This is a genomic window from Vibrio sp. 10N.247.311.14, assembly GCF_041467715.1.
GTDB classification, from domain to species: domain Bacteria; phylum Pseudomonadota; class Gammaproteobacteria; order Enterobacterales; family Vibrionaceae; genus Vibrio; species Vibrio crassostreae_C.
The window spans coordinates 1-57,671 of the sequence record NZ_JBFSVE010000025.1; the positions used below are offsets into that span (position 1 = coordinate 1).

Annotated in this window: 51 protein-coding genes and 1 pseudogene; 28 read left to right on the forward strand and 24 right to left on the reverse strand. The window is 45.0% G+C overall.

The window, feature by feature from the left end:
• The 3 genes and pseudogenes from AB6F11_RS11040 to AB6F11_RS11050 all read right to left on the reverse strand — a co-directional run.
• Nucleotides 1-73 (reverse strand): annotated as a pseudogene (locus tag AB6F11_RS11040) (helix-turn-helix domain-containing protein); the annotation flags it as partial.
• A gap of 137 nt (nucleotides 74-210) precedes the next feature.
• Nucleotides 211-2,820, reverse strand: a complete 2,610-nt coding sequence (locus AB6F11_RS11045; RefSeq protein ID WP_102393929.1) for a hybrid sensor histidine kinase/response regulator — start codon at nucleotides 2,818-2,820, stop codon at nucleotides 211-213.
• Nucleotides 2,813-4,042 (reverse strand): acyl-homoserine-lactone synthase, encoded by a 1,230-nt coding sequence (locus AB6F11_RS11050; RefSeq protein WP_102393928.1) that lies wholly within the window; start codon nucleotides 4,040-4,042, stop codon nucleotides 2,813-2,815. The genes AB6F11_RS11045 and AB6F11_RS11050 overlap by 8 nt, the downstream gene beginning before the upstream one ends.
• 667 nt (nucleotides 4,043-4,709) lie before the next feature.
• Between AB6F11_RS11050 and AB6F11_RS11055 the strand changes: the two genes are divergently transcribed.
• Nucleotides 4,710-5,102: a cystatin domain-containing protein gene (locus AB6F11_RS11055; protein WP_048614685.1), complete on the forward strand. Its 393-nt coding sequence runs from the start codon at nucleotides 4,710-4,712 to the stop codon at nucleotides 5,100-5,102.
• 104 nt (nucleotides 5,103-5,206) lie between these two features.
• Here the strand turns inward: AB6F11_RS11055 and AB6F11_RS11060 are convergent, their stop codons facing one another.
• On the reverse strand, nucleotides 5,207-5,785 hold the full coding sequence (locus AB6F11_RS11060; protein ID WP_017059982.1) for a hypothetical protein: 579 nt from the start codon (nucleotides 5,783-5,785) through the stop codon (nucleotides 5,207-5,209).
• 196 nt (nucleotides 5,786-5,981) lie between these two features.
• A complete protein-coding gene (locus tag AB6F11_RS11065; protein WP_104216204.1) occupies nucleotides 5,982-7,580 on the reverse strand; it encodes an isocitrate lyase in 1,599 nt (532 codons plus the stop codon).
• A gap of 141 nt (nucleotides 7,581-7,721) precedes the next feature.
• Here AB6F11_RS11065 and AB6F11_RS11070 point away from each other — a divergent pair, with 141 nt between their 5' ends.
• Together AB6F11_RS11070 and AB6F11_RS11075 are read left to right on the forward strand one after the other, a co-directional pair.
• The gene (locus AB6F11_RS11070; protein WP_012600244.1) at nucleotides 7,722-8,675 is read left to right on the forward strand and encodes a LysR family transcriptional regulator; all 954 of its coding nucleotides are present in this window, start codon (nucleotides 7,722-7,724) and stop codon (nucleotides 8,673-8,675) included.
• Nucleotides 8,676-8,849: 174 nt separating this feature from the next.
• Nucleotides 8,850-11,033, forward strand: a complete 2,184-nt coding sequence (locus tag AB6F11_RS11075; protein WP_104216203.1) for a malate synthase G — start codon at nucleotides 8,850-8,852, stop codon at nucleotides 11,031-11,033.
• A 210-nt stretch (nucleotides 11,034-11,243) separates the two neighbouring features.
• Here AB6F11_RS11075 and AB6F11_RS11080 read toward each other — a convergent pair whose 3' ends face one another.
• Together AB6F11_RS11080 and AB6F11_RS11085 are read right to left on the reverse strand one after the other, a co-directional pair.
• Complete coding sequence (locus AB6F11_RS11080) at nucleotides 11,244-12,671, reverse strand: NAD-dependent succinate-semialdehyde dehydrogenase (RefSeq protein WP_104216202.1); 1,428 nt, start codon at nucleotides 12,669-12,671, stop codon at nucleotides 11,244-11,246.
• A gap of 93 nt (nucleotides 12,672-12,764) precedes the next feature.
• On the reverse strand, nucleotides 12,765-13,553 hold the full coding sequence (locus AB6F11_RS11085; RefSeq protein WP_017064281.1) for an IclR family transcriptional regulator: 789 nt from the start codon (nucleotides 13,551-13,553) through the stop codon (nucleotides 12,765-12,767).
• Between the two features lie 154 nt (nucleotides 13,554-13,707).
• Here AB6F11_RS11085 and pta point away from each other — a divergent pair, with 154 nt between their 5' ends.
• Nucleotides 13,708-14,781 carry a phosphate acetyltransferase gene (gene pta, locus AB6F11_RS11090; RefSeq protein ID WP_104216201.1) on the forward strand — a complete coding sequence of 358 codons (1,074 nt, stop codon included), beginning with the start codon at nucleotides 13,708-13,710 and terminating at the stop codon, nucleotides 14,779-14,781.
• Between the two features lie 71 nt (nucleotides 14,782-14,852).
• Nucleotides 14,853-15,620 (forward strand): sulfite exporter TauE/SafE family protein, encoded by a 768-nt coding sequence (locus AB6F11_RS11095; protein WP_104216200.1) that lies wholly within the window; start codon nucleotides 14,853-14,855, stop codon nucleotides 15,618-15,620.
• Nucleotides 15,621-15,671: 51 nt separating this feature from the next.
• Here the strand turns inward: AB6F11_RS11095 and AB6F11_RS11100 are convergent, their stop codons facing one another.
• Both AB6F11_RS11100 and AB6F11_RS11105 read right to left on the reverse strand, forming a co-directional pair.
• Nucleotides 15,672-17,393, reverse strand: coding sequence for a cobaltochelatase CobT-related protein (locus tag AB6F11_RS11100; RefSeq protein ID WP_104216199.1), 1,722 nt, complete (start codon nucleotides 17,391-17,393; stop codon nucleotides 15,672-15,674).
• A gap of 3 nt (nucleotides 17,394-17,396) precedes the next feature.
• Entirely contained in the window at nucleotides 17,397-18,377 is a 981-nt protein-coding gene (locus AB6F11_RS11105) for an AAA family ATPase (RefSeq protein WP_102393923.1), read from the reverse strand.
• Between the two features lie 263 nt (nucleotides 18,378-18,640).
• On the opposite strand from AB6F11_RS11105, the gene xsc reads away from it, so the two are divergent.
• From xsc to AB6F11_RS11155, 10 genes are all read left to right on the forward strand, one after another.
• Nucleotides 18,641-20,452, forward strand: a complete 1,812-nt coding sequence (gene xsc / locus AB6F11_RS11110) for a sulfoacetaldehyde acetyltransferase (RefSeq protein WP_004731917.1) — start codon at nucleotides 18,641-18,643, stop codon at nucleotides 20,450-20,452.
• 429 nt (nucleotides 20,453-20,881) lie between these two features.
• A complete protein-coding gene (locus AB6F11_RS11115; protein ID WP_104216198.1) occupies nucleotides 20,882-21,697 on the forward strand; it encodes an FRG domain-containing protein in 816 nt (271 codons plus the stop codon).
• 264 nt (nucleotides 21,698-21,961) lie between these two features.
• Nucleotides 21,962-22,399, forward strand: coding sequence for a nuclear transport factor 2 family protein (locus tag AB6F11_RS11120; protein ID WP_102393921.1), 438 nt, complete (start codon nucleotides 21,962-21,964; stop codon nucleotides 22,397-22,399).
• Nucleotides 22,400-22,447: 48 nt separating this feature from the next.
• Nucleotides 22,448-23,908 (forward strand): FAD-binding oxidoreductase, encoded by a 1,461-nt coding sequence (locus AB6F11_RS11125; RefSeq protein ID WP_104216197.1) that lies wholly within the window; start codon nucleotides 22,448-22,450, stop codon nucleotides 23,906-23,908.
• A 117-nt stretch (nucleotides 23,909-24,025) separates the two neighbouring features.
• The gene (locus AB6F11_RS11130) at nucleotides 24,026-25,027 is read left to right on the forward strand and encodes a TRAP transporter substrate-binding protein (protein WP_048609745.1); all 1,002 of its coding nucleotides are present in this window, start codon (nucleotides 24,026-24,028) and stop codon (nucleotides 25,025-25,027) included.
• A 163-nt stretch (nucleotides 25,028-25,190) separates the two neighbouring features.
• Nucleotides 25,191-25,733 (forward strand): TRAP transporter small permease, encoded by a 543-nt coding sequence (locus tag AB6F11_RS11135; RefSeq protein ID WP_017097758.1) that lies wholly within the window; start codon nucleotides 25,191-25,193, stop codon nucleotides 25,731-25,733.
• Between the two features lie 37 nt (nucleotides 25,734-25,770).
• On the forward strand, nucleotides 25,771-27,111 hold the full coding sequence (locus AB6F11_RS11140; protein WP_102398399.1) for a TRAP transporter large permease: 1,341 nt from the start codon (nucleotides 25,771-25,773) through the stop codon (nucleotides 27,109-27,111).
• A gap of 11 nt (nucleotides 27,112-27,122) precedes the next feature.
• A complete protein-coding gene (locus AB6F11_RS11145) occupies nucleotides 27,123-28,043 on the forward strand; it encodes a cache domain-containing protein (RefSeq protein ID WP_102398398.1) in 921 nt (306 codons plus the stop codon).
• Nucleotides 28,044-28,279: 236 nt separating this feature from the next.
• Entirely contained in the window at nucleotides 28,280-28,852 is a 573-nt protein-coding gene (locus AB6F11_RS11150; RefSeq protein ID WP_017064292.1) for a malate synthase, read from the forward strand.
• 485 nt (nucleotides 28,853-29,337) lie between these two features.
• Nucleotides 29,338-30,945 carry a BCCT family transporter gene (locus AB6F11_RS11155; protein ID WP_102398397.1) on the forward strand — a complete coding sequence of 536 codons (1,608 nt, stop codon included), beginning with the start codon at nucleotides 29,338-29,340 and terminating at the stop codon, nucleotides 30,943-30,945.
• A gap of 208 nt (nucleotides 30,946-31,153) precedes the next feature.
• Here the strand turns inward: AB6F11_RS11155 and AB6F11_RS11160 are convergent, their stop codons facing one another.
• Nucleotides 31,154-32,080 carry a M14 family metallocarboxypeptidase gene (locus tag AB6F11_RS11160; RefSeq protein ID WP_104216196.1) on the reverse strand — a complete coding sequence of 309 codons (927 nt, stop codon included), beginning with the start codon at nucleotides 32,078-32,080 and terminating at the stop codon, nucleotides 31,154-31,156.
• Nucleotides 32,081-32,254: 174 nt separating this feature from the next.
• Here AB6F11_RS11160 and AB6F11_RS11165 point away from each other — a divergent pair, with 174 nt between their 5' ends.
• Nucleotides 32,255-33,160 (forward strand): DUF808 domain-containing protein, encoded by a 906-nt coding sequence (locus AB6F11_RS11165; RefSeq protein ID WP_102398396.1) that lies wholly within the window; start codon nucleotides 32,255-32,257, stop codon nucleotides 33,158-33,160.
• Nucleotides 33,161-33,312: 152 nt separating this feature from the next.
• Here AB6F11_RS11165 and pyrC read toward each other — a convergent pair whose 3' ends face one another.
• Together pyrC and AB6F11_RS11175 are read right to left on the reverse strand one after the other, a co-directional pair.
• Nucleotides 33,313-34,341, reverse strand: coding sequence for a dihydroorotase (gene pyrC, locus AB6F11_RS11170; RefSeq protein ID WP_050632884.1), 1,029 nt, complete (start codon nucleotides 34,339-34,341; stop codon nucleotides 33,313-33,315).
• A gap of 192 nt (nucleotides 34,342-34,533) precedes the next feature.
• Complete coding sequence (locus tag AB6F11_RS11175; RefSeq protein ID WP_004731890.1) at nucleotides 34,534-34,692, reverse strand: YqaE/Pmp3 family membrane protein; 159 nt, start codon at nucleotides 34,690-34,692, stop codon at nucleotides 34,534-34,536.
• Between the two features lie 217 nt (nucleotides 34,693-34,909).
• On the opposite strand from AB6F11_RS11175, the gene AB6F11_RS11180 reads away from it, so the two are divergent.
• Entirely contained in the window at nucleotides 34,910-36,781 is a 1,872-nt protein-coding gene (locus tag AB6F11_RS11180) for a hybrid-cluster NAD(P)-dependent oxidoreductase (protein ID WP_102321329.1), read from the forward strand.
• Between the two features lie 106 nt (nucleotides 36,782-36,887).
• Here the strand turns inward: AB6F11_RS11180 and nadE are convergent, their stop codons facing one another.
• Nucleotides 36,888-37,718, reverse strand: coding sequence for an ammonia-dependent NAD(+) synthetase (nadE, locus tag AB6F11_RS11185; RefSeq protein WP_102393916.1), 831 nt, complete (start codon nucleotides 37,716-37,718; stop codon nucleotides 36,888-36,890).
• A 109-nt stretch (nucleotides 37,719-37,827) separates the two neighbouring features.
• Here nadE and AB6F11_RS11190 point away from each other — a divergent pair, with 109 nt between their 5' ends.
• Together AB6F11_RS11190 and AB6F11_RS11195 are read left to right on the forward strand one after the other, a co-directional pair.
• The gene (locus AB6F11_RS11190) at nucleotides 37,828-38,349 is read left to right on the forward strand and encodes a nicotinate-nicotinamide nucleotide adenylyltransferase (RefSeq protein WP_017067428.1); all 522 of its coding nucleotides are present in this window, start codon (nucleotides 37,828-37,830) and stop codon (nucleotides 38,347-38,349) included.
• A 27-nt stretch (nucleotides 38,350-38,376) separates the two neighbouring features.
• Nucleotides 38,377-38,862: a hypothetical protein gene (locus tag AB6F11_RS11195; protein WP_048609737.1), complete on the forward strand. Its 486-nt coding sequence runs from the start codon at nucleotides 38,377-38,379 to the stop codon at nucleotides 38,860-38,862.
• A 133-nt stretch (nucleotides 38,863-38,995) separates the two neighbouring features.
• Here the strand turns inward: AB6F11_RS11195 and AB6F11_RS11200 are convergent, their stop codons facing one another.
• The gene (locus AB6F11_RS11200) at nucleotides 38,996-39,622 is read right to left on the reverse strand and encodes an AraC family transcriptional regulator (protein WP_102321332.1); all 627 of its coding nucleotides are present in this window, start codon (nucleotides 39,620-39,622) and stop codon (nucleotides 38,996-38,998) included.
• Between the two features lie 175 nt (nucleotides 39,623-39,797).
• Here AB6F11_RS11200 and AB6F11_RS11205 point away from each other — a divergent pair, with 175 nt between their 5' ends.
• Complete coding sequence (locus tag AB6F11_RS11205) at nucleotides 39,798-40,904, forward strand: 1-acyl-sn-glycerol-3-phosphate acyltransferase (protein ID WP_017067956.1); 1,107 nt, start codon at nucleotides 39,798-39,800, stop codon at nucleotides 40,902-40,904.
• Between the two features lie 165 nt (nucleotides 40,905-41,069).
• Here AB6F11_RS11205 and AB6F11_RS11210 read toward each other — a convergent pair whose 3' ends face one another.
• Nucleotides 41,070-41,669 carry a hypothetical protein gene (locus tag AB6F11_RS11210; RefSeq protein ID WP_017062763.1) on the reverse strand — a complete coding sequence of 200 codons (600 nt, stop codon included), beginning with the start codon at nucleotides 41,667-41,669 and terminating at the stop codon, nucleotides 41,070-41,072.
• A 103-nt stretch (nucleotides 41,670-41,772) separates the two neighbouring features.
• Here AB6F11_RS11210 and AB6F11_RS11215 point away from each other — a divergent pair, with 103 nt between their 5' ends.
• Nucleotides 41,773-42,069 (forward strand): YnjH family protein, encoded by a 297-nt coding sequence (locus AB6F11_RS11215; protein WP_017067955.1) that lies wholly within the window; start codon nucleotides 41,773-41,775, stop codon nucleotides 42,067-42,069.
• Nucleotides 42,070-42,105: 36 nt separating this feature from the next.
• Here AB6F11_RS11215 and AB6F11_RS11220 read toward each other — a convergent pair whose 3' ends face one another.
• Complete coding sequence (locus AB6F11_RS11220; RefSeq protein ID WP_017062761.1) at nucleotides 42,106-42,405, reverse strand: YfcZ/YiiS family protein; 300 nt, start codon at nucleotides 42,403-42,405, stop codon at nucleotides 42,106-42,108.
• A gap of 530 nt (nucleotides 42,406-42,935) precedes the next feature.
• Here AB6F11_RS11220 and AB6F11_RS11225 point away from each other — a divergent pair.
• Nucleotides 42,936-43,397, forward strand: coding sequence for a TetR/AcrR family transcriptional regulator (locus tag AB6F11_RS11225; RefSeq protein WP_004731875.1), 462 nt, complete (start codon nucleotides 42,936-42,938; stop codon nucleotides 43,395-43,397).
• Nucleotides 43,398-43,697: 300 nt separating this feature from the next.
• Here AB6F11_RS11225 and AB6F11_RS11230 read toward each other — a convergent pair whose 3' ends face one another.
• From AB6F11_RS11230 to AB6F11_RS11255, 6 genes are all read right to left on the reverse strand, one after another.
• Nucleotides 43,698-44,480: a heme ABC transporter ATP-binding protein gene (locus AB6F11_RS11230; RefSeq protein WP_104216195.1), complete on the reverse strand. Its 783-nt coding sequence runs from the start codon at nucleotides 44,478-44,480 to the stop codon at nucleotides 43,698-43,700.
• Complete coding sequence (locus AB6F11_RS11235) at nucleotides 44,480-45,517, reverse strand: iron ABC transporter permease (protein WP_102393914.1); 1,038 nt, start codon at nucleotides 45,515-45,517, stop codon at nucleotides 44,480-44,482. The genes AB6F11_RS11230 and AB6F11_RS11235 overlap by 1 nt, the downstream gene beginning before the upstream one ends.
• Nucleotides 45,518-45,620: 103 nt before the next feature.
• Nucleotides 45,621-46,508: a hemin ABC transporter substrate-binding protein gene (locus AB6F11_RS11240; RefSeq protein WP_017062757.1), complete on the reverse strand. Its 888-nt coding sequence runs from the start codon at nucleotides 46,506-46,508 to the stop codon at nucleotides 45,621-45,623.
• Between the two features lie 148 nt (nucleotides 46,509-46,656).
• Nucleotides 46,657-47,070, reverse strand: coding sequence for a biopolymer transporter ExbD (locus AB6F11_RS11245; protein ID WP_017062756.1), 414 nt, complete (start codon nucleotides 47,068-47,070; stop codon nucleotides 46,657-46,659).
• Nucleotides 47,067-47,768: a MotA/TolQ/ExbB proton channel family protein gene (locus AB6F11_RS11250; RefSeq protein WP_065583702.1), complete on the reverse strand. Its 702-nt coding sequence runs from the start codon at nucleotides 47,766-47,768 to the stop codon at nucleotides 47,067-47,069. The genes AB6F11_RS11245 and AB6F11_RS11250 overlap by 4 nt, the downstream gene beginning before the upstream one ends.
• Nucleotides 47,769-47,770: 2 nt before the next feature.
• Nucleotides 47,771-48,562 carry an energy transducer TonB gene (locus AB6F11_RS11255; RefSeq protein ID WP_017062754.1) on the reverse strand — a complete coding sequence of 264 codons (792 nt, stop codon included), beginning with the start codon at nucleotides 48,560-48,562 and terminating at the stop codon, nucleotides 47,771-47,773.
• A gap of 161 nt (nucleotides 48,563-48,723) precedes the next feature.
• Here AB6F11_RS11255 and hutW point away from each other — a divergent pair, with 161 nt between their 5' ends.
• The 4 genes from hutW (at nucleotide 48,724) to AB6F11_RS11275 (ending at nucleotide 52,063) form a co-directional block, all read left to right on the forward strand.
• Complete coding sequence (gene hutW, locus AB6F11_RS11260; RefSeq protein WP_102393913.1) at nucleotides 48,724-50,133, forward strand: heme anaerobic degradation radical SAM methyltransferase ChuW/HutW; 1,410 nt, start codon at nucleotides 48,724-48,726, stop codon at nucleotides 50,131-50,133.
• A 48-nt stretch (nucleotides 50,134-50,181) separates the two neighbouring features.
• Nucleotides 50,182-50,703, forward strand: coding sequence for a heme utilization cystosolic carrier protein HutX (gene hutX / locus AB6F11_RS11265; RefSeq protein WP_102393912.1), 522 nt, complete (start codon nucleotides 50,182-50,184; stop codon nucleotides 50,701-50,703).
• A gap of 155 nt (nucleotides 50,704-50,858) precedes the next feature.
• The gene (gene hutZ / locus AB6F11_RS11270; RefSeq protein WP_004731858.1) at nucleotides 50,859-51,389 is read left to right on the forward strand and encodes a heme utilization protein HutZ; all 531 of its coding nucleotides are present in this window, start codon (nucleotides 50,859-50,861) and stop codon (nucleotides 51,387-51,389) included.
• Nucleotides 51,390-51,502: 113 nt separating this feature from the next.
• Nucleotides 51,503-52,063, forward strand: a complete 561-nt coding sequence (locus AB6F11_RS11275) for an ATP:cob(I)alamin adenosyltransferase (protein WP_017062752.1) — start codon at nucleotides 51,503-51,505, stop codon at nucleotides 52,061-52,063.
• A 94-nt stretch (nucleotides 52,064-52,157) separates the two neighbouring features.
• Here AB6F11_RS11275 and AB6F11_RS11280 read toward each other — a convergent pair whose 3' ends face one another.
• Complete coding sequence (locus tag AB6F11_RS11280) at nucleotides 52,158-53,072, reverse strand: chemotaxis protein (protein ID WP_017062751.1); 915 nt, start codon at nucleotides 53,070-53,072, stop codon at nucleotides 52,158-52,160.
• 281 nt (nucleotides 53,073-53,353) lie between these two features.
• On the opposite strand from AB6F11_RS11280, the gene ppiC reads away from it, so the two are divergent.
• Nucleotides 53,354-53,635 carry a peptidylprolyl isomerase PpiC gene (ppiC, locus tag AB6F11_RS11285; protein WP_258185064.1) on the forward strand — a complete coding sequence of 94 codons (282 nt, stop codon included), beginning with the start codon at nucleotides 53,354-53,356 and terminating at the stop codon, nucleotides 53,633-53,635.
• 283 nt (nucleotides 53,636-53,918) lie between these two features.
• A complete protein-coding gene (locus AB6F11_RS11290) occupies nucleotides 53,919-55,325 on the forward strand; it encodes an alpha-amylase family glycosyl hydrolase (RefSeq protein WP_017062749.1) in 1,407 nt (468 codons plus the stop codon).
• Nucleotides 55,326-55,453: 128 nt separating this feature from the next.
• On the opposite strand, the gene AB6F11_RS11295 is transcribed toward AB6F11_RS11290, so the two are convergent.
• Nucleotides 55,454-57,325, reverse strand: a complete 1,872-nt coding sequence (locus AB6F11_RS11295; RefSeq protein WP_017062748.1) for a methyl-accepting chemotaxis protein — start codon at nucleotides 57,323-57,325, stop codon at nucleotides 55,454-55,456.
• Nucleotides 57,326-57,671 lie beyond the last annotated feature (346 nt).

The window sequence follows — 57,671 nt, forward strand, 5'->3', positions numbered from 1 at the left end:
AATAGAGAGATGACGTGCCATCTAAGTATTGCTTAGCAATGATACATTTTAGCTCACGGCTATATTTGGACATAAAAAGACCCCCAATAATTGGTGTCCAACTATTGGGGGTCAGTTCATGTTCGGCTGGCTTTTTGATAAATAATTAAAACAAAGTGATGAGACAAACAGTAATCAACTGGCTAAATTGCGATTCGTGTTTTCCTGCGTCTACTCTTCATCTTCGGTTTCTTTGGAAGCATTCGACGCCCAGCTTTTTTCAAGCCAGCTATCGAGCACGTGTTGCAGTGCATTCAAAGAGGTTGGTTTCTCTAGGCGACCATCCATCAACTTGCTGATCATATCTAACTCGTGCTGTCCTGATTCGCCAGACAAAGCAATGATTGGCGTTTGAGGTGAGCGTGCCTTGATGATTTGGCTTGCGTCAAAACCATTCATTATCGGCATTTGTACGTCCATTAAGATCAAATCGACCTTGTGTGTTTTGAACTGCTCGACGGCATTCTCACCGTTTTTGGCTTGCAAGCTATTGACACCGAGTCGACTCAGGTACATCTGAACAAGCGTGCGTTGTACTTCTTTATCATCGACGATAAGCACGGTTGGAGCCAAATGGTTCTTTGGGGTTAGCGCACTTGTTGGTTCTGAACTTTGCGTTTCTGCTTGGTTATCTGGCTTAGCTTCAGCGTTGGTTTTGTTTTCAGTTGAAGTTTGATTGTGCTTCCAATCATTGAAGTAAGGCGTACGAAGTGCGTCTGCTTTGGGGGCATTGGGTACCACCGGGAAGTACAGGTGGAACTCAGTAAACTCCCCAAGTTTAGAGTGGCACTCAACTCGGCCGCCAAATGAACGCATTACACGTTGGCAATAGCCAAGCCCTAGGCCGCTACCACCGCTTTTTTGGTAAGAGAAGAAGTCATCAAAGATCTTATGCGTAATGGCTTCGTCAATGCCTGGGCCGGTATCTCGGAATATCAGAACGTTCTCGTAAGGTCCTGTGTTGGTGCTGATCTCAATTTGGCTTTCTGGATAAGAATCAAAGTAATAGATTGCATTGCGTATCAGGTTGAAAATGACGAAGTTGAATAAGGTTTCATTGAGTTTTGCTACAAAATCAGCGTGTTGTGGTAAACGAATGCGTTCAATGATCTTTTCATTCTCAAAACCATAGTGGCTTACGGCTTGATCCACGGCTTTGTGGATAGAGGTCATGGTCACAGGTCCGTGTTCAGGCGTACTGTCACTGACTTCGCGCAGGATGATATCAATCAGTTGTCGCCCGCGTTGAATCGCCGCTTGGCCATTCTCAATATCCTTTAGGATTTGTTTCGCTGGGGCTTGGTTATCAATGTGCTGTTTTAACACCTCAAAATGCAGCTGCACTTGAGCCAGCGGGTTACGCATTTCGTGTGCGATAGAATTAGCTAGAGCGCGACTTTGGCGAATGCGTCTATCGGCTTCAATGGTGCTTTGTACACGAGTTAACAAGGTTTGCAGGGCAGAGATCTCTTCGTTAGAGAACATCTTATCGTTGCTCTTGTGTGACGAGACCAATAAGTGTGTGACCGATTTCCCCTGACCAAATAAAGGCATCACCAAAGCGGTGTCGTTTGAACTCATCTTGTCATACAGGGCTTTAATCGATCGCTTGGCTGGCGCGGTGTAATCAAGCTCCTGAGACAGCTCATCAAACACTAAAACGGACTTGTTGGTAGACAGGTAATCTTCGTAGAAGGTTTCGTTGTAGTTGCTGTTCACCAGACGCAGTTTGTCTTCTGGGATCTGCAGTAGGCTACCTAGTCGACGCATGGCATCATCAATCGACAGCTTAAAATCGTCTTCTAGTGAGAGGATCTGCTGTACTGGCGTTTTCTTGTTTCCGTAGACAAAGAAGGAGGCGTAGTGGCTTACGCGTTTGTAGAGAACATGCCAAGTGATGCCGATAATCGCACAGATTGGGATAGCAACAAGCCATTGACTGTCGTCTGTCAGCGGGATAAATATCGCGCCAAAAGGGATCACCAAAATAGCACAAACCAACATCGCATTTAGGCTCATGTACGCCAGGTATTTCACGCTGTAGAAGCGCGAGGTCAGCAGGGCATAGCCAACGAACAACATTTCACTTATCGACAAAGCTGGTGGCAGCCAAGTGAGCGAGAAATCACGTAAGAAGTAGGTCATGCCTAGGTGGATTGTCGCAGTCGACAGCATGAAGACTAAAATGCCGGCGATCATGTAGTTGGTTTTGGCTAAGGTCAGCTTGCTGCTGTTGGCGCGCATGGCCACAAGGTTGAGTAGTGTCAGCACTACAAAGCTTATCATTCCAATGAAGAAGTACGGCGTATGCGGGCCAAACTCAATCACGAACTGGCTTGGGCCAGCAATGGTGACGTGTTCAACGGTTAACCCCGGACTTAAATTGATAAAGAAGGAGTAGACGGTTAAGGTAACGAAAATGGCTTGTTGCCACACATGAACCTTACCATTACGTTGTTCGGCGGCGAGCTTACACGAGAAGTAATAGGCAAAGGCAAACGCAAAGAAAGAGGCGAGGTTGGCAAACTTTGCGGCGAACACAGCGGCCGAGGCCCCAAGTTCGGGTAATAAGTCGGTATGGAAATAAGCGTTACTACTGATCCACGCAACAATGCAGATCGAGTACGCGATGTAAGGGGCATGGTGTGTCCCCGCGATCACTTCGTTCTTCTGTTTCAGGCGATAGCAGTAATAGAACAACCACATGACAACCACTGCTACGGTTGCAAGCAGGGTGATTGCTTTTGCATAGATGATCGCCTCAAGGCCGAAATCAAACATGTTCATCCTTTTTTACCGAGCTAGTTTTTCCTGCCGAGCATGGATTTTCTAATGACTTTCTACTCTCTCGCACTGCGCGTTTGTAGCTCCGAAAATCGACATTATTGAACGCTTTTACCATCATCTCGAAATTCCAGAACCCACGATAAATTGTTGTGCCATCATCATTTAATTCGCAATACCCAGCATGGAAGTACGCATTGGAATCAATGGTTTGATAAAACTGAAGCATGAAAGGTTGCTCGATAATAGTGAAGCCAATCTTATAGCCTATTTGGTGTAACACACTCATCAGCTCTTTTTGAGCAAGGTAGAGGAAATAGAGCTTTTGTTGGGTATTGCCACTGACTGTCAGACGCAACACTTCACATAGGGCATTTTGATCGGACAATTGTAACTGGAATTGTTGGTCAAATTCTGGGAGAGAGTAACATTTTGACAGTGTAGGCGGTGTGAAAAGTTGTAACCTTGCGAGTTCATCGTAGCCGTAATTGGGTAAACAGTATTGCCATTGCTCATTGCTGAATGGCGGTGCGTAACTTAGCCAAGTGTCATTCTTAGACCAGTCTTGAATCAGCGTAGAGGAAACCAGTGTCGGAAAGCCTTCATCGACTGGATGTTTGAGCAGAATAAAATGCTTACCTGCCTGAGAAAGGTGTAATAAAGGCAGCATCTCAAACCATTTCTCACCCTTGATGAACACCTCAAGATTGCTTAAAGCAATGGCATCGCTGATTGGCATTCCTTGTGGGTGACTCGGTGTTTGTACCAAAAGTGGCTCATGTTCTATCTGTTCGATGATCGCACCGTAATAAGCACTGTCGTTGATAGGGAGGTCGACATGAGAAATGGAGCTTGGATTTAATGGAGATTTTGCTTTGATCGCAGCAATTTCACACTCACACCAGAAATCTAGCCAATGCATATAGCACTGCCCTACGGCCTGCTCTAGAAGAGAAATCTCTGCAGATAGTGTATTTGGATAGCGCAGAATCAGATCGCGGTAGTCCATCACCTCAAACAATACAGAGTAGCTTTTGTTTTGATGCTCTGGGAAAAGCAATTCTAACTGGCTTCTACGATATTCAGTCACGTTTTGAAAAAGCTCAGTGCGCTGTTGTGGCTGATAAGTGCTGATGACGAGCTCTATCAGCGCTCGCTGTTTTATTTCGATAGACAGACTGCTAGCCAACAGTGAGCCTAAAGACGACGTTAATTTCATGTTTAACCTAGCCTAGGTTTATATAATTATTTTTATTTGATCTGCACTATCTATAGGACACTGATTTTAGGTATGTGTTTGAAGTTACGTTACTTTGAGAGAGCCAATCGTAACTTTACTTGTGTCTATGGTGTGAGAAGTAAGTTGCATAATCGGGCGAGATTTTACTACTTGCACTCACCCTTAACAATAAAGATTTGCCATATTTGAATAAATTCACAGGTGAATAAAATACATTATTATCAACAACTTGTAGGGTTGGATCACAGTTTTAAAATCAGACATGATTAAGCCGAGCATAAACTTTTGGATTTATAAAATAATTTCAAATATCTATTTTTTGAACCAATATCATAATCCACATCAAGATGAGCTCATCTTATCAATCGTGGCAGGAATGTTTTTGGTGTTAAATATGTAATTAACTGATTGATTGTATCTTTCTTATATTCGCTTATTCCTTCGCTACCCATTTTAATGATTTAAATATCAGGTGGATAAACGCAGGGCTCCAGTGCTCGGTTTGTTTTCCTGACAATCTCCTGTGTTTATAGACCAGTTACACCATAATCTCTGATGAAGTGATGACATTCGAGGTTTAAGCTTGCCTGCATATGAAACATTATTGCGAGTAATCCCTCGTAAATGATTGAGGTAGAGAGAATTTATGAAGAAAGTACGATTAACATCATTACTTGGAATAGCAACCTTGTTTAGTGTTGTGGCGTTAGCTGGGTGTAGTCAGAAATCAGAGGTACCAACTCAACCACAAGAGAATGCGAACCCTATCTGCAGCACTAAAAACCTGACGGGTGGTTGGTCGCAAAGTGAGATCACACCGGAAGCTAAGCAAGCTTTAAATGCAGTTCTTGGCCAAATGAACACTTCAGCTGAGCTCAAACAGATCCTTAGTGTTCGAACTCAGGTTGTCGCGGGTTTGAATTACGCTATTGAGTTTGAAATGGATAATGGTGAAGTGTGGAACACCATCGTTTACCGTTCTCTACAAGGTGACATCGAAATGACGCAACCTGCACAGAAAGGTCTTCTGTGCTCATAGCCTAGATGCGCCAGTGTCTTGTGAGATAGGCTGATAACAAATAAAAATGGCTCCGTGTTGGGAGCCATTTTTGTTTTTAAGAAGACTGATCCACTGAACGATTTTTAATCGGCCAGCTCGGGCTCAGCTAACTCCTGAACACAAGCGCGGCTGATGTCTTCATCAATGTAGGCCATACCAAGTTTATTGAGGTAGTCCATGCGATCGGCAGTGCGAAGCTCGATGTCTGGGCCTGCAATGTTATTGGCTTGATAAATTTCAGTGAGGTGAGACATGAATTGCTCGCCCACACTCATCATCAATAGACTCATTGCGCCTACGTCCGGTCTTACTTTGGTGCGTTGCTTTTCAGATAGGTTTACCGCTAGTACGATAGGTTGTTCTTCACCTTCGAATCGAACGCCTCGCTCACGAACGGTTTGTTGAGCCCAGTAGTACGCCAGTTCTTTACTCTGAGTGAGAAACACTGGCTCAACCGATTCGGTATAGTTGTTGCCGATGGTTGCCATAGTTTTTGAAGCTGCTTCGTTGAGCGCTTTGTCTCCAGAACGTTTTAAACCTTGGCCTTGAATCGAAGCCAATAAAGCTGAAGATGTGCCGTGATACCAAGTATCACCCGTCGCGAAACCATTCTCTGATAACAGTGTTTTTGCATCTTGTAGGTGTGTAGGTATTGAAGTCATAGGCACTCTCAACAAATAGGAATCTGAACAAATATGTATACAGTTAGCTTAAACAGAAGTTGTTCGGTTAACCGTGGTGTGGAACACAAATCTGAGGCTTTGAGATAAAGCTGGCAGTACAAGCTTTATCTCAAAGCCTTCCCCCGGATCTTACCTAAGTAAGAGAGAAGGACGGGGGAGGCTTTAGCGTTAGCGATTAATCAAATTGGTTCGATGTATTCGCTTCACCTGCAGCTTTTAGTGCGTTCTCACCAGCAAAGTACTCTTTGTGGTCATCACCCATGTCAGAACCAGACATGTTTTGGTGTTTAACACATGCGATGCCTTGGCGGATTTCTTTACGCTGAACATTCGCAACGTAACCTAACATGCCTTGGTCGCCGAAGTACTCTTTCGCTAGGTTGTCAGTAGACAGCGCAGCAGTGTGGTAAGTCGGTAGCGTAATCAAGTGGTGGAAAATACCCGCTTCACGTGATGCGTCTGCTTGGAATGTACGGATCTTCTCGTCAGCGCTTGCAGACAGTTCAGTTTCATCGTATTCCGCGCTCATTAGGCTTGCACGGTCGTAAGCTGAAACATCTTTACCTTCTGCTACCATCGCATCGTAAGCTTGCTGACGGAAGTTTAGCGTCCAGTTGAATGATGGAGAGTTGTTGTAAACCAGTTTCGCATTAGGGTGTACTTCACGTACGCCGTCCATCATCTCTTTGATTTGACCGATGTGTGGTTTCTCAGTCTCAATCCAAAGTAGGTCAGCACCTGCATTGATTGCTTCGATACAGTCAAATACACAACGATCTTCACCAGTACCTTGGCGGAATTGGTATAAACCTGAAGGTAGACGCTTAGGTCGAACTAGCTTGCCGTCACGGTTGAAACAAACATCGCCTTCAGCCATATCAGCAACATCAATCTCTTCAACATCTAGGTATGAGTTGTAGATGTCACCTTGGTCGCCCGGCTCTTTCACTACGGCGATTTCTTTTGTTAGGCCAGCACCTTGTGAATCGGTACGAGCAACGATGATGCCGTTGTCGATGCCTAGCTCAAGGAAAGCGTAACGAAGCGCACGAAGTTTTGCGTGGAAGTCAGCGTGTGGAACCGTTACTTTGCCGTCTTGGTGACCACATTGTTTCTCATCGGCTACTTGGTTTTCGATTTGTAGACAACAAGCTCCCGCTTCAATCATCTGCTTAGCCATTAGGTAAGTCGCTTCTGCGTTACCGAAACCAGCATCGATATCGGCAATGATTGGCACTACGTGTGTCACGTGGTTGTCGATTTTGTCTTGAATACGGTCTTGTAGGTTCACATCGCCTGCTTCACGCGCAGCGTCTAGCTCACGGAATAAACCACCCAGTTCACGAGCATCGGCTTGGCGTAGGAATGTGTATAGCTCTTCTACTAGGCCAGCAACGGATGTTTTCTCATGCATAGATTGGTCTGGAAGTGGACCAAAGTCCGAGCGAAGTGCTGCAACCATCCAACCTGAAAGGTATAGGTAGCGTCGGTCTGTCTTGCCATCAAAGTGCTTCTTAATAGAAATCAGCTTTTGTTGACCGATAAAACCATGCCAGCAACCTAAAGATTGAGTGTATTGAGAGCTGTCTTTGTCGTAAGCCTCCATATCCGCACGCATGATATCTGCTGTGTATTGCGCGATATCCAGACCTGTTTTGAATTTGTTTTGAGCTCGCATACGAGCAGCAGATTCAGGGTTAATTGCATCCCATGGAGCACCAGCAGCGCTTTTTGCAACTTCAATCATTTCGATATCTTGTGTAATTTGCGACATAACTATTCCTTAGTTTCACGTGGACATGTTGGCCAATTTGGCGAGGTCATTTGATTTGGATTAAATCTAACCATGGACAAATAATAATCATGTATGTGATAATTTTGTTAATTTATAGTTATTATATTCGGTATTTTTCTTATGAATATTGCTCGTATAGACCTTAATTTACTTGTGTATTTAGACATGTTGCTACGTGAGAGAAACGTTACACGAGCAGCAAATCAATTGGGTATTACTCAGCCTGCCATGAGTAATGGCCTTCGCCGATTGCGTGATCTGTTTGAAGACCCGCTATTAGTAAGAACAAGTGAAGGGATGATACCGACCGAACGCGCGCATAAGTTGCAGCCACTGATTCGAAACATCTTGGCGAATGTAGAGAAGACACTGCAACCGACCACAGAGTTTAATGCAGAAGACAGTGAACGCGTGTTTCGTATCATGGCGAGTGACTATGCAGAGTCGACCATTATTCAACCTCTTCTGAAAAGGTTAAGTGAGATAGCACCGAAAATACGACTGGATATCATGACGCCAAGTGACGTGAGTTATCAGGATGTAGAGCAAGGTACCGTTGATATAATTATCAACCGATTTGACGATATTCCTCAGTCGTTTCACCAGATGAGCCTCTGGCACGACGGGTTTTCTTGCCTATTTAGTTGTGACAACCCGATCGCCGACAACTTCGATATTTTGTCTTATTTAAAGGCACAACATATTTGGGTAAGTAAGACAGGTATGGGAACGGGAGTGGGAATAAACCCAAGTGAAGCACAAAAGCTTGGTTGGATAGATGAGGCATTAATGCGCATCGGTAAAACCCGTAACATCACGGTGTTTACTCGACACTATTTGTCGGCGATTCTCTTCGCTCAGCAGAAGAACCTTATCCTGACTATTCCTACCAAAGCAGCTCAACTGCAGCGCAATAACCCTAGATTGTTGATCAAGCCTGCGCCATTTGCGATTGAACCCTTTGAGGTGAAGATGGCATGGAGTCCATTGTTGCAAACCAATCCCGATCACCAGTGGATGCGTCGCTTGATTAAAAGTGTCGCCAATGAAATCGAGAGTGGAGTGACGGAATAACACAGTTTGTAGGGTATTTTTTTTGTGAATATCCAGTATAACTGGCATAAATTAGCTAAATTTATGTCCGTTGCGTAAGTTTAATCTAGTAACGTAAATTTGAGCTAGTAACGTAAATTTAAACCAGTTACGTAGATTTAATGAGTAGTCATCAGTTAGTTTGAGAGAGATTTTATGAGCAGTCGTATTCAACAGGGAAGCTTGAACATTGATAGCACCCTCTACCAATTAATTAATGAGCAGGTCATTCCTGGAACAGGCATTGTCGCTGAAGACTTTTGGCAATCATTTTCAACTATCCTTGAAGACTTGGCTCCCAAGAACCGCGCACTGCTTATCAAGCGTGAAGATCTTCAACATCAAATTGACGTTTGGCACCAAGAGCGTGCGGGACAAACGCTAGATGCGGCCGAGTACAAACAGTTCTTACAGCAAATTGGCTACCTCGTTCCTGAGGGTGATGACTTTCAAGTAACTACTGCCAGCGTTGAGCCTGAAATTGCAACACAAGCGGGTCCGCAGCTTGTTGTACCTATTATGAATGCACGTTTTGCACTTAACGCGGCTAATGCGCGTTGGGGCAGTTTATACGATGCGCTCTACGGAACCGATGTCATCAGTGAAAGTGACGGCGCGGAAAAGGGAGGAAGCTTTAACCCGGTACGCGGTGCTAAAGTGGTGAGCTACGCTCGAGGTTTCCTTGATGATGCTGCACCTCTCAACGGTGTCTCTCATAAAGACGTCGCCAAATACAGCATCAGCAACGTCAGCATTGGCAATACACTGACAGCGACCTTAGATAACGGCGAAGAAGTCACTCTGATTGATCGCAACCAGTTCATTGGTTATCAAGGTGATGCGAGTGCCCCTTCAAGTATTCTGCTGAAACACAATAATTTACATATCGAAATTCAAATTGACCCAAGCGCACCGATTGGTAGCGTCGATGTAGCTGGCATTAAAGATGTGTTGGTAGAATCGGCTCTCACCACCATTATGGATTGTGAAGATTCGGTAGCAGCGGTTGATGGTGAAGACAAAGCATTGGCTTACCGTAACTGGTTAGGCTTGATGAAAGGTGACTTACAAGAGTCGCTAGAGAAAAACGGCAAAACCATCGTTCGTAACCTAAATCCCGATCGTCAATACACCAGTGTGACGGGAGGCGAGATCTCGCTGAAAGGTCGCAGCATGTTGTTCATCCGCAACGTGGGCCATCTGATGACCAACCCTGCCATTATTGATGCTCAAGGTAATGAAGTGCCTGAAGGTATCATGGATGGCATGATCACTTCGCTAATCGCGATGCATGATTTAAAAGGCAACAGCGCGTACCAAAACTCGACCGCGAACAGCATCAATATAGTTAAACCTAAGATGCATGGTCCTGAAGAAGTCGCCTTCACCAATGAACTGTTTGGCCGTATTGAAGATGCATTAGGGCTAGATCGATTCACGATCAAAGTCGGCATCATGGACGAAGAGCGTCGTACTTCGGTTAACCTTAAAGAATGTATTCGTGCGGCTAAAGATCGTGTTGTGTTCATCAACACAGGGTTCTTAGACCGAACGGGTGATGAGATTCACACCAGTATGGAAGCAGGACCATTCGCTCCTAAAACACAGCTGAAAACCATGACTTGGATTGGCGCATACGAAGATCAGAACGTTGATCTTGGCTTAGCTTGTGGCCTGCAAGGTAAAGCCCAGATTGGTAAAGGTATGTGGCCAGAGCCAGACAATATGGCGAAGATGATGGACGCGAAAATCGGACATCCTCAAGCGGGCGCAAATACTGCTTGGGTTCCTTCTCCAACTGCCGCGACTTTGCATGCTCTGCACTATCATAAGGTGAGTGTACCAAGTCGTCAGAAAGAGCTTCGTGAGCGAGTGAGAGCAAATGTCGATGATATTCTTACTATCCCGTTACTGGGCGATCAAAAGCTTACCGCGCAAGATATTCAAAGTGAACTGGATAACAACACCCAAGGTATTTTGGGTTATGTGGTTCGTTGGATTGACCAAGGCGTTGGTTGTTCGAAGGTACCTGATATTAACGATGTAGGGTTAATGGAAGACCGAGCGACGCTGCGTATTTCAAGCCAGCATATTGCGAACTGGTTACGTCACGGCATTTGCGAGGAAGCTCAGGTAATGAAAACCATGAAGCGTATGGCCGCAGTGGTGGATGAGCAAAACGCTGGCGACCCGAGTTACCGTAACATGGCGCCTGATTTTGAAAACAGCATTGCATTTTCAGCGGCGTGTCAGTTGGTATTCGAAGGCTGTGCTCAGCCGAGCGGTTACACCGAGCCAGTGCTGCACGCGATGCGTCTAAAACTGAAAGCGCAGGGATAGTGAAGCAACCGAATAACAAAAACAGAGAATGTAAAATACTAAAAAAAGAAACCCCCTTTAACCGAGCCCAAGGTGCCGCGCTTTTATAGCGCGGCTTTTTTTTGATTCATTTTTGTGGTGGGAAGGGGGGAGAATGGGGCAGGTTAGTGCTCACTAAGACTTAATTATTTCCGAGCCCTAATCACTGCCAGAACTTAGTTACTACCAACCTTATTTTCCGCCAAAGCAAAGATACTTAATGTCCATGTACTCATCGATGCCTTCTTTCGCACCTTCACGGCCAATACCTGATTGTTTCACACCACCGAAAGGCGCGACTTCGGTTGAGATTAGACCATCATTAATGCCGACCATACCGTACTCAAGCGCTTCTGCAATGTTCCACACTCGGTGGATGTTCTGACTGTAGAAGTAAGACGCCAAACCATAAATCGTATCGTTGGCCATCTCGATAAGCTCTTCGTCCGTGTCGAATTTCATCACGGGCGCGACTGGGCCAAAGATCTCTTGTTGAACGATGTCCATGCTGTGTTTTACATCTTTAAGAACAACAGGTTGAATGAAAAGCCCATTAAGTTCCTGAGTTGGCGTGACAGGCGTGGCACCTTGTTCAATCGCTCGGTTTACCAAAGCTTGGATGTTGTTCTTTGCGTTCAGGCTGACAACAGGGCCAATCGTGACACCTTCATCTAAGCCGTTACCAATCTTAAGCTGCTGAACGGCTTGATCAAATTTAGCCACAAACTCATCGTACACTTTACTGTGAACGTAGAATCGGTTTGCACAGACACATGTTTGACCTGCATTACGGAACTTCGACGCCATTGCCCCTTGAACGGCTGCATCGATGTCGGCATCGTCAAACACAATAAATGGTGCGTTACCGCCAAGTTCCATTGAGGTGCGTTTGATGCCTTTTGCTGCTTGAGCCATCAAAATACTGCCCACACGGGTCGACCCAGTGAAAGAGATTTTTTTGATAAGCGGATGCGAAGTGAATAGGTTGCCCACTTGTTCAGGGCTTTCACCAAGCACCACTTGAAGTAGATCTTTAGGGATACCCGCTTGATAAGCCAGTTCAACCACAGCAAACGCAGAAAGCGGTGTCTCATCCGAAGGTTTCACGACAAAGCTACAACCCGCAGCTAAGGCAGGAGCCGCTTTACGAGTGATCATTGCAATCGGGAAGTTCCATGGCGTAATCGCACATGCGACACCAATAGGCTGCTTGATGGTCACCAAGCGTTTGCCAGCGACTGTGCTAGGAATGGAATCACCATAAGTGCGCTTTGCTTCTTCTGCAAACCACTCAATGAAGCTCGCGCCATACACCACTTCGCCTGTCGCTTCGGCTAACGGCTTACCCTGTTCCATTGTCATGATTCGAGCAAGGTCATCTTTGTTTTCAAAGATCAGCTGGTGCCAGCGATGAAGCAGTGCAGCACGAGATTTAGCAGGAATTTTTGCCCACTCTTTCTGTGCTAAATGAGCTCGTTCAATCGCGCTCGCTAACTCTGTTTTTGATGATACCGGTGCGTGCCCGATGAGTTCACCCGTTGCTGGATTGGTCACGGCAACCGCGTTATTCGCTTCTGTCACCATAAAAGAGAGTAAGCGCTGGTTATTAATTTCTAGCATGTGATTCCTTCTTGATGATTACTTAACACGTGTTGGTGCTGTTATTGAGTTGATGTCTATGCAGTGCTGATGATTCGCTTTAGCCTGCCAAGGTTATTCTTGCGCCCAGTTGTCTGCTTCTATCTTCGCCAGCGCTTTTGCTGCTTTTTGAAGTGCGGGCAAGAATTTTATTGCTTCGTCCGGTTTCACTCGAATCACAGGTGCTTGTATCGCTAGGCCTAGGTTTGATTGACCTGTTGGTGAGGGTATCAGCACAGCGATACAGACTAAGCCTGGCAAAAACTCTTCATCATCAATAGCAAAACCTTGGATTTTCGCTTCTTCGATGTCTTTCTCTAGAGTCGAATAGTCGGTAATCGTGTTCACGGTGTATTGAGTCAGCGGCACGTTTTCAATTAATCGTCTGCGCTGCGACTTAGACATGTGTGCTAAAAACAGTTTGCCGGTAGCCGAGCAGTGCACGGGAACGCGAGAGCCGGGGTGCAGGTGAAAGCGAAGGGGGGCTTCAGTTTCGGCACGATCGAGATAGATGATTTCGCCACTTGAAAGAGCGGTCAGGTTACAACTCTCACCGACTTCTGCTCTCAGGTTCTCAAGGATAGTGCGTCGCGCGCTGTGCATGGTGCTATTCAAAAGTAGGTTTTCGGCAAGTTTTCTGAGTCGAATACCTGAGCTGTAGTGCTTTTCGTCGCCATCTCTTTGAATGATGCCCGCCGCTTCTAACTGTTGAAGCATTCGGTGCAGCGTGGGTTTTGGCAATCCGGTCTCTTCGACTAAACCTTGCAGAGAAATAAACTCGTCTTTTTGCGCTATCACCTCTAATAGTGCAAAAAGTCGGAGGGTCGGTGTATCCCCTTGAACTTGCGGTGTTTCTGTTTGCATACAGTGATTCATCCTTGCGATATGTCTATGCCTAAGAGTGTACATACCAAATCATTATTCTTCAATTATCTGAATAAAATTTGACCTTTTTTGTTATTCCAATAATATAAATATAAATTATGGAACAATTAATCTCAATAAATGGAATTTAAAGATGAAGGCGATTGAACGGATTATTGATAAAGCTCATTTAGATCGTAAGCGTGTTGTTTTGAGTGAAGCGGAGGACCCGCGAGTGCTAGCTGCTGCAAGAATGGCAATCGACAAACGGCTCGCTCACATCACACTCGTGGGCGATGAATCGGCGATCATCGCTGCTGCAGAACTGCATCACATTAACCTGGCTGGCATTCATATTGTTTCTCCTCAGGCGTCGTCACTCAAAGAGGTGCTCGCTGAGCGGCTGTATACATTAAGAAAAGCCAAAGGCATGACTTATGATGACGCTCTAGAGCTGGTTCAAGATCCACTTGTTTTTGCCAATCTGATGGTCAGAGAGGGGCTGGTGGATGGTACAGTTAATGGTGCGGTTTATACCACGTCTGATGTGGTGCGAGCTGCGCTTCAGATTATCGGCCCCGCGCCAGACAGTGAATTGGTATCCAGTTTCTTTCTGATGATGTTGTGTGAGCCTTTCCATAATCTTAAAGGCGGCATGATTTTCAGTGACTGTGGTTTGGTGATTAACCCCAATGAAACCGAGCTAGCATCGATTGCCGTAGCCGCATCAATCAGTGCTCAAACGCTACTGATGGAAGAACCTAAAGTCGCAATGCTGTCTTTTTCGACCAACGGCAGTGCCAAGCACGAATCGGTCGATAAGGTTCGTAATGCGGCTCAACTCGTAAAACAACGTTGTCCCGGAATCGCCGTCGATCAGGATGTTCAACTCGATGCCGCGATTGTGACTGAGATTGCCGCGAAAAAGCTGCCAGATTCAGAGGTGAAAGGTCAATCGAACGTGTTGATATTTCCCAATTTAGAAGCAGGTAATATTGGTTATAAGCTTGCGGAAAGGTTAGGCGGGGCAGTTGCGATTGGTCCACTGTTACAAGGGTTGAATCAACCTGCGAATGACTTATCAAGAGGGTGTTGCGCACAAGACATCTTTAATGTGATCGCGGTGACCGCGGTACAAGCGCAGCAAGGGAAAGTGTCTGACTCTAAGGCTGATACTGAAGCTGAGGTTGAAGAAAGAGAAGAGTCGGAGTTTGAATTCCGGTATTAACACTCGTTGCTTAAACTAATGCGGAATCTTGCACTCATATTTACCCCCAAATAACCTAATTAGGATAGCTAATGGAGTTACCTGTTTTACTCGCCATTCTTACCACTATTGCGGTGGGTACCTATTTTCAAACTGTCACCGGATTTGGCCTCGGTATCATCGTGATTGGTTTAACGGTCAGCCTTAATTTGGTATCCCTACCCGTTATAGCCGCTGTGGTCAGTATTGTGACCTTGTTCAATTGCTTGGTGGCGTTGATGGGTAAGCCACTGCTTGGGGAACTCAAGATTCTGGTGGTGTTAGTCATCGGTATTATTCCCGGCGTATCGATGGGCGTGTACTTGCTGGACGCGTTGAGCGAGTCGGCAACCCAAATCCTACGAGGGCTATTGGGTGCCATGGTGTTGTTCGCTGGTTTGAGCTTTATGTTTAAACCTAAAACTAGAACGGTCCGTTCGACAACCGTATCTTTCCTTGTCTCAGGATTTAGCTCTGGGTTAGCGGGGGGATTATTTGGGATGGCAGGTCCACCGATTGTTTATCATCTCTATCGGCAACCTTTTTCGCTCGATCTGGTGCGAAGCACACTGCTGATGGTTTTCGCTTGTACGTCGATGTCCCGTACGGTCAATGTCTATGCGGCGGGCGACATGGAACAGAGCATATTGTGGTTATCCGCTATTGCTGTTCCTCTGGTGGCGCTTGTCACAATGTTTGCTCGGCGTTTCCCACCGCCGTTGTCTAATGATCAACTCAGAAAGCTGGTGTTTACGGTGTTAATGCTGATAGGCGGATATTTGATGGCTGTCTCTGCATGGTCGTTGTTTGGCTCCTCGTAAAACCATTCTCGACAAAGGAGGCTAGTGATTCGCTAGCCTAAGCTTCCCTGTTTAAACACGCTTTAGCATCTCAAATATGCTCCTAGATAGCCCAAACAAGCAGCTCTCTTGTACATCTAACGTGATGTTGCTGCGATAGTACGGGCTCAAATCCACTCCCATTCCCACACCATGAATCTCAATACCGTTTTTGGTCGACTCACGTTCAATCACCTGTTTGAGATGGTTATCTAAATAGAACTGATCGTTGGCGGTACTGGTAGCGGTATCCATCGGGCAGCCGTCTGAGAACACAATCAAAACCTTTCGCTGGGCGGTGTGCTGCTGCAATCGATGACTCGCGAACTGAACCGCTTCGCCATCAATCCCTTCTTTAAAGATGTCGGCTTTACGAAGACTCGCAATGCCAAGTCGAGAACGTCTCCAATGGGTATCAAAATCCTTAAACACGATGTGCCGAACTTCGTTTAAGCGGCCCGGGTGCTTTGGTTGGCCTTGTTTAAGCCACTGCCGATAGACCTTGCCACCGTTCCAGTTATTGGTCGTAAAGCCAATAATCTCGAAAGGGATGTTGGCCAGTCCAACGGATTTGAGAATTGTATCAATCAGTAGGCTTAGCTTGTGACTGTGCTTTTGCATTGAGCCAGAGCAGTCCATCAAAAATGTGGTGGCACATTGATGAGATGTACCGATGTCAGGTTGATAAAAGACAGTGCTATCCAATGGCGATGTGACGAGCTTGGTGATGGTGGTGGCGTTAACAATGCCTTCTTCTAAATGATCCTGACGTCGGTTCCTTTGTGGCGTGGCAACAAAGCTGGTGAGTATAGCGGCCAAGCGGCGAGTGTTTACTTGTCTCGCCATGATGTCATCGGTGAGCTTTTGTCTCAGTTCGAGTAATAGATCGCGCCTGACGAGTTTGTCTGCCGCTATCACTTGATCAAATTCTGAATTAAAGACCTGATAATTGGCGCCCGACAACTCGAATACCTTGCTACTGCCTGTGATGTCGGTATCGACGTCTTGATCTTGAATGTCACCATCAACAATCAAGGCAAGCTGTGCAAGGATCTTGATGTCTTCTTCAACCGTTGGTGTCGGCGAATTATTACTCTCTTGTTCTTGGTTGATGAGCTCTTGTGCTAAAGAGGCCAGTTCGCTGGCGCAATTAGCAAACTGTTGTTGGTCGCATCTATGTTCCTTCAAGCGCTTTAGACAGTTGCCGAAAATAGGCACTATGCCTGCCCGAGTTGATTCAATGGTTTCAGCGATGGGCTCTGAGACTGGGACACCTGTTAATCGAGTGTGGATGACTTGCATTAATGTGAATAACAAAATACCAACGCGGGATTCAGTAAAGCCATTTTGATGATATTGATCGCTCCAATACGCAAAGTTGAATTGGATGCTAGTGGTCACGCCTTTTAGATAAGGCGGGACTTGAGATTCAATCCGTACCTGTTCGCAGAAGTCGTAAAGCAGACGTTCGACTTCGTTTTTCGGTCGCAATGAATAATGGAGGTCAGTGTCTGAAAGCAATAGTCGTAGTGCCGATGAATCGATCTTGCCTTGCATCGAAAGCTTGCTGTTTTTCAACTCATGGCGAGAAACAAAGGTGAGATCGTTAGTATGTGCAGACTGATAATAGCAGGGGCTATTGCCGTTATAGAGACGCTCTCCCCGATAATTCAGGTCCAGCTCACCACTGATCGCTCTAGCGACAGACACACCAAGGTCGAGGATCTTTTTCTGCTGAGAAGAAACATTGGCCATGGTTTACGGCTCCGACTGCGCATAACTCTGAGTAGGCATTTCTAGCGCCTCACCAAAGCAGCGGAAATAATATTCGCTCACCAGCTCTTTCTCTTCATCTTCACAACGGTTGAGGAATGAAAGCCTAAATGCAGTCGCTACGTTATCGAATATTCGAATGTTTTCAGCCCATGTAATCACGGTTCTCGGAGACATTACCGTTGACAGATCGCCCGCTCTAAAACCATTTCGCGTTAAACCAGCGGTTGCGATCATTTTCTCAACCAACTGCTGACCACTTTCATTGTTCAGCTCTGGGCGCTTGGATAACACGATCTTAGTTTCATGTTGCGGATCTAAATAGTTAAGCGTGGCGATGATGTTCCATCGGTCAAGCTGGCTATGGTTAAGAACCTGAGTACCGGAATACAACCCCGAGAAATTACCCAACCCCAGTGTGTTACAGGTTGCAAATAGGCGAAAAGAAGGGTGAGGCGTGATCACTCGGTTTTGCTCCAAAGAGGTGTATTTGCCGTCTTGCTCTAAGAGTTGTTGAATCACAAACATTACATCAGGTCGTCCTGCATCGTATTCGTCTAATACCAGAGCGATGGGTTGCTGGATACTTTGCGGAAGAATGCCTTCTTTAAACTCTGTCACCTGCATTCCATCTTTAATGACGATGCTGTCCTTTCCTATGAAATCCAATCGGCTTAAGTGTCCGTCTAGGTTGATCCTCAAACACGGCCAGTTCAATCTCGCAGCAATTTGTTCAATGTGGGAAGACTTGCCTGTTCCGTGTGTACCTTGTATCAACGTGCGGCGATTAGAGGTGAAACCCGCCAATATCGCTAGTGTTACTTCCGGATCAAAACAGTAGTTAGGATCGACCTTGGGTACATACTCGCCAGCATGTTCAAACCCCAATACGGTTAGGTTACTGTCGATGCCAAAACACTCTCTCACACTTACTGGTTGCGTTGGTATCAATTCCGCATCATTCATTTTTCTTCCCTCTCAATAGCTTCCATGACTGCCTCGATGGGCGATATGTCATCGATTATTAACAGCTCACTCTAAGTTAACGGCACTTTTTGTACGAAAAACTATCAATAATGTGATCCAGTTTTATTAATTAGAATGAATTGTTCCAATTTAATATAAAAAGTTGACGTGCAAAAATTCTACTACTAAGGTGAAAATGAATTCGAAAAAGAGACAATTCATTCCGAAAAATGAAATTTTGGTTAACTCAGGAGAATGGAAGAATGAGTGAGCAAGAAAAACGTACGGTTGTTTCCGGCACAGTAACAATGACACCATCAGAAGCGTTCGTTGAAACTATGGTTGCTAATGATGTTACCGATATGTTCGGCATCATGGGGTCGGCATTTATGGACGCAATGGATATCTTTGCTCCTGCTGGCATTCGATTGGTCCCAGTAGTACACGAGCAAGGCGCTGCCCACATGGCAGATGGTTACTCTCGTGTATCTGGTCGCCATGGCGTGGTTATCGGGCAAAATGGCCCAGGTATCAGTAACTGTGTAACAGCAATTGCAGCTGCGTTCTGGGCACATAGCCCGGTCGTAATTGTGACGCCAGAGACAGGCACTAAAACAATGGGCTTAGGTGGTTTCCAAGAATGTAACCAGCTTCCAATGTTCCAAGAGTTTACTAAGTATCAAGGACACGTAACGCACCCAGACCGTATGGCGGAATACACAGGCCGATGCTTCGACCGTGCGATGAGTGAAATGGGTCCAACTCAACTGAATATTCCACGTGACTATTTCTACGGTGAAACTCAAACCGAGATCCCTAAACCAGCGCGTTTAGACCGTGGTCCAGGTGGTGAGAAGTCTCTGAATGAAGCGGCAGACCTGATTGCTGAAGCTAAATTCCCAGTCATCATTTCTGGTGGCGGCGTGGTCATGGCCGATGCAGTTCAAGAGTGTGCAGCGTTGGCAGAAAGACTAGGTGCGCCTGTAGTGAACAGCTACCTACACAATGACTCTTTCCCTGCTAGTCACCCATTATGGTGTGGTCCTTTAGGCTACCAAGGTTCGAAAGCAGCAATGAAATTGATGGCTCAAGCGGATGTGGTTATCGCTTTGGGTACACGTCTTGGTCCATTTGGTACCTTGCCTCAACATGGCATGGACTACTGGCCGAAGAACGCGAAAATCATTCAGATTGATGCAGACAACAAGATGCTTGGTCTGGTTAAGAAGATTTCGGTTGGTATCTGTGGTGATGCAAAAGCAGCAGCGGTTGCTCTATCTGAAAGGTTGGAAGGTCGTGCACTGTTGTGTGATGACAACAAAGGCGCTCGCCAAGATACCGTCGCTACAGAAAAAGCACTTTGGGAAAAAGAGCTTGATGAGTGGACACACGAACGTGACTCTTTCAGCTTGGATATGATTGAGGAAAACTCACACGAGACTCCGTTCTCTGGTGGCGAATACTTACACCCACGCCAAGTATTGCGTGAGCTAGAAAAAGCGATGCCAGAAGACGTAATGGTCTCAACCGATATCGGTAACATCAACTCAGTGGCAAACAGCTACTTACGCTTTGAGAAACCACGTAGCTTCTTTGCTGCAATGAGTTTCGGTAACTGTGGTTACGCATTCCCGACCATCATTGGTGCGAAAGCAGCGGCACCTCATCGCCCCGCTATTTCATATGCAGGCGACGGTGCGTGGGGCATGAGCTTGATGGAAACCATGACATGTGTTCGCCATAACATTCCAGTGACAGCCGTGGTATTCCACAACCGTCAATGGGGTGCGGAGAAGAAGAACCAAGTCGACTTCTACAACCGACGCTTTGTTGCCGGTGAACTTGAAAACCAAAGCTTTGCAGAAATCGCACGAGCTATGGGCGCTGAAGGTATCACGGTTGATAAGCTAGAAGATGTAGGTCCAACCCTGCAAAAAGCCATCGACATGCAGATGAACGAAGGCAAAACAACCATCATTGAAATCATGTGTACTCAGGAATTGGGTGACCCGTTCCGCCGAGATGCACTATCAACACCGGTTCGTTTCCTAGATAAATACAAAGATTACGTATAAGTCATAGGAAGTTTGTCCGGCCGTAGATATCTCGAGAGTGTTAGAGAAAGTGCTATCGAGAATGTGGTCGGGCAATACCAACGGGTATTGGCAAAGGACTTAGGTGAAGAACGTAAACGCTTAGTTCAATAATTTCCAGTTAAACATTAGAACACTAATTAAATGTTCATTAGGGAAATAAGTGGTTATTGCTATATAAACTTTGTTACTCGTTATTATTAATCGACCATTAACTCATAGCTACTTAGTGAATGGTTCTAATACTGATACTTGTTTATGAAGATATATACTTATTATCATTTTAGAAAAAATAAAATAACGACACTAGTTGACTATTGGTCAATCGTTATTATTGGTTGATTTTTATCATCGATTGATAGGGTTGTTGATATTTTGATCTTACCGAATTTAAATTAAGTGAATCGTAGTATGTATGTTGTGAAAAATAAACATTATATAAGCTCACTCGACGAGCTGTATAAAATAATCGACTCACTCATTAAAGAGTGTAATGGGCATCGTGGTTTGATTTATAACGTGTGTGATTATGAAAATAATAACTTGATGCCAAGCTTAGGTCGCTCAAATCGAAAGAATATTCGCCGTGTCGAACAAGAGTTTCTTTCGACCGTGAGAGTTTATGGCGGGCATTCGTTGAATGCACACCAGATAAACGATTGGTTATTGATGTGTTTAGCCAAGAAACAGGGGTTTCCAACCCGTTTACTTGAGTGGACAGATAACCTGATTAATGCGCTGTGGTCTGTATGTCATAGCCAAAGTAAAGACTGTATCAATATTATTAAAGCCATTGATTATCATAAGGTTAGTGTTTTTAACTCACCATGTGACTTCAATAAGACTCAGATATTCAATGTGGCTGATTGTGATCAGCAAGAGCAAAGAAAGGATAAGTGGTATTCCATTCACCCATTTAAGGAAGGTGGCAATGATGCCATTCAGCCTTTGTACGATGAGAAAGAATATTCAAACGGTCTAGTGTCCGTTCATATTCTTCCATCAGCGAAAGTAAACCTGATAAAGGAATTAACCTCCATGAATGTTTTAAATGAACCGACAGAATATATTGAAGAGAAACTGGCTGATTTGAAAAATGAAGCCCATGTAGATGGTAATCAAGCAATTAATAAAGGTGAGGGTAATATCGAATTACAAGTTAATACTCATGATCGCCAGCTTGAGCAGTATGGCCGAAAGTACCATCAAGATTTTGACTTCGACTAAAGTCTAATATTTCTAATTATTTTATTTAGACCTCGTATAAATCTAGTGAGTGACTGTGTAAATAAAATTAGAACACTAATTAATTTATAAAAAGATGAAATCTGTGAGCTTAAAAATTGTTTATAAAGTAACTCGAAGTTAGAGTGGTGAAGCTTGTTATCAAGTTGTTAAATTTCACAGATCTAGTTTAAACACTCAAATGAAAAAGTGGCGCAAAGCTACTGAAATTTAAACCAATAACGAAAACATAAAGGATTCTGGAATATGAATATGCAAACCAATGCAGCGACATTCGTGCTGGAAAACCAAGTCGACACCGCCTTTTTACAGTCTTTTAGTGATGCATGGAATAACCATGATATTGAAGCACTCATGTCTTTCATGACAGAAGACTGTGTATTCCACACGGTGGCAGGAGAAGGCTTGCTTGGAAACACTATCGAAGGGTACGAAGCGGTTCGAAATAGCTTTGAATTGGTTTGGCAGAACTTTCCAGATGCGGCTTGGAGCGACCCTGTCCACTTTGTATGCGGTGACCGTGCTGTGAGTGAATCAACGTTTTCTGCGACGAACCCGGATGGCAGCGTCATCGAAGCTCGTATGGTTGATGTGTTTACCCTGAAAGACGGAAAAATCAGCGTAAAAAATGCCTTCCGTAAAACACGACCTCTTTTGACTCCCAGCAATACTCCCAAGAGCTAGACACGAAATCGCAACCCGTTCACGTGTTATGACTAGGAGAGTCGAATTATGAGTTTAGTAATGGAACAACCGGCAGCCGATGTGCCGCCAAAGGTGAAAAGCACCCAAGCAAAAGACAAATACGATCCAAAATACGATCCAAAATACGATCCACTTAAAGACAAGAGCCCAGGTCACGGTAAGGAATATGCCCCGACTTATTGGGTAGATACCGCAGGCGCACCACCTGAAGATGATGGCCCAATCACGTCAGACATGGATGTCGATGTGGCTATTATCGGTTCAGGCTACACAGGCCTAAGTACCGCGATACACCTTGCTGAAATGTACGGCATTAAAGCGACTGTGATTGAAGCTAACCGTATGAGTTGGGGCTGCAGTACCCGAAATGGTGGCCAAGCACAGTGTGCTTCTGGGCGTTTGAAGCGTTCTCAGTGGATTGAACGTTGGGGCCTAGAAACCGCGCTAAAAATGCACCGCGAGTGTGTGGATGGCATGGAAACGTTCAAGTCACTGATCAAAGACATCGATTGTGACCCACAACCGGGCGGCCACTTATATGTGGCTCATCGTCCAAAAGTGATGTCAACACTCGAGAAAGAAGCCAAGTTGCTGCGTGACACGTTCGATTACGATGCGCAGATCTTAGATGCGGAAACCGTAAAGCGTGATTACGTTGGCGACCAAGAAGCGGCTGGCGCGATGCATGAACCCGAAGGGATTGGTATTCATGCAGGGAAACTGGCGTTTGGTTACCTAAGAAAGGCGCGAGCTCTCGGCGTGAAAGTTCACCCGTCGAGCCCAGTTATGGGTTGGGAAACTCGTGGCGGTGTGCATTACCTGAAAACGCCAGGTGGTTTGGTGAAGGCGCGTTCTGTCGGTGTTTGTACGGGTGGGTATACCAGCCAAGGTTTGCATTCCGAGCTTAAGAATCGCCTTCTGCCAGTGCTTTCTAACTCGATGGTGACACGTCCTTTAACTCAAGACGAGATCGCTGCGTGTAACTTCAAAACCAATCAAGTGATTACTGATACTCGAATTCTGCGCCATTACTACCGTTTGTTACCGGATAACCGAGTACAGATTGGTACACGCAGTGCCATCAGTGGCAAGAACGCGCCTGAAAAGAAATATGAAGACATGCTGAGAGCGGATCTTACTCGAAAATTCCCGTCTCTCGATCAGATAAAAATCGATTATTCATGGTGGGGTTGGGTGGATGTTAGCCACGACATGATGCCGAGAATCTATCAGCCGAATCCAAAGCAATCGATATTCTACGCGCTGGGTTATGGCGGCAATGGCGTGATGTATTCCGCTCAAGCAGGTAAACGCCTTGCTCAGTGGATCGCAGGTGAAGGTCACAAGCTCGACCTACCAATATTTGAATCAAAACTTCCGTTCCCCAACGTGAGGGAAGTGGTGGAATCAGAGATGTTTGCACCGTTTCGAAGAATGGGGCAGCGGTTCCTTTATCAGTGGTATTCGTTAAAGGATGAAAGGCTGTAACTACCCGAACATTGTTTCCAAAATAGGGAAATAGAACTACGACCAGGAAAGTTGTACCAGGTCACCTTGTGAGCAAAGTACAGGCAGGAAGTCTGTATGATAGGAAAGGTTAAGACTATGAAATTGATTAAAAATAAAATTATTGCTGGTGTCACTATTGTAGCAACAGCGGTGTTATCTCATACCGCGGCAGCAGCGAATTTTAAAATGGCTATCGGCGATGCTGCTGGTGGTACGCAGTGGGAATTAGCGACCTCATTCTCTGAACTGATGGAGCAAAAAACAGACGGTAAAGTGAAAATCGATCTGTTTCCGAACGGCCAATTAGGCAATGAGCAAGACACCGTAAACGATGCTGCAATAGGTCTTCTCGACTTCTCTGTACTGGCGATCAACAACGTGACGCCTTTCTCTCCAACCGTTGGTCTATTGACCATGCCTTACGTGATTCAAAGCGCAGAAGAAGCGGTACTACTGACTCAAGGTCAAGTAGGCCAAGACTTAGTTGATAACACGATTCGTGACGCTGGTGTTCGCATCGTAGGTTGGGCTTATTCTGGCTTTAGGGTTTTGACTAACTCGAAAAAGCCCGTTGCTTCACCAGAGGATTTGAAAGGGCTAGTGATTCGTGTTCCTCGTAACGAAATCATGATTGCTTCTTATCAAGCATGGGGTGTAAACCCAACACCAATGGCATGGTCTGAGACTTTCACCGGCCTGCAACAAGGTGTGGTAGATGGTCAAGATAACCCTTACATCACAGTCCACGCGATGAAATTCAACGAAGTGCAAAAGTACGTGACCAACATTCGCTACATTTTCTCTCTAGAACCTCTAATCGTGAGTGAAACGGTCTTCCAACAACAGACACCTGAAATGCAAAAAATCATTCTTGAAGCGGGTCAGGAAGCAACAGAGCACAGCTTTGCTTATCTAGAAAATACGGAAAACAAGATTCGCGAAGAGCTACAAGCGAAAGGCATGGTATTCACAGACCCAGCAGACAACGAGCAAGAGTGGATCAACAAAGTGACTAAGTCAGTTTGGCCTAAGTTCTACTCAAGCATTGGGGGTAAAGACAAGCTAGACGACGTTCTTGAGTTACTAGGTAGAAAGTAACGATTAGATTCGCCCTATCTGCTGTTCTCCGCTACTTAATCACCTAGCGGTAGAACAGTGAGATAGGGCATTTACATGGCTGTACTCGTTGATCTGTTCTGTACCTGATCTTTTAGGACCGTGAGCGACTGGTTGTCATGTGAAAATCAACATTGGAGGTTATATGTCAGTCGCTAAAACAATAAAAAAACACCTGAACAATATTGAGGAATATACCTGTTGTTTGTTGCTTGCAAGCTTTGTCCTATTGCTGTTTACACAAATTATTACTCGTCAGTTTTTTGATTACTCTATCCCTTGGGGTGATGAAGTGGCGACCTACATGTTCGTTTGGTTTGCCTATCTAGGGGCTGTTGTTGCGGCCAAGATGTCGGCGCACAACCGAGTGAGCTTTCACTTTAAATTCTTTCCGCCAATCGTGCAGACCGTGAGTGAAACCATCGCTGACTTCCTATGGCTCTGTTTCAACGGCTACTTCGTTTACCTCAGCTACGACTTCGTGTTCAACAAAATGAATCTGTTTTGGAAGTCTCAAACCACAGGTATCCCGATGAAGTACTTCTACATGATTTTACCTATCGCGTTTTCACTGATGATGATTCGAATTATCTGGAACAACTATGAGCGTTTATTTAAAGGCGCAACCAACGAAGATCCAGAAGTCAAAGAGCTGCGCAAAATGACGGCACAAAAGTCCGCGCAATAGTCATCACAGAGAATAGTCGTAATAGAGAGATGTAATAATGGAATCCTATTTAACTCTAATTTTATTTGGTGGCTTTTTAACGCTGTTAATCCTAGGCGCACCAATCACAGTATCACTGGCCGGCGCTTCGATGGCGGCCTATATGTTGCTCGATAAAAATCCCATCGCCTTAGTACAAATCGCGTTTACCTCGGTGGGCAACTTCCCATTAATGGCGCTGCCAGCCTTTGTTCTTGCGGGTGCATTAATGGAGGCGGCGGGTATCTCCAAACGTCTGGTGGATATCGCAGAAAGCTTAGCTGGTCCCGTAACAGGCGGCCTTGGTGCGGCAACAGTAATGGCGTGTCTTTTCTTTGGTGCTATCTCGGGTTCAGGTCCGGCAACCACCGCAGCAGTAGGCATGTTAATGGTGCCTGCGATGGTTAAACGTGATTACGATAAGAGCTACGCTTCGGCCGTAACGGCTGCATCCGGAGGCTTGGGCATTATCATCCCGCCATCCATTCCTTTGGTTATCTTTGGTATCTCGGCAATGGGCTTAATGGCGCCACCAGAAGCCATTGCTCAACACGGCCAGTTTGCTTCCTTATCGATTCCAAAACTGTTTGTCGCTGGGGTTGTGCCGGGTTTCATTATGGCGTCGACACTAGTAGTCACTAACTATTTTATTGCTAAGCGTGAAGGCTATAAAGGGCTGACCGAAACGTGGTCGTTTGGCGATGTAAGGCACTACTTGCGCCGCGGATTATGGTCGATATTAGCGCCGTTCTTAATTCTTGGCGGTATCTACAGTGGCATGTTCACACCAACAGAATCAGCGGTTGTTGCGATATTCTATTCGTTGTTTGTGGGGCTTTTCATTCACCGAGAACTGTCGTTTAAAAGTGTGATGAAATCTCTGTCGACCACGACATGGATCACTGGGCGTGTGTTGTTGATCCTCTTTGCCGCTACCGTGTTTGGACGTTTGTTGGTCGAGCAAAAGATCCCAGTAGTGGTGGCGGAATCGCTACTTAGTTTCACCGATAACATGTACATGGTGTGGGCGCTAACCATTACCTTGTTGTTGTTCATCGGCATGTTCATGGAAACCTTAGCGGCCATCATGATCATCGTGCCAGTGTTACTACCAATCATGTACATGCTAGGTGCTGATCCTACTCACGTGGGAATTGTGGTGGTGTGTACCTTATCGATAGGTTTTGCAACGCCGCCACTTGGAGAGAATATCTTTGTCGCCTCGGGCATAGGGGGCTCAACGGTTGAGCAAATCACCGCGAAGATCCACCCCTTTGTACTTGCTTCTGTTGTGGGTGTTTTCGTTATCGCTTTCTTCCCACAAATTACGCTTTGGCTACCGTCCTTAGTCGGCTATTAGGAGAGAGAACCATGAATTTATCCAGAATCATCCTCATTGGTTGTGCCGTGTTTGCTGTAGTGAGTGGCATTGGTTTACGTGCCGAACATTCTGAAACGGAGAAAGAAGCTAAGCCTGTAAACGTGCTCGATATTTCTGAACCACACGTTGTCAGTGATGCAGAAAGAAGAGCCAAAACTCTCCTTGCTAAAGCGGTGGTCCATGTTCAAAAGGATGGCGATGAAAGCGTTAAAGACTTTATGAGTGACCCTGAATATATCGATGGGGAGCTATATGTGTTTGCTTTGGGCATCGATGGCCAATTCCTTGCCAGTGGCGGATCTTCGATGGTGCTGGTGGGCGACAGTGTGTTGGACACGCAAGACGTTTACGGCAATCCTTTTTTCCGTGAAATGATCACCAAAGCGGTACACAACGGTTTTGGTGAAGTGAAGTATCACTGGACGAATCCGACTGATCGTATGGGTGAACCGAAAACTACGTTCTTTGAGCGAGTAGGCGATGTGATTGTGGCTGTGGGTTATTACCCTGAACGTTCGAGTGCGGCTGAGGCTAAGAATTTACTGGCGAGAGCGATGACCGCGATAGTGGAGTCAGAACAAGAGAGCCTAACTGAGTTCAATGACGCGGAAGGCAGCTTTGTAGAAGGGGATTTGTATGTGTTTGTGATGGATATGAGCTCTGGGAAACTGCTGGCGCACGGGGTTTCTCCTGAGCTTGTCGGGCGTTCACACAACGAAATTCTAAGCCCTGACGATAAGCCAATTCTCACGGAGATGTTGAACCTTGCGAAAGAAAACGGCCGAGGTGTTTACACCTACCGATGGTTAAACCCGCTGTCGAGCAAAGTAGAAACCAAGCATACTTACTATCGAGTGATCGACAATAAGTTGGTTGGAGTGGGTTATTACACAAATTCAAACAACACGTAAACGTGTTTCTACTGAACCCTCAACCCAGTGAAATAAAGGGCTGGGGGCTCGAAATACCGGTTTGTGTAAAAAAGCGATTTAGTAAAATTCACAGTGTGTAATTTTTGTTGTGAAATTGTTTCAAAAATACAAGTAGTATGAAAAACATGGAAACCACACAGTAAAGAACAATTTTGAAAAGGGTCTATTGGGATGTTTGACCTAAATGAAATTTAAAGCCGTACGAGGGATAGACTATGAATATGCTGACACTAGACAAAACAGAACTTCACAGAAACCATTCAACATTTATTGCTGAAGCTGTCTTTGCCGTCGAGATGGTGAAAGCAGACAAGCAACTCGAAAAACAAAAAATGGCGAAACAGCTGCTTGATACTCTATTTCCTCTAGAGACTGGTTCACATGAAGATGTAGTGAGCTACGAGATTGATTACCGACATGTTCAGGTTTATTTCAAAAACGGTGAACACACCGGCCTGAAACGCGCTAAGCATTTTGTAGCTTACACCGGTGACAAGTCTAAGCCTTCAGCAATCCTATTCCGCGATGAAAGCGGTACACACGTTGAAGTGACAATCGGCGCTCGTAAAGGCACAGGCCGTCTGGAGTTAGTTGATATTCAAGATATCCAATTAGAGACGTGCACCACGTTTGGCCAAACTGAGGCTAGCCGTTCTTCAGGTATTCGTCACTGGGTGAGCTTAGTAAAAGGCGATGAAAGCGGCCGCCCGAATGCATCAAGTGAAGACAAAGAGTTCACGGCGAAGAATGGCGAAGACTACAACCTAGGTTTTTGCTTCGCGATCTAATGTGCTGTCTTTGAAATGTGAAGTGCTGCTCTGCTAATCGCAGCACTGACATCCTAACACTGATTTCTCTTTTACCTTTGGTAATTTCCCCGCCCCTATAGCGGGGCTTTTTTGTTAGAGCTATAAATAAATTGGGTGGTTAGTAAAATTATCTGTAGAAACTTTGAATGATATTTTACGGTGCGTTATTTTAATTTAATGCGCTGTATTTAAAGGTTTTTATTTGTTTATTTTATTCTGTTTTTATTGTCTCAACTATCATGGTTGACGGTGCTTTGGGTGACTATTGAGCAAAAACTCAGTCAAAATACTTCGTGCTGTGCTATTATGCGCGTCCTGGGATTGAGCCAGTAAGTCCATTTATCACCTTGCTCGGTGGTTTTTATCACGTTTTATTTTTGTGAAATGGCGAGCCAATCAAGTAGTAGTTGGATATGGAGAGCGTCCTTATATTCGTTGATTCGGATATGCGAACATCATAATTTATGAGTTTTAAATCAAAAAAATACAGTATTGATTCTACTGACTATCAAGTTGGTCAAGATAACGTCAGTAAATGGGGCATGGATGTCCATAACACAGTCTTCGTAGCCTCAGTAGGCTTATCTCTTCTCTTTATCATCACTCTTCTTGCTCTTCCTCCTGCAGATGCCAAAGCTGCGATTGATTCTATCAAGGGTGCTGTTTTATCTAAGTTTGACTTCCTCTTTATGTGGGGAGCCAACATCATGTTAGTTTTTGCCGTTATTCTTGCATTCTCACCTTTGGGTAAAGTTCGCTTAGGTGGCGAAGACGCGACTGCGGATTATTCAATGTCATCTTGGATTGCGATGCTATTCGCAGCAGGCATGGGTATTGGACTTATTTTCTGGGGTGTTGCAGAGCCAACGGCGTTCTTCACCAACTGGTTCGGAACGCCACTCGATGCAGAACCTTTCACAGAAGCTGGCCGTGAATTGGCACTGGGTGCGACCGTATTCCACTGGGGTTTCCATGCTTGGGCTATCTATGGCATGACGGCACTTTGTCTTGCGTATTTTGTTTACAACAAAGGCTTACCGCTATCAATGCGTTCCGTGTTCTACCCAATTCTGGGTGAACGAGTATGGGGCAAAACCGGTGATGTGATCGACGTACTTACTGTACTGGTTACGTTGTTTGGTCTTGCGACCTCATTAGGCTTAGGTGGTACACAAGCAGCAAGTGGTATCAGCCACGTGTTTGGCTTGGAAAACAACATCTTCCTTCAGCAATCTATTATCGTTTTGATTATGGGCTTGGCGATCATCTCTGTTATGCGTGGTATGGACGGTGGTGTTAAGTTCCTTAGTAACTTGAACATGGTTATTGCGTTCGTATTCCTTGGTCTTATCGCTGTTCTGAACTTCACAACTGTGCTTGATTCTGTGGCGACTGCGGTAACGGGTTATGTGAAAAACATCGTTGCATTGAGCCAAAGTTCTGGTCGAGAAGACACAACATGGCTACATGGTTGGACTGTGTTCTACTGGGCATGGTGGGTTGCGTATGCACCATTCTTCGGTATGTTCGTAGCGCGTATTTCTAAAGGCCGTACGGTGCGTGAATTCCTACTTTGCGTACTGATTATCCCAACATTGGTAACATCGGCTTGGATGTCTATCTTTGGTGGCGTGGCTATCGAGCAAGTGATCAGTCATGTGGGGCAACTTGGCCTCGACCAAGGCATCACAGATGTATCTCTAAGCTTGTTCTACATGCTAGACGCATACCCGTTTGGTAGCATTCTATCTGTTATCGCTGTAGCACTGATCATCGTATTCTTCGTGACTACGCTAGACTCAGGTTCTATCGTTATCGATGGCATGACGGCGGGTGGTAAGCTTGAAGTACCAGTGAAACAGAAAGTGGTTTGGGCGGTTATCTCAGGCGCTATTGCAATGGTAATGCTGTGGATTGGTGGTACTCAATCTATCCAAGCACTGCAATCGATAACGATCATTGCTGCACTGCCGTTTACGATCATTCTTCTGATTGGTTGTTTCAGCTTGTTGAAAGGTCTACTAACTGAAGTAGATAAAGGACAAGCAAGCGTTAGCGAAACGACTAACTAAAGAACTCAAGCAGGGAGTTCATGAATGACTCCTGACTAAGCGTGATTTCAAAGCTTTCTTGCACAGTGTGCAAGGGAGCTTTTTTATGCCTGAGAAGAAATGGCAGGTAAGAGAAAGAGACAAAAAAAGAGCTAAAAGCGACTCGTCACTTGTGGCTCTTTTTTAGTTTTAGGGATTAGTTCTAAGGGACTAGCTACTAGCTATTGGCTTACGCGTTCAGTTCGTGCTGAATAACGTAATCCAAAGCACCGACTACCGCTGCAACCTGAGCGTCATTACACTCTTCGTCTGTCACTTTATCGCTGTCCGGGTAAACCTCTGTGGTTGTACCGTACTTACAGTCAGTCACACCGCCACATAAGCCAAGCTTCTTCATTGGGTAGTTAATTACACCATGTTGGGTAACTTCAGAACCAATGATCTTGCCGTCTGCATCTGCTGGCGCAATGTGCGTTATTTTTTCTACTGAAGCAATCACCGCCGCTTGGAACTCTGGCTGTGGATTTTCAGTATCGCCAACCGTGTAGAAGCCGTCTGGAATCATACCTTCAATGTACTCAATACCATCACGTGCTGCGAGTGCAGGTCGGAATTCTGTTTCATCAGAGTCTGTCGTCTCATGTAGGTCAACGTGAACCAATACTTCTGGCAAAGAGGCCACTAAAGCTCGTAGGTTTGCTGATTCTTCTGCTGGCGTACCGTCATAGAAAGAGCGGTTTGGATCAACAGCATTTGGGTTCCAACGGTTAATCACTTCGTAACCCCAAGGGCTTACACAAGGTGCTACTACAATGTTGAAGTGCGTTGAGTATTGTTCCGCTTGAGTTGCGGCGAATTTTATCGCGCCATGCACACCACTGGTTTCGTAACCGTGAACACCACCGGTTACAAGGATCGTCGGTTTTGATGCGTCCCAGTTTTTGCTTTTGATTGCAAAAAGCGGGAAGCGAGCTTCATCGTAGCTCAATGCACCGTATTGCTCGATATCAAAGCGGTCTGCTAATGCTTGGATTTTTGGCACGACTTCTTGCTGGTATTCACGCTTAACGGTTCTTTGAGCGAACCATGCTTGACGTTCTGCTTCTTGCCATCTTTGTCCTGGCTTACCAATTGGGTAGGAGTATTCACTTTTCATCTATACTTCTTCTTTTATGTTCGCGAAAGATGAGGACAGACTAGTCCTGTCTAGCTGAGACGGCAATAGAAAACACAACTTGTGACTCTATTTTTTACAGACTCATAACTTTGACGAGTGAATTGATGGTGTTACATTTTATCAATTGTTTAATCCCTTAAAAGAGACCATAAAATGGCTGGAGCAAGTTTATTAACGCTACTGGATGACATTGCAACCGTATTGGATGATGTCGCACTGATGTCTAAGGTCGCAGCGAAAAAAACCGCTGGTGTGTTGGGGGATGATTTAGCGCTGAATGCCCAGCAGGTATCCGGTGTTTCTGCTGAGCGAGAAATCCCAGTGGTATGGGCGGTTGCCAAAGGCTCATTTAAAAACAAGCTGATTTTGGTGCCCGCGGCATTATTGATCAGTGCCTTTATTCCTTTGCTGATCATGCCTTTGCTTTTGATTGGTGGTCTGTTTCTTTGTTTTGAGGGCGCAGAGAAAATCTTAGAGAAGCTCTTTCCTCATGCTCATCATGATGATGAAAAGGGGGAAGATACGAGTACTGGCGAATCCATAGAGGAATATGAGAAGAGAAAGGTCGCAGGCGCGATTCGTACCGACTTCATTTTATCTGCAGAAATCATTGTGATTGCGCTGGGTACTGTAACGGGTACAAGCATCGTGACTCAGGTTCTTGTCGTGAGTTTGATTGCGGTAGTGATGACGATTGGTGTTTATGGCTTAGTGGCAGGGATCGTTAAGTTGGACGATTTAGGCTTCTATCTGCAGCGAACATCGAATGGAAGTACCATGAAAACTCAATTGGGTAACGGGCTAGTCGCGTTTGCGCCCAAGTTAATGAAGACGCTTGCTGTGGTCGGTACTGCAGCGATGTTCTTGGTTGGCGGTGGCATTGTGGTGCACAACGTTCCTGCGATTCATCACTTAATTGAGCCGATTATTATGGATTTTCGTGGACATACGATAGCGACAGCGGTGGTTCCAACTCTGTTGAACGGTGTTATCGGCGTCTTAGCTGGATTGATCGTCGTTGCTGTTTGGACTGTGATTGGAAAAATTCGCGGTAAGTAATCGCTCATTATTGATCTTAATAAAACCCTCTCTCCACGAAACGAAAAGGGGCACCATAATCATTATGGTGCCCCTTTTAATCTAATGGGTCGTGTTTAATTAACACCACGCTCTTATTTTGCAATATAAGCGCTTATTTACCGACTAAGCGTTTATTTTACAGACCAAGCAATCGTCTCGCCGCCACGGATTGGCACAACGATGTCAGAACCAAAAGGCATCGTTTCAGCAACGTTCCACTCTTCTTTAACAAGAGTGATGGTGTCCGTGTTACGTGGAATACCGTAGAAGTCAGGGCCGTTGTGGCTTGCAAACGCTTCTAGGTTCTCAATCTTACCTTCTAAGTCGAACACTTCTGCGTACAGTTCAACGGCAGCGTGCGCTGTGTAAGAACCCGCACAACCACATGCTGACTCTTTTGCGCCTTTTGCGTGTGGTGCAGAGTCTGTACCCAAGAAGAACTTCTTGCTGCCGCTTGTTGCCGCTTCGATAAGTGCTAACTGGTGAGTGTTGCGCTTCAGGATAGGAAGGCAGTAGAAGTGTGGCTTAATGCCGCCAACCAACATGTGGTTGCGGTTGTAAAGCAAGTGGTGAGCAGTAATGGTTGCCGCTACGTTGTCGTTCGCGTTTTTAACGAAGTTCGCTGCATCAGCGGTTGTGATGTGCTCTAGAACAATCTTCAGGTTAGGGAAGTCGTTCACAATCGGCGCTAGCACGGTGTCTAGGAATTGCTTCTCACGGTCAAAGATATCAACATCGTGAGTGGTTACTTCACCATGAACCAGTAGCAACATATCCACTTCTTGCATGGCTTCTAACACGTGGTAAATCTTTTGAGCCGAAGTTACACCTGAATCCGAGTTAGTCGTCGCGCCTGCTGGGTAAAGCTTTGCAGCGACTACTGCACCAGACTCTTTCGCTTTGCGAATTTCGTCAGGTGTTGTGTTGTCTGTCAGGTAAAGTGCCATTAGAGGCTGGAACTGCTCGCTTGGCTGCTCTGCCATGATGCGTTCACGGTAAGCAAGAGCCATTTCGGTATCGGTTACCGGTGGGATGGTATTTGGCATGATTAACGCTCGACCATTGTAGCGGCTGATATCGCGCACTGTATCTTTTAATACTTCGCCATCGCGTAGATGAACGTGCCAGTCGTCAGGACGAGTAATCGTAAGTTGTGTCATTGAAGGCTCCCACCATTTGAAGTGTTATGTAGTTGGAGCCTAAACTCGGCGAAATCTGTGAAAGCAATCGCTTACGTTTAGGCGACAGGATGATAGTGGAAAAGCACTTTCATTTCATCCTATTTTTAACTCTTCAGGGTTAGGAGCTTGTTTTTCTTCGTATTTTATTCGGTATTTAATTTTGAGGACGAGCTATCGAGTCGCCACCCAAAGCCCGTGGATCATTCCTGGCACCCAGAAGAAGAAGGTCAGGATGATGTTAATCAGCAGATCTTTACCTGCACCACGAGCGAAGAACACACCAACAGGCGGAAGCAGTACACATAAAATGATAATGACGAGTTTGTTCATGATAAATCCTTTTTATTCAATGAAAGTTCAATGCAGTAATTGTGTTCAAAGTATAGAACGTATGGAGAGTGTTACTGCATTGCTGCCTTAATGTATCAAAGTAGAAAGCTAAACATCTCAAGATAATAGCTTAGTATCAAGTGTTTAGTAGCTGCCAGTTTATCTATTTATAACCATTTGTTAGCATTGGGACAAACAACAAAACATTGGAATCGTTATGTCGCAGTCACCTTTGGATCAAAAGGCTTTGGAGCAAGAGCTTTCAGGTCAACAGCCCTCCTTATCTCAAATTAATGTGTTTCCGGTTAAATCAGTAGGTGGGATTGCACTCTCTTCTGCTTGGGTCGAAAAACAGGGCCTTACCTTCGACAGACGTTTTATGTTGGCCTTGGCTGACGGCTCAATGGTGACGGCGCGTAAGTACCCTAAAATGGTCAATGTGTCTTCTAGCTTGCAGCCAGACGGTTTGATTTTTACTTACGAAGGCAAAGAACCGCTGCGCCTAAAATATGCAAACTTCAAGATGCAAGAAGCGCCTGCAACAGTGTGGAAAGATAGCTTCACTGCGTATACCACCAACGACGAGGCGGATGATTGGTTCAGTGATGTGTTGGGCGTGCGCGTTGAGCTACTGTTTTCTGGCGAGCAATCGAATCGTGTTCGTGAAAAGCTCGGTCACAATGTGAGTTTTGCTGACGGTTACCCAATGTTAGTGATCAGCCAAGCCTCTCTTGATGAACTCAATCGCCGCAGCCCTGAAACCCATTCAATGGATCAGTTCCGCACCAATTTTGTCGTCTCAAACACTGAAGCGTTTGCTGAAGATGGTTGGAAGCGCATTCGAATTGGTGAGGTTGAATTCGAAGCGGTGAAGCCTTGTGAGCGCTGTATCCTAACGACAGTCGATGTTGAGAGCGGCGAATTCAGAGCAACAAAAGAGCCACTCAATACCTTTTCTACGTTCAGAGCCAATGAACGTGGTGGCGTTTTCTTTGGTCAGAACCTTGTGGCGAAAAATGAAGGTCTGGTGAAAGCGGGTGACGTTGTTGAGGTACTTGAAACCAAAGAGAAAGAACATTACGAAGACTCTTGGGTCGAGTCACTGCACTTAACTTGCGTCGAGCGTGAAGAGATCGCTCGCGACTTCACAACCTTTTGGCTAGAGCCAGCGAAAGAGAACAATTTATTACCAAGCTATCAGCCGGGGCAGCATCTACCGATTGAAATGGTGATTAATGGCGAGAAAGTGTCTCGTCGTTACACGTTATCTTCTAGCCCTTCACGCGCAGGTCGTTTGGCGATTTCCGTGAAGCGAGTGGACGATGGTCAAATCTCAAACTGGCTCAATGATCACTTCCAAGTCGGTGACACGCTAGTTGCTCAGAATCCAGATGGCGCATTCTACTTAGAAGATAACCCAACACATCCATTACTGCTGTTATCAGCGGGAAGCGGCATCACCCCTATGTTGTCGATGCTTCGTTACTTAGCCGACCATGGTCAGATTGATGATGTGGTGTTCTATCACCAATGCAGCAGTGAAGAAGATATCCCTTATCAAGCTGAGATTGATAAGATCGCTCGCGAACATGCTGGTCTAAGTGTGATTTATTCACTAAGCCAACCAACGAAAGAGTGGGATGGTTTGTCAGGTCGTTTGAGTGTGTCTCATGTCGCCAAAATTGAGGACCTTCATAAGCGCCAAGCATTCGTGTGTGGCCCTGACGGCTTTATGGATAATGCCAAGAAATTGCTGATTCAAATGGGGCTGAATCCTCAGCATTATCATCAAGAAGCGTTTGGTGTTGCTCAATCAACGGAAGAAGCGGTGAAGCAACTGCAGTTGAGCGTTAACGGCTACCTGTTCGAAGGCAACAACCAATCAACACTACTAGAGCAAGCTGAGTCGGCAGGTGTGTCTATCGCATCAAGCTGTCGCGCGGGTTTCTGTGGTGCTTGTAAAGTGACCCTTGAGTCTGGGCAAGTTCATCAACCTGATGTACCGGCGTTGCAAGATCATGAACGCAACATGGGGCAAATACTGGCGTGTTGCAGTGTGCCTCAAACTGATATCGAAGTTGTAGACTAACTCGGTAGGTCGGAAGGCCAGAAAGAAAAGCACATTGAATAGAAAAGGCCGGAAGTTCACTGAAATGAACTTCCGGCCTTTTTGATTCTAAGATTAATTCAAACAATTAATCGTAGATCGTTGGGATCGGTTGACGCTTGTGCTGTGTTGCTTTGTAGATGCCTACTAAGCGGTCTGACACGTCTTGAGGGACTTCTTTACCTTCAAGGAAATCATCGATTTGGTCGTAAGAAAGGTTCAATGCTGCTTCGTCGGCTTTCTGTGGATCAAGCTCTTCTAGGTCGGCAGTAGGCACTTTCTTAACCAATAGCTCTGGCGCACCTAGCGTTGCTGCAAGTTCACGAACTTGACGCTTGTTCAGGCCAAACAAAGGCGCTAAATCACATGCGCCGTCACCGTGCTTGGTGTAGAAGCCAGTGATATTTTCAGCTGAGTGGTCAGTACCAATCACAAGACCGCCAACGTAACCTGCAATTTCGTATTGTGCGATCATGCGAGCTCGAGCTTTCACATTGCCTTTCACAAAGTCGATTTTTGCTGAATCTGTTGGTAGTAGGCCTGTGCCCTCTAGAGCAATGTGAGATGCAGCGTGAAGCCCATCAACACCCGCTTTAATGTTTACAGAAACAGATTGAGAAGGCTGAATGAAAGACAGCGCAAGTTGCGCTTCGTCTTCATCTTTTTGTTCACCGTAAGGCAGGCGAACCGCGATGAATTGGTAGTCGTTGCTACCAGCGTTTTCATTTAGGCTATCAACGGCCATTTGTGCTAAACGGCCACAAGTTGTCGAATCCACACCGCCACTGATACCAAGGATCAGAGACTTGCAGCCTGACTGCTGAAGTTTCGTTTTAATAAAGTCCACACGACGAGTCACTTCGAAGTGAGGGTCAATTGAAGGTAGTACGCGCATTTCGTCACGAATTAACTGTTCCATTCGTATTCCTTTCCTGCAAGCAAATTAAAAATCTAGTGTTATCATACCTAAATCATCCGATTTAAAAACCTCTTTGCACAAGCTTAGAAAGAGAAGGCAGTAATTAATAATGGAAAAAATAGCCATTTTCGGTAGTGCGTTTAATCCGCCGAGCTTAGGGCACAAAAGTGTGATTGATTCGTTGGCTCACTTTGACAAAATTCTACTCGTTCCAAGTATTGCCCATGCTTGGGGAAAAGAGATGCTAGACTTTGATACGAGATGTCAGTTAGTTAACGCATTTATTAGCGATCTTTCACTGGATCAAGTGGAGCTTTCTTTGATCGAAAAGAGCCTATTTACCCCAGGTGAAAGCGTCACGACTTATGCCGTGCTCAGTGAACTTCAAAAGTTACATCGTGACGCTGAACTGACGTTTGTTATTGGCCCAGATAACTTCTTTAAGTTCTCATCTTTCTATAAATCAGATGAGATTACCGAGCAGTGGTCTGTAATGGCTTGCCCTGAAAAAGTGAAAATTCGCAGTACAGACATACGTAATGCACTGATAAGTGGAAGCGATGTGGCAAAACTGAGTACAAAGTCAGTTACAAAGATGTTGCAAGATAGTGGACTGTATCAGATAATGTAAGTTCACTAATCAAGAGGTCAGAGGACTATGCTAAAGAGCGCGATACCAGCGACGTTGATCATGGCAGCATGCAGTATGCCTGCGTATGCTGAGTGTGATTTTTTTAGCCTAGATTCGATCATGCTGACTTCTGATGAAGATGACAACTGTCTAGATTTCTCGACCAGCATCGAGTCTTTTGGCCAACGTATGATGGAAATCAGCGGGCTGAGCGATGATGAACCTGAAAGCACACCGGACTATTGGTCTGATTGGGTTCTTCAAAGTAAAGACTCGCCATTGCTGACACAAAGCATTGAGTCAAATTATGTTGGCTTGGGTATGTGGTTTCCAGAAGACCTTGAAGACGAGCAGTATGATATGTCGACTGAAGAGTGGTTGATGAATCATGGTCTTCAACTTAGTATCGGTTTTGGCGAGAAAGTCGAAGGGCAGCCGCGTATGCGCTTTGATTATCGTTGGCACGACTCACGTGACGCCGACCTAATGATGCAGGTTGAGTTGCCATTTTAGACAGGCAGATACACAGATAGATTGCTATCTACGTCTAAATAGTAAGAATTAAAAAAGCCGCAAAAACTCAGTTTTTGCGGCTTTTTAGTATCTGGCTTGCGAGTTTTAATACCAGCACTCACTTTCCGGCAAGCTATAAATCTTCACCAAAAACAAGCATACACAGTTGCTCGAACTCTTCTTCTTTACCTGAGAACAGATCATCAATCACAAGTGAACGTTTTTGACCTGACTGCATGCGCTTCTTCGCTTCTCGCATCACCATCACCAGAGTGTGCTCTTGTGGCAGGTTTGAATCATCAATGTTCCATTGATTGAATCGCTGAGAAAGAGCACTTTCACAAAGCAGTGGTTTAAACGACAACACTTCTTGCTTCAAGACAGAAAGCATATCTTTAAACGCTTGTTCCGTATTATTGGCATTGGAAGCGCGAGCGTTGGTTTGCTCTAGTTTTTCTAGTAGTGCCGAAGAGAGGTTGGTTTGCGTAATGTAACCCGCTTGTCTTGGGAATGAATCCGTCAAACGAACAGAAAAATCGACACGGTTAACCTGAGTGTTTGGAAAGTAGGTCAGTGACGTTAGGCAGTCGTGTGGAATCCAGACGCTTTGTCCTGGTTCAACGGCATACTCTTGTTTGCCTAACTTAATCAAAACCAAGCCACTTTGAACCGATACAAGGCTATGTTTAAGTACTTTCTTGCGTGGTGTGATCACCAAGTGTGAAAAGTAAGCCGATGTATATTCAATAGCGAAGTTCATAGATAGTACCTTAATTTTGGGGCGTCAAGATTACCGTTAATCTTAAAGAATGCCAACAATAACAGGGGATTTTCAATGTTTCTGGTCTGACCTTGTCAAAAGTATGGGCTCTGTAGCTGCGAGAAGTCAAAACAACGCGTAGAATGAGCCAGCTTTTTATTATATGAATTAAAAAATGACCTCTCCAACCGATCCATATGTTGATATTCGTCCTTACGGCGATGATGAAATTCCAGCGGCACTAAACCGTCTTATTAATGATGAAGAATTTATCAGTGCAATCTTGCACTACCGTTTTTCAAACCATGCGTCTTGGTTCAAAGCATTAATGAGCCCGATTTTGCGTGTGTACTTAAAAATGAAGTGGAGCAAGCTGACTAGCGTTGAATCCATTCAGATTGAAGTGAAAAAGTACTTACGCGACACGTTAGCGAAAACCACTAACGGTGTGACGTACACTGGTATCGAGTCACTGGATGCGAACCAAGCTTATCTGTTTGTATCAAACCATCGTGACATTGCTATGGATCCTGCGTTAGTAAATTACGCTCTGCATCAAAATAATCATCAGACTTGTCGTATCGCTATCGGAGACAACCTGTTGAAAAAGCCATGTGCGACTGAATTGATGCGTTTAAACAAGAGCTTCATCGTAAAGCGTTCTTTGAAAGGACCGCGTGAGATGATGAAAGCGCTAGGGCAGTTGTCTTCTTACATTAAGCACTCTCTAGAAACGGGCAACTCAATCTGGATCGCTCAAAAGGAAGGTCGTGCGAAAGACGGTAACGATTTTACTGAGCCAGCAATTTTGAAAATGTTCCACGTTGAAGGACGTAAGCAAAAAATTGCTTTCCCTGAATACGTGAAGTCATTGAAGATTGTTCCTGTGGCTATTTCTTACGAGAACGACCCATGTGACACGGCTAAAGCGATAGAGCTTTTCGAAAAAGACGTAAACGGCAGTTACGAAAAGGGTGAGTTTGAAGATATCGAAAGTATCATTCAAGGCATCATCGGTAATAAAGGACGCGTTCACGTTGGCTTCGGTCAGGTTATCGACCAAGATTTTGATACCCCTGAAGCGCTTGCTGAAGAGATCGATCGTCAGATCCACGATAACTACAAACTGTTCCCAGTAAACTTGCTGGCAGCAGAAAAAGAAGACGAGTCGATTACAGCGGCCGTTAAGCAAGAGTTTGAAGCTAAACTGTCGAGCCTGCCACAAGGTGCGCGTCAGTACTTGATCGATAGCTACGCCAACCCAGTGAAGAACATTGGTTAACGAGCGTTAGTTAGCTTGCTAGTTGATTAGCAACTTGATTGAATTGAAAAAGGAGCCTTGGGCTCCTTTTTTGTTTCTGAATCACCATTTGTTGCTGCGATCGAGCATTAACGTATTAGAGCATTAGAGCATTAGAGCATTAGAGCATTAGAGCATTAGCCTGAATTAGCGAGCGACTGCACCACCGAGATCTAGATTGGTTGGCCATTTGGTTACGGTGTTACCGCCCAGATAGATGTTGCCTTTGACTGTCATGGTCTCGGGGAATGTTGTAATCCCAGAACCGCCTATATAAAGGTCGCCGTCAATCACGATCCCGTTGGGTAACTCGGTTAAAGGAGTGCGGATCACGCTCAGATCGCCTTTTACTCTAAAGCCATTCGGTAGCCTTTCCAGTGGAGTGTCGGTGAGGTTGATAAAGCCGCCCACTCTTACACCTCTTGGCCAGCTGGTGATTTGGCTGCCAATCAAGTCGACGTAACCTTTTATCTTAACCCCGCTCGGGACTCGAGCGAGTTGGCTGTTAGAGCCTTTAAGGCTGCCGTTCACTTCTAACCCTTTGGGTAGGCGTGTTATCGCAGTATTCTCTATATTGAGATTACCATCTACCACCAAGCCAGTTGGAAGTGATGTATAAGGCTTATTTCGTAGATATAAGTTTCCGTAATTATCGAGATGGTTCAATATTTGATAGTGATCGAGTGGTTCAGCACTGACATTTGTTATGGTTAAGGAACCAATAATAAGTGCAATTATTCTGAGCATAACAGGCTTCTTATTACGATAGACGCTTACACTATAATGGAAAAATTAATCTCGCATAGTGTTTTACCCATTTGGCGGTAGATTAACGAGGAATGGAGCAAAGATGATAGGTAAATTAATGATTAGAGTAAATATACGAATTATTAAGGTCTTTCTGATAGCCGCTTCAGTGTTTGGTTCAATGTCTGCGAGTGCCAACAAAGTAATTTCAACGCCCGGTAAAGCTGCGGTGGTGGTGACACAAGGCGGTCAACAGCAACGAGTTTGTTATTACGATGACAAGGCTTATAGCATTGGGGCAGTGTTAGAGGTGGGGGGCGTAGTGATTCAGTGCGCTGCAGAAAACGATTTTGAGCAAAATGGGTCACTGGCTTGGGTTCAATTAAAAAAAGACGAGTAATTCACTCGTCTTTTAATAAGCATATAAATGCTTATATTAACGCGCTAGAGAGCGAGTCTTAAGTTCAAAAATAATCTTCTCAGCGCTAACTTCAAATTTAAAGCGAGCATGCAACTCTGTGCTTTCTTCAGTCATCTCTGATGCTTCGAACTCAACGTTGCTAGACACTTGTTTAGCAAGTTCAACATACTTAGCAAACTCAGCTTCAATCAGTGCTTTTGAGTTTCCGTAAACCGTTACTTCAGCAACATCGTCGCCTTCTTTAATGATGAACCCGATTTCGCCTGCACAGCCGCAAGCCTCGCATACATCGTTGTTACCAATATCTTGGCTCATAAATAATCCTCTTACAAAGTCTGAGGTTATTCTAACGAGCAATTCGAACTGTATCTACAAAAATTAAAACCTTTGAACTAATTTATACTGGTATGCTATGTTGTTTGTTAAGGTGTTTGATGAATATCTATATTCGCGCCGCCAAATATGTATGTGATTTACCTCACGTTTTGTTGAAGAGGAATGTTATTAATATGTCAGAATATCATTCACTTAGTTGCGCCAGAAATGATTTTATAAGACTATCTATCGCTTGATAGGTATTTATACAATGAATTTTTCGTTGGGTATTTCATATTCTAAGTAGTTATTTAAACTTATCGACTTAGGATTGTAAGGTGATTTTCGAAGAATAATTAGACAAAGTGTCCAAAGAGGCATCACTGTAAAATTGTTCGTACATAGTATTTGTGTGAATTTAGTTATAAATACTTGCGAAAAAATACCTTGCTCACATAATGCTGATAACGATTTTCATTCTGACTTCATTTGATTGAGTTAGATGGATTTACAAAGAGAAGAGCCTGAATATGCCAAAGCGTAGTAAAGAAGATACAGAAATCACGATCCAGAAAATCATGGATGCCGTTGTAGACCAGCTACTAAGATTGGGTTACGACAAGATGTCATACACGACGTTGAGTCAACAAACGGGTGTTTCTCGTACAGGTATAAGTCATCACTTTCCAAAGAAAACGGATTTTACTGCTGCTCTAGACGGTCGTATTTTCAAGATGTTCATGGAACACATTGACTTCGAAAATGGCCTTGACGCATTTTCAGCTAGCTGGGTTGCAGCACTTGAAGACGCTGAGTTCCTAGCAATCTTACGTTTACTTTTCCATCATATCGTTACTGCTGAGAGCGCACATGAGTTCGCTGCAAACGGTATTGATCGTCTATACAAGCTGACTGAAACTCAGTTTGGCGATACTAGCGGTAAAGAACTAGAGTGGTTGATTGGTAAATCATTGATTCGTATGAGCCAATAATCAGCACTCAATAAAAGAAGCTCCTGCGGGGGCTTTTTTTGTGCCTGCCGTTTCACTTCTTGTGCGTTTTTCTCTTCAGTGTTAAAAGCTAAGTAACCCTAACAAGTAGAGTTCATTTCTAGAGCCTCAAATGCTCAAGGTGAGTCGTTTTGGTGCTTGCTGTTGTGGTTATTAATAAAATTGAGTTTAAGCCGAGAGAGTGGCTGTGAGCCAATAAAAAGCCCCGAACAAATCGAGGCTTAGGATTATGTCATTGTTATCAAGAACGAATACTCAAAACGAGTCGCTCCTTAATCGGACTTATTGTGCGGGGTGAACCTGAGGGAAGCTCATGGTTGGGTGTTTTTCTACGATACTTTTGTAACCATACACATCTTCTATCATCGAAGGTTTCAGTGCATCCCAAGGCTTGCCATCACACACCAAATTGCCATCTTTCAATACCACCAATCGATCGGAATACTGCGCGGCTAAGTTGAGATCATGCAAAACCACGATAACCGCGGCATTGTGGTTATCGGCTAATTCTCTCGCAATCTTTAAGGTGCTGTGCTGGTGGGCAAGATCCAGTGCAGAGGTTGGTTCATCAAGCATCAAAATACATTGGTCACCAGAGTGGTGAAGCTGAGTTAATACTCGAGCCAAGTGCACTCGCTGCTTTTCACCGCCTGATAGTGAAGGGTAAAGCCTTTCACTCAGGTGAGTCACATCAGCAACATCCATTTTTTGGCTAGCAATGCTAGTTAGTTTTTTGTTGGATTCTTGCAGAGGAATCCCACCAAGCTCGACAACTTCATGTGCCAAGAATGGGAAGGTCAACGTACTGTGCTGAGGTAGCATAGCCAGATGCTTCGCCAATTTTTGAGAAGGCCACTTGTCTTTGGTGTGTCCAAAATATTGGATATCGCCGTTGCTTGATATCTCTTGGCACAAGGCTTTAAGTAACGTGCTTTTCCCTGCGCCATTTGGCCCAAGCAGTGTGGTTACCTTTCCAGCCTCAATCTCAATAGAAACGCCATCTAATATCACTTTGCTGCCGAACTTCACTTCGATATCGGTCGCTTTTAACGCTGAAGGAAACATTAAAGGATTCTCCCTTTCTGTTGAAATAGTAGATACAAGAAGAAGGGGGCACCGATAATCGCAGTGACAATACCTACAGGTAGCTCTGCCGGAGCAAGTACCACACGTGAGAACATGTCTGCGGCGGTTAGCAGCAGTGCGCCTAGTACCGCTGATAGTGGCAACAGAACTCGGTGGTCAGGGCCTGCCAACATGCGACCTAAATGTGGGATAACCAATCCAATAAAACCAATCATGCCAGACAGGCTAACTGTGATACCAACGCCCGCAGCCGTCAGTAGAATCAGCTTTCGTTTCAGCTTTTGAACTGGGATACCAAGGTGTTGCGCTTCTGACTCGCCCAGTAATAGAGCATTTAGAGACATCGCTTGGCGGTAGAAAACAACAAACAAGCCAACGAGCGTAACTGCAGCAAGCAAAATGCCTGACCACTTCGCTCCTGCTAGTGAACCCATCGACCATAACGAAAGATCACGCAGCATTTGGTCATCAGCGATGAAGTTCAAGAACCCAATACCAGCCCCAGAGAGCGCACTGATCGCCACACCCGCCAACAACATGATGGTTACTGAGGTTCCGAATTTACCCGTGCCCAGTTTATAGACCAAGAGTGTGGTTAAAGCGCCACCTAAAAAGGCAAACACAGGAACGGCCGCAAAATTCATGAAGGCCGGGTATTGCAATGAGAGTTCAGAGAAAAGAACAATAGCCAACGCTGCACCTAATGCCGCACCAGCAGACACACCGATGATCCCTGGCTCAGCAAGCGGGTTGCGGAATAGCCCCTGCATAACCGCACCACATAACGCGAGAATCGCGCCGATTAGCATGCACAAAATAGTTCTAGGTAAGCGAATCTCTTGAATCACTAAATTGATGTGTGGGGCTAAATCATTGTTTGGTTGGAGTAAGCTCGCTGCACTGTCAGCTAAGCTAATGTTCATTGGCCCAACGGTAATTGAGAACAGTGCGACGAAGGCTAGGGTAGCCCCTAGGCCTAACATCGACGTTTTCAGTGGGACGGAGCGTAACAACATAAAGGGCCTCAATATCTATCGCTAACTTCGACCTCCTTCAACAACAGCGTGAGTCAGTTGGTGAGGGAAGCGAATTAGCGATAGCAGAAATAGGGTGGTTGAGTTATAGCGGGTAGATAAGTGCGTTTAGACGCTTTGCTTCAGAGAGGCTTTCTAGGCCAAGCCCGCCAACCAAAGCACTGCCATTTACGGTAATGATTTGCTTGTTCATACCTGCAGGCGTTGCCGCTAACATAGGTAGCGATTTCAGGATGGCATCAGCACCGCCCATTTTTTGGTAGCTACGACCACTGACTAAAATCACATCTGGCTGCATTTCTACCAGTGATTCCATCGACAGTGGCTTGTAAGACGTTAAGCTCTGAGCGGCAGGGTTGATACCGCCAGCTAACTCGATGATTGCGTTTGGTGATGTTTCACCGCCAGCAACGTTGGCAGGGCGACCTTCATGCAGCAACAGGAATAGAACTTTCTTCGCTTCGTTGCTTGGTACTTGGTTCGCTTTCAGTGCTGCGATCTTTTGATTCACATCGGTTTTCACTTGCTGCGAGTGGTCTTCGGTATGGGTGATCTTTGCGATTTGGTCGATACGCTTTAATAGCCCTTCCACGTTTGCTTCAGTGTTAACAATCTCTACATCGACGCCTGCCGATTTTAATTGAGAGATAGCGTTGTCTGGTCCCATTTCATCCGAGCCAATCAATGTGGTTGGCTCTAGGGCGAGTAGACCTTCAGCAGACAGGTTTCGGTGATAACCAATCTTTGGCAGGTTTTCTCCTTGAGGGAAGTGGCTGGTCACATCAATCGCGACTAACTGCTCTTCGGCACCTAATGCCAAAACCAATTCAGTAACGGCACTACCAGCACTGATGATTCGAGGTTGTTCAGCGTCGTTGGCCATTGCGGGTGCGCTAAGTGCCAGGCTGATTGCAGCTAATGAAAGAAGAGGTGTCTTGGTCTTTAATTTATTGAGCACGTTTAAGTTGTTCATAATAAGTTCTTTATATTTTCTTTTTGTATCGCGAAGATACTCAGTGAGCAGTCCGTTCGCATTGTGAGTTCGAATCGATAGAGAGGCTTAGTCTGCTTGTTTAGTTTTATCAACCAGAAGCCAAACCTCGTGAAAATTGAGTGTCGCTCTAGCCATCGTCCGTGAGCAATTGAGTCGCTGGTATTCCGTTTTCTTGAAGGAATGAAAGCAACTTCACTAGGTTCTCCACGTTAGCGGCTTTATCTGCGCCAATGATGATCGGTTTTTTATCCGTTGAACCAGTCTCTTCTAACAGCGCAATCTTGAAGTTTTCCCAGTCGATGTATTCTTGGCCGTTAATTGCCCAGTAGGGTTCGCGGTCTAAAATATTGACGCTAATTGAATCCTTGTGGACTTCAGAAACGTTTTTAACATCCGAGCTTGGCAGCTCAACTTCTAGCGATTCCAGCTTTACCGATGCCGTAAGCAATAGAAAAACCATCACGATAAAAATGATGTCGAGCAGCGGTGTTAAGTCCGGCGCTAGGCTCTGTGTGTGAGATGAGTGGGGCGTTTTAATCATGCTTGACTCACATCACCGATAGAGGTTTTGTTGATAGGCTTACCTTGAGTATCATCAGACTGATTGGTTTGAATCGACATGCCTTCTAGCCACACATTCACATAGTTCAATGTATGCTCCAATTGAGCCAGCACTCGATCGGCCCATAGCCCTAGTAGCTGAGCACCAGAAATAGCAGGAAGCGCAATCATCAAACCTGCTGCTGTGGTTCGCATTGCTAATCCAAGACCGTCTGCCAAATCATTAGGCGTGATGCTGCCTGTTGTCGCGGCAACGCCTTTAAACATCTCAATAAGACCAAGTACTGTACCAAGCAAGCCGATGAGTGGGCTGATCACGCCGATCAAACCAAGCAGTCTTAAACCTGCATGAAGCTGGTGGCGTTTTTCTTGTAGCCAGATCCCAGCGGCATCTTCACGTAACCCTTTTGAGAAAGAGTGGTGAGCAAGCAACATTGACACGCCCTTGTACAAGAGCGGGCGTTTACCTGAAATCGACTGAGCAAGCGCTTCAATCTCTTTGCTGTTGGTTGGTGAGGTTTGGTTTAACTCGCGACGAATGGCACGTTTGCCCACACCAATGCTGAGCATGACTTGGAAGACACGTTCAGCGATGATCATTGCTGTTAATGCTGAGCAGATAAGAAGAGGCCAAGTCATTAAGCCAAGTTGATCTTGTAAGTAACTGATTTGTTGCATGATTAATCCAACCTAAAACGAACAGGTATTTGTACTCGGTGAGCAATCGCTCGACCATTGACAGTGTGAGGTGAGAATTTCCATTGTTTAATGGCATCTAATGCGGCGTTATCGAGCATTAGCGCGCCTGATGAATTTACTAATGCTTGTTTAATTTGTTTGCCTTCAGCGTCTAGCCAGATCTCATACGTTGCAACACCCTCAACGCCACGGCGTCTTGCTTGGCGAGGGTAATTCGGTGGGGTAGGACGCGCAGAGAACGAAGGTTTAGTGACCAAAACCGGCTCTTGGTTTGATACGCCTTGATTTACTTCCTGAGGCTGGTTGGCAGATTCGTCCATATTCTTATCGACTTTCTTGTCGGCCAGTTTCTCTGGTTGAGTGGCTGGTTTTGGGCGTTCTTTCTTAACTACCTTTTTCTCAGTTACTGGTTTCTTTTGAACCGGCTTCTTCTCGACAACCTTTTGCTCAATCACTTTTTTCTCAACTTTCTTTGGTTGAGGTTTATTGGTGATCGCTTTTTTCTTTGGGGTTGGCTTAGCTTGCTTTGGCTCAACCGTTTTTGGTTCGGCTTGTGAGACGGTTTCTTTTATTGGCTCAGGTTTAACTGGCTCTGTGATTGTTTTTTGCTGAGCTTGTGAAGGAACGCTCTTAGGAGTGAAGTTGATCGATACCGTGTTCGATTGGCTACCTGCAGGCATCGCAAATACTTTGGATTCTTGAGCGACAAACAACAACGCGGCATGAATCACTAACGATGCACCGCCTGCAATAACATATCTAGGAACGTTCACAATCAATCCTTTACCAAATCAAAATTCTGTATCGGATTATTGCTTAGAACCTAAATAAGATCAATTATCAATTGCATTATCATTTACGTGTATTTATGATTCTCTCAGTTTTTAGCGAATAGTCTTCCAGACTTTGCTATGTAAGTGTTTAGAGAGATTATATGAGTCTTAATATTTATAAATTTGACGAATCAATCTTGGGCATTTCTAGCCCTGATCCGCTTCGTTTTGCGTTTGCGAAAAAGCATTCTGCACACGCCGGAGGAAGTTCAATTCCGGTCGACCCCAGTAAGAAGTTAGAACTCTTTGATGAACTGATGCTGAGTGAAGGGAAAAAACAGGATAAGCGTTGCTTGTATATCCATATCCCTTTTTGTCGCGTGCGTTGTACGTTCTGCAATTTCTTCCAAAATGCCGCAAGCCGTAAATTAGTGGATGAGTATTTCGACGCACTGATGGTCGAGCTAAAGCAGAAAGCCAAAACACCTTGGGCTCAGTCTGGACTATTTCACGCCGTCTATATTGGTGGCGGAACACCCACCGATTTGTCACCTCAGCAAGTTGAACAGCTGGGTAAAGCGATTCGTCAATATTTCCCACTAGCAAACGATGTTGAGATGACATTGGAAGGGCGCATCAATCGATTTGGTGACGAGATGTTTGATCGTGCGCTTGAAGGTGGCTTCAATCGTTTCTCATTCGGTATTCAAAGTTTCAATACTCAGGTTCGACGTAGTGCTAAGCGCCTAGATGACCGAGAGGTTGTGTTGGAACGTATCAGTTCACTGAGCCGTACAGAACAAGCGCCAATCGTTCTTGACCTGTTATACGGATTACCACACCAATCTATGGAAGTGTTCCAACAAGATTTAGAAGACTACATGTCTACTGGCGCACACGGCATTGACCTCTACCAACTGATTGTTGCGGGCAATGCACCTATGCTTAATCTTGTTGAGAAAGGAAAAATCCCACCGCCTGCGAATACGCCAGATAAGGCGAGCATGTATTTGGCGGGTGTGGAGTTCATGGCAAATAATAAGGTTAAGCAACTGAGCGTAAACCACTGGACTCGTGATAACCGCGAACGCAGCATTTACAACAGCTTAGCGAAAACTTATGCCGAAGTTCTACCCATTGGTTGTGGCGCTGGTGGCAACATTGGTGGCCATGGTGTGATGCAACATCGAACTTTAGACAGCTACATGGAGTCTATAAAGCAAGGTCAATTACCTATTGCCATGATGACTAAGCAAAGCTCATTAGAGCCTATCTTCTCAACATTAAAGGCAGGTTTCGATTCTGGTGTTGTTAGAAGAAGTACGCTACCGAGCTTTATGGGACAAGACACGTTCGACTACCTCAAGCCTTTGTTCGCGTATTGGGAAAATAACGGTTTAGTTGAGCTTTCGGAAGATTATCTGAGCCTGACTATTGCTGGCAGTTTTTGGGCGGTAAGCCTAGCGCAGAGTGTAATTCAAGTGCTTAACGCTGAATACCAAGCCATGCACCCTACGCCTAAAGCATCAGGTTCGGGCGTACACCCGCATGCAAGTTTGAAGCACGCTTAATATCGAATTTTTAGTTTATAACTTACTCGTTTATACGGAACATATTCAATGACAGATACAACATTAGAAATGACAGAAACTCTAGAACAACGCGTAGCTCTAATTTTAGAAGAAGAGCCAAAACTACTGCCAACAGCAATTGCTGAGAAGCTAGGTGTTTCAGAAGTTGAAGTGGTTGCTGCTTTTCCAAACGACATGGCGGTAATGCTAGATGGCAGCCGTGCTCAGGAGATTCTAGAAGGTTTAGTGGGTTGGGGCCCTGTGACCACTATCGTGCATTCGTTTGGTTCTATCTTTGAAGTAAAAGCGCCATTCCCGAAAGGTAAAGTAGCGCGTGGTTACTACAACCTGATGGGCAAAGAGGGCGAGCTTCATGGCCACCTAAAACTGGATAACGTTAAACATATCGGTTTGGTGAGCAAGGCGTTCATGGGTCGTGAAAGCCATTATTTCGGCTTCTTCAGTGAAACCGGTGAGAACATTTTTAAGATTTACCTAGGCCGCAACGAAAAGCGTGAGCTTATTGTCGACCAAGTAGAACGCTTCAAAGCGCTAAAAGAACAAGCTTAAGTACGATCTACAGTAAACAATCAGCAGCAATCTTACATAGGGTTGCCAACTGGCTTAAACAAGACATCAATGCTCGAGGATCGTTTAGTTCGCTAATGATCGCTCAACCTCGGGCAAAAATAATAAATCAGAGAAAGTGAAGAAAGGAATTACCCATGGAACAGCAAGTAAAACAAGAACGTCTACAAGGTCGCCTTGGTCCAGAAATTAAAGAGTTTCGCCAAGAGCGCCGTACCCTTCAGCTTGCAACGGTTGATGAAGAAGGTCGCCCGAACGTAAGTTACGCACCGTTCGTTCAGAACCAAGAAGGTTACTTTGTTCTAATTTCTGATATTGCTCGTCATGCTCGTAACTTGAAAGCGAACCCTCAGGTCTCTTTGATGATGATTGAAGACGAAGAGAGCTCGAAGCAGCTTTACGCACGTAAGCGTTTAACGTTTGATGCTCAAGCAAGTGTTGTTGAGCGTGAAACGGAACTTTGGACTCAAGTGATCGGCCAGATGCAAGAGCGTTTTGGTGAAATCATTGATGGTTTGAGCCAACTTCAAGACTTCTCTCTGTTCAACCTTAAAGCTGAGAACGGCCTGTTCGTTAAAGGCTTTGGTCAGGCATACCAAGTGTCAGGCGACGATCTGGTGGATTTCGTTCACCTACAAGAAGGTCACAAAAAAGTATCTAACGAGTAATCTCGTTTAATCGATTTCTTTAGGAGCCCTCCAATGTGAGGGCTTTTTTATGTCTAAATCAAAGAGTTTGGTATATTGACGTTTGATGACTATTTATGTGTAAGGATCGGTACGTGAAACCAGTAAGTCGAGATTGGGACGAGTTTTGTTATCCGTTTATCTATGAAGACAGTCCTATCTGTGATTTTGAGATTTTGTCGGATGAACTTTGTTGCCGAGTTGGATTGGTGTTGTCTTTAGAGCTAGAGCCTCAGGTTCGTGAGATCCTGCAACGCTTGCAGCCAAACATCTACCATTTGAATGGCTCTGTGCGCGGTAAGCTTGCCATCACCGAGTCTGAATTGGTCGAGCTCAAACAAGATTATCATCGTATCCGTGAGCAGTTAGAAGGGGGGGTTAAAGGCTTTGTCTTACCCGGTGGACACCGAGTGTCTAGTGAACTTCACTTGTGTCGTTGTCAGGCTAAGAAAGTTGTGCGAGCTTTGGTGAGTATTGAACATCATGAAAGCAAAAAGTCGCCAGACCCGATTCTTTTTAAATACGCCAACCTAGTCGCGAACACTCTCTATGCATTGGCCTCTTTTACCAATCATGTGAATGAAGTCGAGGAAGTGGAATTTGTGAGTAAGAGCTACTCTATGCCGAAAAAGTCTATGCCAGAAAACAAAGACTAACGGTTAGCTCTATTCTTATTAAGATTTGAAGAAAGAAGAGACTAAGAAGCTAAACCATTGAGCACTATGCCAGGTTTAGCTTCTATAACAGAGCCTAAGCAGCCGTAGAGGCGCCGTTTAAGACTTTTGCGCCGCGTAGCATAGCTTCGATTAATTCACCCGCGTTGAACTTCTCAAGCGCTTCATGCGCCCCCACCTGATTAGCACGGTCGACACAGATCTCACTGGACAGTGAGGTATGCAAAATACAGTAAGCGTGACTTAAAGCGCTGTCGTTTTGCACTTCAAATGCAAGCTCATAACCATCTAATCCCGGCATCTCGATATCACTCACCAGAAGATCAATGGCATTGCCAGCGCTGGCTTGGCGTCGCATTAGGTCGATGGCATCTAAGCCGTTGTTACATATGCTGTAAGGGATGTTGATGCTGTCTAAGGCATCAGATAACTGTTTACGTGCAATCAAAGAGTCATCCACTAATAAGATGTTCAATGCTTTGAGGCGTTCCCTTTCTACATCGGTCAGCATCGGGATATGAGCATTCTCATAAGCTGGGTAGATCTTAGAAAGCAGCAGTTCCACATCGAGCATTTGCACAATACGGTCTTCAAAACGTGTAATACCCGTTACAAACACATTGCGACCCACACTGGTGGGTGGAGATTCAATGCTCTTCCAGTCGCATTCAATGATTTTATCAATTGAACGAACCAAGAACGCCACAACTGTTCTCAAACAGTCAGTAACGATGAGTACACAATCTTGGTATTCAGCGGGTGTTATCGGACGGAAGCCAATCGCAGCGGACATATCAATCACAGGAACTGTAAGGTCGCGGATAGTCACTGTACCAATCACGTGATGATGGGAGTAGGGGATCTGAGTCATCGGCTGAAAAGGGACGATTTCTCTGACCTTAAGCGTGCCAATCGCAAAACTTTGAGTGAGGGACAACTTGAACATCAACATTCCCTGTGACTGACTCGCTTTACTGATCGGTTTGGCCATAAGTGGCTCCTACTTAATACGCGCTTAATTTATAAGGATTAATTTAAAGGGAAATGGAAGCCGCAGCAAGTCGCGATGCGGTTTTTAATGGCCTTTAAGGCAGTTGTTTTCGGTTATAGAGTGAAGAATAGCGGTTCTTGGGTTAAAATCACGCTAAACGCTGGCTGTCGATGAATTTATGTCGATAAGCCGTTAGCGGCAAACAGATTTACAACAGTCAGTTCATTCGCGATGTTCTAAGTAATCGTCGTAAGTAAACTGGCAGCAACAAACTGAGAATTATCATGGCAAGAACAGCAGCAGCGCTTCATATTTTGGTGAAGCATAAAGAACTAGCAGAAGACATCATGACGCAGCTTAAAAAGGGCGCTAAATTTCAAACGCTAGCGAAGAAACATTCAACCTGTCCATCTGGTAAAAAGGGCGGCGACCTAGGTGAGTTCAAAAAAGGTCAAATGGTGCCTCAGTTTGATAAGGTTTGTTTCTCTGGCGAGACGCTTGTACCACACCTTGTGAAAACAAAATTTGGCTGGCACGTCGTGAAGGTTCTTTACAGAACTTAGTTATAAATATGTGTTAGATTGAATAAAAGGAGCGTATATACGCTCCTTTTTTGTGACTTTTGTGAGCGTTTTAAAGCACTACGGTTGAGTGTTCATCCCAGACGTTATGCGATAATTGGTGCTACGCCCTCAACCATCCACCGTGAGTAATTGGTAGGAGGAGGAGGGTTTTTAATGAGTAACTCATATAATAAATGCCATTCTTGAGGAAATTTATTGCAGCTTTGCCTTTTAGCCTTTGCCTTTTCTAAAAAGCTGTAAACGAGTTTGGTAGGAGAACAACATGGAGAGTTCAGCTATGTTAAGCAAACCAGCGACAGATGTCATATTGCATGCCTTTGACTGGTGCTACGCTGACGTAATGAAGAACGCCCCACTGATCCAAGAGTTGGGTTATAAATCTGTTTTAGTATCACCGGCGATGAAATCGCTGCGCGGCCCTAAAGGTTGCGATCGAAATTCTGGTACTCAATGGTGGCAACGCTATCAGCCCCAAGACTATCGTGTGATCGATAATCAGTTGGGTGACACACAAGATTTTAAAGCGATGGTCGACACGTTAAAGCGACATGGGCTTCGTACTTATGTGGATGTGGTGTTTAACCACATGGCCAACGAATCGGGTATCCGCGGTGATCTAACGTATCCCAATCAGCAAGACATGGCGTCTTATCAAAAAGATGCTGACTATTATGAATCCATACGTTTGTTTGGTGACCTTTCTGAGCCTCTTTTTGATGAGAACGACTTCGTGGAAGCGTTTGGTATCAAGAACTGGAAAGACACGTGGGAAGTGCAAAACGGGCGTATTACCGGTGGCGCCAGCGATCCTGGCCTGCCAACGCTACTCGATAACGATAATGTGGTGGCACAACAAAGAGCCTACCTAAAAGCACTGAAAGAGATTGGTGTGAAAGGATTTCGCATTGATGCGGCAAAGCATATGACACTGGCACACCTACGCAAGGTGTGGACGGATGACATCTGCGAAGAAATGCACATCTTCGGTGAGATCATTACCGATGGCGGCGCGACAGAAGAAGAGTATGAGCTGTTCCTTGAGCCTTATCTTAAACACACTCGCTTAGGCGCTTACGATTTCCCGTTGTTCAACACCATCTTCAAAGCATTTGAAGAGCAGGGCAGCTTTAAGTCTTTGATTAACCCATACTGTTTTGGTCAGGCTCTGTCGAATATGCGAGCGATCACGTTTGCGGTCACTCATGATATTCCCAATAACGAGGTGTTTTTGGAGCATGTGATGGATGAAGTGGATGAGCGATTGGCTCATGCTTTCATTCTTGGTCGAGACGGCGGTGTGCCGCTTGTTTACAGTGAACTGAGCACCAGCGGTATTCTGGACAAGAGCGGTCAGCCTCGTTGGCTTAACGACTGGCAAGCGCCTTACATGAAAAGCATGATTCAATTCCATAACCATGTTCATGGCGAAGCGATGCGTGTGGTTGAAGCGAATGATGATTTGTTGGTGTTTGTCCGTGGCGATAAAGGCATTGTGGTGATCAACAAGTCGAAGCGAAGCAAAACAGCCTCATTAAATTGGACTGGTGCGGTAACCGATTTACTGTCGGATGATGTGTTTGAATGTGTTGGTAAGGATTTAACCATCAAGGTGGAATCGAACCAATGTATGATGTTAACGACGAATGAATTGAAGCCTGTCACGAGTTAACTTGGATAGACTAGAAAGAGAAGCCCCGCTTACTGGCAATCAGTAATCGGGGCTTTTTATTTTAAGCTATTGCTCGGTAACTAAACCAAATGGCGACTCAGCCAAACGGCAACTGAGCCAAACCTTGGTTAAACCGTAAACTTATTCAATAGCTCGTCTTGTTGGCGAACATTGTCAGTTTGCTGCTGCATTGCGGTATTCGCTTCTTGGGCCGCTGTTGATACTTGTGTTGAAAGGTCTTTGATCTTAACAGTGTTGTTATTGATCTCTTCCGCTACTAAGCTCTGCTCTTCTGCCGCTGAAGCAATCTGGATGTTCATATCTGAGATGCGTTGAATCGCGTCACGGATACGGTCAAGTGAAGAGTTCGCTTGCTGAGCGCGTTCAACGGCGTCAGTGGCTGTGTCTTTACTTTGGTTCATCGCGTTCGATACTGAGCTTGCACCCGCTTGGAGCTGCTCGATCATGTTGCGGATTTCCGTAGTTGATTCTTGAGTACGTTGTGCCAGAGTACGAACTTCATCGGCAACGACTGCGAAACCACGGCCTGATTCACCAGCACGCGCCGCTTCAATAGCCGCATTCAATGCCAGTAGGTTGGTTTGGTCTGCAATATCGTTGATTACTTTTAGAATTGTTTCGATGTTGGCTGTTGCTGATTCAAGTACTTGTACTTCGGCAACCGCTTGGTCGATACGTGCTGAAAGGTTATCAATCGCTTGAGTGGTGTCACTTACGACAGATGTGCCGTCTAGCGTTGCTTCGTCTGCTTCACGGGCTGCCGCTGCTGCGCCTTGAGCATTGTTTGCAACTTCAGTTGCAGTAACCGCCATCTCGTTCATTGCAGTCGCTAACTGTTCAAGCTCTTCCAGTTGGGTATTCATCGCTTTCGCTGATTCGCCTGCACCTTTAACCGTGATTTCAGTACCACGCTTAATTTCAACACCAATCGCTTTCGATTGAATGATCTGATTTTGCAGGTTTTCAGTAAAGGTGTTGAAACCTTTCGCTAGGTCAGAGAACTCTTGGTCTGTGTTGGTATCTAGGCGCTTAGTTAAATCACCTTGACCGCTCGCCACATCTTGAATGGCTTGGTTAAGCGCATCCAGTGGACGCATTAACACACGAATCAGAACAGTCAGTGCAATGATGCTGAGAATAACTGCAATCAACGAGTAGATCATTGAGCTGTTCTTCAATTCTTCAACGGTTTGGAACGCGATCTCTTCATCCAGGATGGCACCTATATACCAATCTTCACTAGGGATGTGGGTGAAATTAACTAGGAACATTTTGCCGTCGACTTCAATTTCTTGAGAGCCTTCACGAATAGTCGCTTGTGGCATGTAGCTTGATAGCGTTTCACCGTTGTTTTTCGCATTTGGGTGAGCAATCGTGGTGCCGTCGGCTGTTACTAGGAACAGGTAACCCGCATCAAACAAGTTCACTTGGTTGACCAAGGTAGCAAGGTTCGTCAATTCTAGGTCGTAGAACATACCCGCAGTAAAGCGGCCGTTGTCTTTAACTGGAGTACCTACTGATATGATGACTTTCTTACTTGATGCATCCACATAAGGAGCGGTAACAACTAAACTGTTTTTGGATTTAGCATCAATGTACCAAGGACGAATTCGTGGGTCGTAGTCTGGACCGGCATCCCAACCATCATCATTTTCAATAACGAAACCGTTTGCTTCATAACCAAAACCAACCGCTAGGAAGCTGTTTTTAAGCTTTGGCTTTTCTAAGATTTCTTTAACGTAAGCGCGATCTTCAGGGTTGATCTCGATGACTTCAGTCGTCGATTGAGCCAACGCTTTCTTGGCGTTCATCTCCGATACGACGGTATTTTTCACGCCCGAGACCATCTCTTTCAGGCTCGCATTGACGTGGTTTTCTACTGCACTTCTTACAGTGTAAAGTTGTTGTATTGAAAGCAATGATACTGTCACTAGCAGCAAGGCTGATGATGCAGCAACCACCTTATGGCTAAATTTCATTGAGTTTTCCCCTTCTCACAGGCTTTGCGAAGACTAAAGTTAATCGTGTTTTTGTAATTATATATATCGACTAGATTGGGTTTTACTTGAATGTAATTTCACAAAATAGACTGCAAAAATACAACAACATAAACAATACAAAATTCACTAAATCACATATTTGTTACTTTTAGTATTTGGTTCAATGAGTTGGGGAATGGGGCTAGACAGAGTTTAAGGAGGGATTAAGAATGTATTAATTTGACGATTATGCGTTCAGTTTTCTATTAACAAGAGTTGGGTTGAATAAATGATATGAAATCAAGTGATATACAGAACTTATAAATTGATTGAACTCTAAATAATG

Bases quoted from the DNA above. Each gene is read 5' to 3' on its own strand.
- AB6F11_RS11125 (WP_104216197.1), top strand. From the start codon at position 22,448: ATGAGTTTAGTAATGGAACAACCGGCAGCCGATGTGCCGCCAAAGGTG.
- hutX (WP_102393912.1), top strand. From the start codon at position 50,182: ATGACAGATACAACATTAGAAATGACAGAAACTCTAGAACAACGCGTA.
- AB6F11_RS11130 (WP_048609745.1), top strand. From the start codon at position 24,026: ATGAAATTGATTAAAAATAAAATTATTGCTGGTGTCACTATTGTAGCA.
- AB6F11_RS11215 (WP_017067955.1), top strand. From the start codon at position 41,773: ATGATAGGTAAATTAATGATTAGAGTAAATATACGAATTATTAAGGTC.
- AB6F11_RS11205 (WP_017067956.1), top strand. From the start codon at position 39,798: ATGACCTCTCCAACCGATCCATATGTTGATATTCGTCCTTACGGCGAT.
- AB6F11_RS11045 (WP_102393929.1), bottom strand. From the start codon at position 2,820: ATGTTTGATTTCGGCCTTGAGGCGATCATCTATGCAAAAGCAATCACC.
- AB6F11_RS11225 (WP_004731875.1), top strand. From the start codon at position 42,936: ATGCCAAAGCGTAGTAAAGAAGATACAGAAATCACGATCCAGAAAATC.
- AB6F11_RS11240 (WP_017062757.1), bottom strand. From the start codon at position 46,508: ATGAACAACTTAAACGTGCTCAATAAATTAAAGACCAAGACACCTCTT.
- xsc (WP_004731917.1), top strand. From the start codon at position 18,641: ATGAGTGAGCAAGAAAAACGTACGGTTGTTTCCGGCACAGTAACAATG.
- pyrC (WP_050632884.1), bottom strand. From the start codon at position 34,341: ATGACACAACTTACGATTACTCGTCCTGACGACTGGCACGTTCATCTA.
- AB6F11_RS11120 (WP_102393921.1), top strand. From the start codon at position 21,962: ATGAATATGCAAACCAATGCAGCGACATTCGTGCTGGAAAACCAAGTC.
- AB6F11_RS11235 (WP_102393914.1), bottom strand. From the start codon at position 45,517: ATGTTGTTACGCTCCGTCCCACTGAAAACGTCGATGTTAGGCCTAGGG.
- AB6F11_RS11195 (WP_048609737.1), top strand. From the start codon at position 38,377: ATGCTAAAGAGCGCGATACCAGCGACGTTGATCATGGCAGCATGCAGT.
- AB6F11_RS11080 (WP_104216202.1), bottom strand. From the start codon at position 12,671: ATGCTAGAAATTAATAACCAGCGCTTACTCTCTTTTATGGTGACAGAA.
- AB6F11_RS11085 (WP_017064281.1), bottom strand. From the start codon at position 13,553: ATGCAAACAGAAACACCGCAAGTTCAAGGGGATACACCGACCCTCCGA.
- AB6F11_RS11155 (WP_102398397.1), top strand. From the start codon at position 29,338: ATGAGTTTTAAATCAAAAAAATACAGTATTGATTCTACTGACTATCAA.
- AB6F11_RS11135 (WP_017097758.1), top strand. From the start codon at position 25,191: ATGTCAGTCGCTAAAACAATAAAAAAACACCTGAACAATATTGAGGAA.
- AB6F11_RS11160 (WP_104216196.1), bottom strand. From the start codon at position 32,080: ATGAAAAGTGAATACTCCTACCCAATTGGTAAGCCAGGACAAAGATGG.
- AB6F11_RS11210 (WP_017062763.1), bottom strand. From the start codon at position 41,669: ATGCTCAGAATAATTGCACTTATTATTGGTTCCTTAACCATAACAAAT.
- AB6F11_RS11200 (WP_102321332.1), bottom strand. From the start codon at position 39,622: ATGAACTTCGCTATTGAATATACATCGGCTTACTTTTCACACTTGGTG.
- AB6F11_RS11150 (WP_017064292.1), top strand. From the start codon at position 28,280: ATGAATATGCTGACACTAGACAAAACAGAACTTCACAGAAACCATTCA.
- nadE (WP_102393916.1), bottom strand. From the start codon at position 37,718: ATGGAACAGTTAATTCGTGACGAAATGCGCGTACTACCTTCAATTGAC.
- AB6F11_RS11220 (WP_017062761.1), bottom strand. From the start codon at position 42,405: ATGAGCCAAGATATTGGTAACAACGATGTATGCGAGGCTTGCGGCTGT.
- AB6F11_RS11115 (WP_104216198.1), top strand. From the start codon at position 20,882: ATGTATGTTGTGAAAAATAAACATTATATAAGCTCACTCGACGAGCTG.
- AB6F11_RS11070 (WP_012600244.1), top strand. From the start codon at position 7,722: ATGAATATTGCTCGTATAGACCTTAATTTACTTGTGTATTTAGACATG.
- AB6F11_RS11060 (WP_017059982.1), bottom strand. From the start codon at position 5,785: ATGACTTCAATACCTACACACCTACAAGATGCAAAAACACTGTTATCA.
- AB6F11_RS11190 (WP_017067428.1), top strand. From the start codon at position 37,828: ATGGAAAAAATAGCCATTTTCGGTAGTGCGTTTAATCCGCCGAGCTTA.
- pta (WP_104216201.1), top strand. From the start codon at position 13,708: ATGAAGGCGATTGAACGGATTATTGATAAAGCTCATTTAGATCGTAAG.
- AB6F11_RS11105 (WP_102393923.1), bottom strand. From the start codon at position 18,377: ATGAATGATGCGGAATTGATACCAACGCAACCAGTAAGTGTGAGAGAG.
- AB6F11_RS11175 (WP_004731890.1), bottom strand. From the start codon at position 34,692: ATGAACAAACTCGTCATTATCATTTTATGTGTACTGCTTCCGCCTGTT.
- hutW (WP_102393913.1), top strand. From the start codon at position 48,724: ATGAGTCTTAATATTTATAAATTTGACGAATCAATCTTGGGCATTTCT.
- AB6F11_RS11050 (WP_102393928.1), bottom strand. From the start codon at position 4,042: ATGAAATTAACGTCGTCTTTAGGCTCACTGTTGGCTAGCAGTCTGTCT.
- AB6F11_RS11280 (WP_017062751.1), bottom strand. From the start codon at position 53,072: ATGGCCAAACCGATCAGTAAAGCGAGTCAGTCACAGGGAATGTTGATG.
- AB6F11_RS11145 (WP_102398398.1), top strand. From the start codon at position 27,123: ATGAATTTATCCAGAATCATCCTCATTGGTTGTGCCGTGTTTGCTGTA.
- hutZ (WP_004731858.1), top strand. From the start codon at position 50,859: ATGGAACAGCAAGTAAAACAAGAACGTCTACAAGGTCGCCTTGGTCCA.
- AB6F11_RS11165 (WP_102398396.1), top strand. From the start codon at position 32,255: ATGGCTGGAGCAAGTTTATTAACGCTACTGGATGACATTGCAACCGTA.
- AB6F11_RS11075 (WP_104216203.1), top strand. From the start codon at position 8,850: ATGAGCAGTCGTATTCAACAGGGAAGCTTGAACATTGATAGCACCCTC.
- AB6F11_RS11180 (WP_102321329.1), top strand. From the start codon at position 34,910: ATGTCGCAGTCACCTTTGGATCAAAAGGCTTTGGAGCAAGAGCTTTCA.
- AB6F11_RS11295 (WP_017062748.1), bottom strand. From the start codon at position 57,325: ATGAAATTTAGCCATAAGGTGGTTGCTGCATCATCAGCCTTGCTGCTA.
- AB6F11_RS11140 (WP_102398399.1), top strand. From the start codon at position 25,771: ATGGAATCCTATTTAACTCTAATTTTATTTGGTGGCTTTTTAACGCTG.
- AB6F11_RS11245 (WP_017062756.1), bottom strand. From the start codon at position 47,070: ATGATTAAAACGCCCCACTCATCTCACACACAGAGCCTAGCGCCGGAC.
- AB6F11_RS11250 (WP_065583702.1), bottom strand. From the start codon at position 47,768: ATGCAACAAATCAGTTACTTACAAGATCAACTTGGCTTAATGACTTGG.
- AB6F11_RS11230 (WP_104216195.1), bottom strand. From the start codon at position 44,480: ATGTTTCCTTCAGCGTTAAAAGCGACCGATATCGAAGTGAAGTTCGGC.
- AB6F11_RS11055 (WP_048614685.1), top strand. From the start codon at position 4,710: ATGAAGAAAGTACGATTAACATCATTACTTGGAATAGCAACCTTGTTT.
- AB6F11_RS11095 (WP_104216200.1), top strand. From the start codon at position 14,853: ATGGAGTTACCTGTTTTACTCGCCATTCTTACCACTATTGCGGTGGGT.
- AB6F11_RS11065 (WP_104216204.1), bottom strand. From the start codon at position 7,580: ATGTCGCAAATTACACAAGATATCGAAATGATTGAAGTTGCAAAAAGC.
- AB6F11_RS11100 (WP_104216199.1), bottom strand. From the start codon at position 17,393: ATGGCCAATGTTTCTTCTCAGCAGAAAAAGATCCTCGACCTTGGTGTG.
- AB6F11_RS11290 (WP_017062749.1), top strand. From the start codon at position 53,919: ATGGAGAGTTCAGCTATGTTAAGCAAACCAGCGACAGATGTCATATTG.